This window comes from Myxococcus sp. AM009 (assembly GCF_013372605.1).
Classification (GTDB): Bacteria; Myxococcota; Myxococcia; order Myxococcales; family Myxococcaceae; genus Myxococcus; species Myxococcus vastator.
Window position 1 is genome coordinate 1 of the sequence record NZ_JABXEP010000059.1, and the last position, 47493, is coordinate 47493.

General features: G+C 70.7%; 35 protein-coding genes. 20 read left to right on the top strand and 15 right to left on the bottom strand.

The window, feature by feature from the left end:
- Positions 1-1679: 1679 nt before the first annotated feature.
- Entirely contained in the window at positions 1680-3287 is a 1608-nt protein-coding gene (gene dnaK / locus HV824_RS16540) for a molecular chaperone DnaK (RefSeq protein WP_176423708.1), read from the bottom strand.
- 205 nt (positions 3288-3492) lie between these two features.
- Between dnaK and HV824_RS16545 the strand changes: the two genes are divergently transcribed.
- From HV824_RS16545 to HV824_RS16560, 4 genes are all read left to right on the top strand, one after another.
- Positions 3493-4326, top strand: a complete 834-nt coding sequence (locus tag HV824_RS16545; RefSeq protein ID WP_176423709.1) for a class II glutamine amidotransferase — start codon at positions 3493-3495, stop codon at positions 4324-4326.
- Positions 4327-4526: 200 nt separating this feature from the next.
- Entirely contained in the window at positions 4527-4856 is a 330-nt protein-coding gene (locus tag HV824_RS16550) for an ATP-binding protein (protein ID WP_368738067.1), read from the top strand.
- 277 nt (positions 4857-5133) lie between these two features.
- The gene (locus HV824_RS16555; protein ID WP_255208093.1) at positions 5134-7056 is read left to right on the top strand and encodes a GYF domain-containing protein; all 1923 of its coding nucleotides are present in this window, start codon (positions 5134-5136) and stop codon (positions 7054-7056) included.
- Positions 7057-7075: 19 nt separating this feature from the next.
- Entirely contained in the window at positions 7076-7405 is a 330-nt protein-coding gene (locus HV824_RS16560) for a DUF1330 domain-containing protein (RefSeq protein ID WP_176423711.1), read from the top strand.
- Positions 7406-7492: 87 nt separating this feature from the next.
- Here the strand turns inward: HV824_RS16560 and HV824_RS16565 are convergent, their stop codons facing one another.
- The 4 genes from HV824_RS16565 to polX form a co-directional block, all read right to left on the bottom strand.
- Entirely contained in the window at positions 7493-9715 is a 2223-nt protein-coding gene (locus HV824_RS16565) for a M4 family metallopeptidase (protein WP_176417289.1), read from the bottom strand.
- Between the two features lie 226 nt (positions 9716-9941).
- On the bottom strand, positions 9942-10661 hold the full coding sequence (gene mrtX, locus HV824_RS16570; RefSeq protein WP_176417288.1) for a myxosortase MrtX: 720 nt from the start codon (positions 10659-10661) through the stop codon (positions 9942-9944).
- A complete protein-coding gene (locus HV824_RS16575; RefSeq protein WP_176417287.1) occupies positions 10658-11278 on the bottom strand; it encodes a trypsin-like peptidase domain-containing protein in 621 nt (206 codons plus the stop codon). Before HV824_RS16575 ends, mrtX begins: the two co-directional genes overlap by 4 nt.
- 19 nt (positions 11279-11297) lie before the next feature.
- Positions 11298-13043, bottom strand: a complete 1746-nt coding sequence (gene polX, locus HV824_RS16580) for a DNA polymerase/3'-5' exonuclease PolX (protein WP_176417338.1) — start codon at positions 13041-13043, stop codon at positions 11298-11300.
- A 78-nt stretch (positions 13044-13121) separates the two neighbouring features.
- On the opposite strand from polX, the gene HV824_RS16585 reads away from it, so the two are divergent.
- The 7 genes from HV824_RS16585 (at position 13122) to HV824_RS16615 (ending at position 20613) form a co-directional block, all read left to right on the top strand.
- Positions 13122-13439 carry a Rieske 2Fe-2S domain-containing protein gene (locus HV824_RS16585; protein WP_176417286.1) on the top strand — a complete coding sequence of 106 codons (318 nt, stop codon included), beginning with the start codon at positions 13122-13124 and terminating at the stop codon, positions 13437-13439.
- Between the two features lie 182 nt (positions 13440-13621).
- Positions 13622-14089: a MogA/MoaB family molybdenum cofactor biosynthesis protein gene (locus HV824_RS37405; protein ID WP_176417337.1), complete on the top strand. Its 468-nt coding sequence runs from the start codon at positions 13622-13624 to the stop codon at positions 14087-14089.
- 165 nt (positions 14090-14254) lie between these two features.
- On the top strand, positions 14255-16297 hold the full coding sequence (locus HV824_RS16595; RefSeq protein ID WP_176423712.1) for a M20/M25/M40 family metallo-hydrolase: 2043 nt from the start codon (positions 14255-14257) through the stop codon (positions 16295-16297).
- A 106-nt stretch (positions 16298-16403) separates the two neighbouring features.
- Positions 16404-16760: a GatB/YqeY domain-containing protein gene (locus tag HV824_RS16600; protein ID WP_176417284.1), complete on the top strand. Its 357-nt coding sequence runs from the start codon at positions 16404-16406 to the stop codon at positions 16758-16760.
- Between the two features lie 142 nt (positions 16761-16902).
- Positions 16903-17808, top strand: a complete 906-nt coding sequence (locus tag HV824_RS16605) for a TIGR02757 family protein (RefSeq protein ID WP_176417336.1) — start codon at positions 16903-16905, stop codon at positions 17806-17808.
- Positions 17809-17896: 88 nt separating this feature from the next.
- The gene (locus HV824_RS16610) at positions 17897-19462 is read left to right on the top strand and encodes an ATP-binding protein (protein ID WP_176417283.1); all 1566 of its coding nucleotides are present in this window, start codon (positions 17897-17899) and stop codon (positions 19460-19462) included.
- The gene (locus HV824_RS16615; RefSeq protein ID WP_176417282.1) at positions 19459-20613 is read left to right on the top strand and encodes a hypothetical protein; all 1155 of its coding nucleotides are present in this window, start codon (positions 19459-19461) and stop codon (positions 20611-20613) included. The genes HV824_RS16610 and HV824_RS16615 overlap by 4 nt, the downstream gene beginning before the upstream one ends.
- A 12-nt stretch (positions 20614-20625) precedes the next feature.
- Here HV824_RS16615 and HV824_RS16620 read toward each other — a convergent pair whose 3' ends face one another.
- Positions 20626-22113 carry an NAD(P)/FAD-dependent oxidoreductase gene (locus HV824_RS16620; RefSeq protein ID WP_176423713.1) on the bottom strand — a complete coding sequence of 496 codons (1488 nt, stop codon included), beginning with the start codon at positions 22111-22113 and terminating at the stop codon, positions 20626-20628.
- Positions 22114-22398: 285 nt separating this feature from the next.
- On the opposite strand from HV824_RS16620, the gene HV824_RS16625 reads away from it, so the two are divergent.
- On the top strand, positions 22399-23517 hold the full coding sequence (locus tag HV824_RS16625) for a tetratricopeptide repeat protein (RefSeq protein ID WP_368738066.1): 1119 nt from the start codon (positions 22399-22401) through the stop codon (positions 23515-23517).
- Between the two features lie 6 nt (positions 23518-23523).
- Here the strand turns inward: HV824_RS16625 and HV824_RS16630 are convergent, their stop codons facing one another.
- The 3 genes from HV824_RS16630 to HV824_RS16640 form a co-directional block, all read right to left on the bottom strand.
- On the bottom strand, positions 23524-24282 hold the full coding sequence (locus HV824_RS16630; RefSeq protein WP_176417279.1) for an energy transducer TonB: 759 nt from the start codon (positions 24280-24282) through the stop codon (positions 23524-23526).
- Between the two features lie 166 nt (positions 24283-24448).
- Positions 24449-25165, bottom strand: a complete 717-nt coding sequence (locus HV824_RS16635; protein ID WP_176417278.1) for a response regulator transcription factor — start codon at positions 25163-25165, stop codon at positions 24449-24451.
- Positions 25162-26991 (bottom strand): HAMP domain-containing sensor histidine kinase, encoded by a 1830-nt coding sequence (locus HV824_RS16640; RefSeq protein ID WP_176423715.1) that lies wholly within the window; start codon positions 26989-26991, stop codon positions 25162-25164. The genes HV824_RS16635 and HV824_RS16640 overlap by 4 nt, the downstream gene beginning before the upstream one ends.
- A 186-nt stretch (positions 26992-27177) precedes the next feature.
- Here HV824_RS16640 and HV824_RS16645 point away from each other — a divergent pair, with 186 nt between their 5' ends.
- Positions 27178-27924: a pyridoxal-phosphate dependent enzyme gene (locus tag HV824_RS16645; RefSeq protein ID WP_217917467.1), complete on the top strand. Its 747-nt coding sequence runs from the start codon at positions 27178-27180 to the stop codon at positions 27922-27924.
- Positions 27925-27951: 27 nt separating this feature from the next.
- On the opposite strand, the gene HV824_RS16650 is transcribed toward HV824_RS16645, so the two are convergent.
- From HV824_RS16650 to HV824_RS16665, 4 genes are all read right to left on the bottom strand, one after another.
- The gene (locus tag HV824_RS16650) at positions 27952-28716 is read right to left on the bottom strand and encodes a hypothetical protein (RefSeq protein ID WP_176417275.1); all 765 of its coding nucleotides are present in this window, start codon (positions 28714-28716) and stop codon (positions 27952-27954) included.
- A 170-nt stretch (positions 28717-28886) separates the two neighbouring features.
- Positions 28887-31289: an ABC transporter permease gene (locus tag HV824_RS16655; protein ID WP_176423717.1), complete on the bottom strand. Its 2403-nt coding sequence runs from the start codon at positions 31287-31289 to the stop codon at positions 28887-28889.
- A gap of 162 nt (positions 31290-31451) precedes the next feature.
- Positions 31452-32132 (bottom strand): hypothetical protein, encoded by a 681-nt coding sequence (locus HV824_RS16660; protein WP_176417273.1) that lies wholly within the window; start codon positions 32130-32132, stop codon positions 31452-31454.
- Positions 32133-32252: 120 nt separating this feature from the next.
- Positions 32253-35147: an ATP-binding protein gene (locus HV824_RS16665; RefSeq protein WP_255208095.1), complete on the bottom strand. Its 2895-nt coding sequence runs from the start codon at positions 35145-35147 to the stop codon at positions 32253-32255.
- A gap of 498 nt (positions 35148-35645) precedes the next feature.
- Between HV824_RS16665 and hppD the strand changes: the two genes are divergently transcribed.
- The 4 genes from hppD to HV824_RS16685 all read left to right on the top strand — a co-directional run bounded on the left by hppD (position 35646) and on the right by HV824_RS16685 (position 39395).
- On the top strand, positions 35646-36710 hold the full coding sequence (gene hppD / locus HV824_RS16670; protein ID WP_176417272.1) for a 4-hydroxyphenylpyruvate dioxygenase: 1065 nt from the start codon (positions 35646-35648) through the stop codon (positions 36708-36710).
- Between the two features lie 30 nt (positions 36711-36740).
- Positions 36741-38078 carry a homogentisate 1,2-dioxygenase gene (gene hmgA / locus HV824_RS16675; protein WP_176417271.1) on the top strand — a complete coding sequence of 446 codons (1338 nt, stop codon included), beginning with the start codon at positions 36741-36743 and terminating at the stop codon, positions 38076-38078.
- Between the two features lie 7 nt (positions 38079-38085).
- Positions 38086-38466 carry a Rieske (2Fe-2S) protein gene (locus HV824_RS16680; protein ID WP_176417270.1) on the top strand — a complete coding sequence of 127 codons (381 nt, stop codon included), beginning with the start codon at positions 38086-38088 and terminating at the stop codon, positions 38464-38466.
- A gap of 140 nt (positions 38467-38606) precedes the next feature.
- Positions 38607-39395 carry an endonuclease/exonuclease/phosphatase family protein gene (locus HV824_RS16685; protein ID WP_176423718.1) on the top strand — a complete coding sequence of 263 codons (789 nt, stop codon included), beginning with the start codon at positions 38607-38609 and terminating at the stop codon, positions 39393-39395.
- 12 nt (positions 39396-39407) lie between these two features.
- Here HV824_RS16685 and HV824_RS16690 read toward each other — a convergent pair whose 3' ends face one another.
- Positions 39408-40235: a serine protease gene (locus HV824_RS16690; protein WP_176417268.1), complete on the bottom strand. Its 828-nt coding sequence runs from the start codon at positions 40233-40235 to the stop codon at positions 39408-39410.
- A 3-nt stretch (positions 40236-40238) separates the two neighbouring features.
- Entirely contained in the window at positions 40239-41033 is a 795-nt protein-coding gene (gene prtB, locus HV824_RS16695) for a M57 family metalloprotease PrtB (protein ID WP_176417267.1), read from the bottom strand.
- Positions 41034-41465: 432 nt separating this feature from the next.
- Between prtB and HV824_RS16700 the strand changes: the two genes are divergently transcribed.
- The 3 genes from HV824_RS16700 to HV824_RS16710 form a co-directional block, all read left to right on the top strand.
- Positions 41466-42644: a DUF6068 family protein gene (locus tag HV824_RS16700; RefSeq protein WP_255208097.1), complete on the top strand. Its 1179-nt coding sequence runs from the start codon at positions 41466-41468 to the stop codon at positions 42642-42644.
- 94 nt (positions 42645-42738) lie between these two features.
- Positions 42739-43860 carry a hypothetical protein gene (locus HV824_RS16705; protein ID WP_176417265.1) on the top strand — a complete coding sequence of 374 codons (1122 nt, stop codon included), beginning with the start codon at positions 42739-42741 and terminating at the stop codon, positions 43858-43860.
- A 297-nt stretch (positions 43861-44157) separates the two neighbouring features.
- The coding region (locus tag HV824_RS16710; protein ID WP_176423720.1) for a type I polyketide synthase at positions 44158-47493 on the top strand (3336 nt) is incomplete at its 3' end.

Consider the following 47493-nt stretch of genomic DNA (forward strand, 5'->3'; position numbering starts at 1 on the left):
GGCAAGGTGCGCGCGGGCCGCGTGGCCGTGGTGCCGGCGGGCACCAGCGCTGGCAGGGACATGGTGGGCCGGGCCCCGGGCCGCTGCTGTGGAACCGTGGAGGGCGCCACGGGAGGGACGACCTGGCCTAGCGCGAGTACGGGAGGCGGCCTTGGCGCCGGTGCTGGTCCTTGGGGGCGCGCCGGTGCGGAAGGTACGGCGCCTGCCTGGGGCGCGGCAGCGGGGATTGTCGGGGCGACTGTCGGGACCGTCCTCGTCTGTGCCGGAGCGCGGGGCGCTACCGGGGCAACGGAGGGGAGGACACCTGGCGAAGCGGGCGAAGCTGGAGCGCCCACCGGTGCGATGGAGGGCACGGCGCCCGTGACTGGGGACGCGGCGGCACCCACGGGAGCGACGGAGGGAACGGCTCCGGTCGAGGACGGCGACGCTGGTGTTCCCATGGGCGCGATGGCGGGGGGCACGGCGGGAATTGCGCCCAGGGTGGGACGCCGCGCCGGAGGAACCGCACCCGCCGGACGCGGAGCCGGCGTGTTTCCGCCAACTGCCGGGCGAGGCCCGGGCGTCGGTGCTCCCGCGGCACTGGGGTTCAAGCCCTGGCGCGGGGCGGGCGTGTTGGCTCCAGTGGGCGCGGCGCCAGCGGGCGCGACGCGTGGCACGGGCGTCGTCGCGCCAGCGGTGGCGGAGGCCGGTGCCGGTCTCGAAGCGGGCGCTGTGGTGCCTGCAGGGGCCACGCGGGGGACAGGTGTGTTCGCACCAGCGCCCGTCACCTGTCGCGGCACGGGCGTGGCGGCCCCCGCTGCACCGGTGGCCGGACGCGGCACGGGCGTGGTGGCCCCCGCTGCACCGGTGGCCGGACGCGGCACGGGTGTCCGAGCGTCCGCACCCGCTGTACGCGGCGCAAGGGCCGCCGCCGTGCCTGGCGAGGACGCCGAGGTTCCTGTGCCAGCTCCTGCCGGGCGCGGCACCGGTGTCGTGGCGACCGGCGTCCCTTCCGCAGTCGCGCGTTGCCCAGGCACAGCTCCTGCCGACGACGGCCTCGCCGCGGCACCCACCGCAGGAATCGCGGGCAATGTCGTGGGCGTGCCTCGCGGCGCGGGCCCCGAGCCCGGCGCCGTGGGCGCTGCCCCAGCCGGAGATGGACGCGCGGCAGGGCTCGTCACGGCACCCACCGCCGGAATCGCGGGCAATGTCGTGGGCGTGCCTCGCGGCGCGGGCCCCGAGCCCGGCGCCGTGGGCGCTGCCCCAGCCGGGGATGGACGCGCGGCAGGGCTCGTCACGGCACCCACCGCCGGAATCGCGGGCAGCGTCGTGGGCGTACCCCGCGGCGCCGGCCCCGAACCCGGCGCCGGTCGTGTCGGCGCCGTCGCTCGTCCAGGCGCGCCCTCTCCAGCGCCCGTCCGCACCGTGGGAATCCCCGTCATCGTGGCTCGGGGCGGCACCGCGGGCGTCACGCCCGAGGGACGCGCGACAGGCGTTCCCTGAGGCCGAGGCGGCGGAGTCGGCGCGCTGGCGGCGGGCGACGACGGAATCGTCCCGGGCGTGACGGGACCGGGCACGGCGGCCGTCATGCGTGGGACGGCGGGCCGGGCGGGCGTGGCCGGTGTCCCGGGCGTGGCTCCCGGCGGTTTGCCGGCGCTGGGGTCTGATGGCTCGGACATCGGCGTGGTCGGGTCGCGGCCTTACTGCGCCGCGGCGGGCAGGTCGTCGCTGTTGTGGCCAGCAAGCCGGGTGTTCCGGTTGGCCTGGATGGACTGCTGGATATCGGCCTCGCTCATGCCGGAGGACAGGGTGATGGAGGTCGACGTCTTCTGCCCCGTCTCCGTGTCGCACGCGGACACGTGCACCAGTCCATCCGTGTTGATTTCGAAGGTGACCTCAATCTTCACTTCGCCGCGGTAGCCGATGCGGAAGCCCGCGAACTCGAACTCGCCGAGCATCTCGCACTCGTCGGCGCGGTTGGACTCGCCCTGGTACACGCGAATCTTCACCTTCTCCTGGCCGTCGCGGCTGGTGGTGAACGTCTTTGAGCGGTCGATGGGAACCGGCGTGTTCTTGTCGATGATCTTCTCGGTGTACCCACCCACCGTCCCGATGCGCAGCGACAGCGGCGTGACGTCCACCAGGAACGTCTGCGTCTTGCTGTCCAGCAGCGCGTGCGACTGGAGCGCCGCGCCCATGGCCACGACCTGGTCCGGGTTGATGCCCTCCAGCGGGTCCTTCTGGAAGTAGTGCTTCACCGAGTTGCGGATGATGGGCAGCCGCGTCGGCCCGCCCACGAGGATGACCGCGTCGATGTCGGCGGCCGTCAGGCGCGCGCTCTGCAGCGCCTCGTCGCACACCTTGAACGTGCGCTGCACCAGGTCCATCACCATGCGGTTGAACTGGTCCTGGTTGAGCTGCCCACGCAGGTCCATCACGTTGCCGTCGGCGTCCTGGCAGATGCCCTGGCAGAGAATCTCCGCGGAGCCCGTCTGGCCCACGTCGATCTTCGCCTTCTCCGCGGCCTCCTTGAGCATCTGCAGGCAGTACTTGTTCTGCCGCACGTCCAGGCGCGTACGGGCCAGGAAGTCATCCGCCAGCCACGTCATGATGCGGTCGTCGAAGTCGTCGCCGCCCAGGTACGTGTCGCCCGCGGTGGCCAGCACCTCGAAGACGTCCTTGCCAATCTCCAGGATGGAGACGTCGAAGGTGCCGCCGCCCAGGTCGTAGACCACCACGCGCTGGTTGACGTCGCGCCCGAAGCCGTACGCGAGCGCCGCGGCGGTGGGCTCGTTGAGGATGCGCAGCACCTCCATGCCTGCGATGCGGCCCGCGTCCTTGGTGGCCTGGCGCTGGTTGTCGTTGAAGTACGCGGGCACGGTGACCACGGCCTTCGTCACCTCCTGGCCCAGGTACGTCTCCGCCACCGCCTTCATCTCCTTGAGCACCAGCGCGCTGATCTCCGGGAGCGAATACGAGTGCTCGTTCACCGCGATGCGCACCGAGTTGTTGTCGCCCTCGACGATGCGGTACGGCATCACCGCCTGCGCCTTCTTCACCTCGTCGGAGAAGTAGTAGCGGCCGATGAGGCGCTTGGCGGAATAGACGGTCTGCTCCGGGTTGGTGATGATGTTCTTCTTGGCCGCGTTACCGACCAGGACCGAGTCATCCTCGAGGAACGAGACGCAGGAGGCGTGAGTCGTCTCTCCCCACTCGTTGGGGATGACGATGGGCTGGCCGTCCTGGACCACCGCCACGCACGAGTACGACGTGCCCAGGTCGATGCCGATTGCGATGTCGTCCGCCATTCCGTCTCCGGTGAAGACCTTCAGCAGAGGTCCGTCGGTGAAGCGCACGGAGGTTAGGCACCCCCAGAAGCGGGTGTCAACGTTCCCGTGTCAATAAAGCCCAGCCATTTCAAGGGCTTAGCGAGGGTGCAAGGGAGCATGCCCGCTGGCTTGAGGGGGCGCTCCGAGGCCATTATCTCTCATGGCGAAGGGGGTTTGCTCATCCATGTCCGTCATCCTCGCCGCGCTGACGTCCGACCCGAACCTGCTGCGCTGTGAGCTGCACCGCCTCCAAGGCCAGGTCCTGCTCCAGGCAGGGCCGAAGGCGAACGCCTTGGGGGTGGGCGCCTACGCCCAGGAGGAGGTCCTGTTGCGGCGCTTCTCCAGCGGCGAGGAGCTGACCCTGGACTCGCTCGCGCCCCCGCATGAATCGGAGGCGCTGCTGTTCCACGCCGGCCAACTGCCCGTGGGCTTGTCGCTGGAGGAGAACACCCAGCCCTTCCGCTCCCGGCGCTGGTTGTTCGCGCACCAGGGCGGAGTGCGGGGGTTCGAGCTGCTTCGCGCTCCGTTGCTGGAGTCGCTGCCGGACCACCTGCGGCGCCAGGTTCGCGGTGGAACCGAAGGGGAGCTGCTGTTCGCCGTCTTCCTCAAGCGCCTGCGCGAATTGGGCCGCACGGAGGATCTGCGGCTGGAGGCCGAGGTCGCCGGCCGCGTGCTGGCGGACACGGCGCGCGAGGTGGCTCGGGCCGCGGTCCAGGCCGGCGTGGCACGCACGCCCACGCTCAACCTGGTGGCCACCAACGGCACGCTCCTGGCGGCGACCCGGTATGGCGAACAGCCCTTGTACTGCACGCGGCTGGAGGGGTCGGCCGAATGCGAGCTGTGCGAGGTGACGCCCGCGACACCGGACACGCGGCCCTCGGTGGGGGCGCACCGGCGCCGTCGCACCGTGGTGGTGGCCAGCGCGCTCAAGCGCACCTCGGGGTGGGTGGAGCTGGCTCATGGCCACACGCTGTCGGTGGGGCCGGAGCTGCAACTGCACGAGCTGTCCGGGACGTAAGCGACGTGCGCGAGGAAGGCGCCTGGGGGCAGGGATGACTGAGGCCCGCTTTAAATCCCCCGTGAGGAGGTGCTTCCATTTGGGGGGGTGTGTCAAAATATTGAGTCTCGGCTGGATTTACGGTGCTCGCGCCTCCCATGTTCTCAGAAGTTGAGCCGATGTTCATCATCGAGGTCCGCTGAAGGAGACATGGGTGAGTGGTGGTTGGGTGTGCTCGGCGTTGTTGCGCGTCTTGCAGCGACTCATGTCGGAGACGGCGGCGCGGTGGGGTGAGTGAGCTGGCGCGCAACCAGATTTCGCATGCCGGGGGCGGCACCATCCAGCTCGTGCCGCAACTGGCGCCCAAGCGGCTGCTGCGCGTCAGCGCCGAGGACTCCGGACAGGGCATCCCGGACCTGGAGCGCGTGCTGTCGGGGACGTACAAGCGCAAGACGGGCCTGGGCTTGTTGGGCGTGAAGCGGTTGGCGGACCGCTTCGACGTGCGCACCGGCCCGAAGGGTACGCAGGTGGACTTCGAGGTGTGGCTGTGAGGCTCGGGCGCTGCGCACGCGAGGCACGCTGAACGCTCGGAGGGCAGCCAGGGCAGCAGGGTGTGTCGTGCCAACTGGCTGTGTGTGAATGCCGCACAGTCGGGGCATTGTACGAAGGTGGGGCCTGGGAACTACGCTAGGGCTCCGTCCCACGTGGGGGCTGTGTCCACCTCCGCGCAGACGCTCGCCGTTTGACGAATCGCCATGGTGGCATTCCATTGGGTGAGGTCTGATGGTGCGGCTTAATCGGGACCGGATGGAATCAAGGAGCGGGTCGATGGCCGGCAACTCAGGGGAAGACAACGCCAACCCGGGGCACGCCCGGGAGGTCGCCCCAGAGCGCCCTGACGAGGGCGATTCGCCCGTGCTGGATGGCGTGTCGGATGCGGAGCTGGACGCCATCGTGGGTCAGCTGCGCACGGACAAGAGCCTTCGTGTCCGGCCCAGCGCGCAGCCGCGCTACCGCGAGGCCACGCCGTCGGAGCGGCTGCACCGGGGCGCGGGCCGTTCAAGGGCGTCCACCTTGGGCGAGGAGACGGCGCCGCCGAAGGAGGCCGCGCCCGTCGTGAAGCATGCCTGGTACTTCGTCACGGGCGGCGCGGCCTACGGTCCTCACGACCTCGCGGACCTGAAGGCCCATGTCGAGCGCGGGTTCCTGGGCTTTGATTCCCTGTGCTGGCGCGAGGGTTTCGGTGAGTGGCTGCCCCTGGGGCACATTCCGGAGCTCGCTTCCGCGCTGCTTCCGCCGCCCGTGCCCGCGGGACCTCCACCCGTTCCGCCGGAAGCGGCCGGGGCCTTCAGACCTCAGGCCGCGCGCGCGGTGGAGGTCTCCGAGGCCACCACGGAGCGGGTGATCTTGGATGCACCGGGCACGGTGGTGCCCCCCTTCGCGGCCATTGCTCCCGCCGCCGTCGTGGCGGCTCCCGCGGTGGGCGCTGCCGCCATGCCGCGGGCGTCCGGCGCACCACCTCCCGCGGAGGCCCCAGGGGCTCGGGCCGCGGGCGCCGTCGTCGAGACGGCTCCGGAAGCCGTCGCCGCGGCGCTCGCGCCGGAACCTGTCACCGCGCCGGCCGCGAGTGACTTCGCCGCGGACGGAGCTCCGGCGTCGCACCCGATGCCCGTGGCGGAGCCGGTGGGAACCCACGCGGTGCTGGCGGCGCCGTCGCCCGAGGAGCGCACGCGTCGCAAGCGCCGGCTGGGGCTCATCCTGGCGGGGGGGGCCATCAGCGGCATGTCGGTGGCCCTGGCGCTGGGCGTCTTTGGCGGAGGGGACGGCCGTGGCGCCGCGAGCCCCGGCGATGCCGTGGACACGGCGCGCGGCCCCGGTACGCCCCCGCCCGCGGAACAGCCGGCGGCCGCCGCGCCTTCGCCGGAAGCCGTTGCGGCTGCGAGCCAGGGCGGCGGGGCGTCGGGCACGGCGACGTCAGCGGGTGGCACAGGCGGCGCGAGTCCGAGCCTCGGCGGCGCGGGCGTCGCGACGTCGGCCGCGGAGCGCGCGCGAGACCCGAGCCAGGTACAGGCGCCCGCCCGCGCATCGCCGCCCGCGCTCTCGGCCGTCTCGGTCGACCGCGGAGGTCGCGTGCCAGAGCTGACCGGCACGGAGAGCACGGCGCGCGCCGCGACGGGCGGCGGACGGCCGTCGCCGGAGGAGCGCGTCTTCGAGCGGCCCACGGGCAGCCTCTCCTCGCGCGACGTCGCCGTGGCCTTCGTCATCGGGAAGCACTCCGTGGCGCCTGCTCCGGAGCCGGAGCCCGCCAGGCGGCCCGCCACGACGGTCGCGGAGGCCGCGACGGCTGGCGGCTCGGAGGATGACCTGGGGCCCGACGCGGACTTCGACCGCGTGCTCTCCGGCCCGGGACCCAACGCCACCAAGCACCACAAGCCGACCGTCTATGTCCCGCCCGACCCGACGGCGCCCCGCGAGTCGCTCGACCTGGCCACCGTCTTCGCGGTGGTCCATGCCCGGCGCTCGGAGCTCGCGGCGTGTGCCCGCGAGCAGTCCGCGCCGCCGCGGGAGGGGGACCGGGCCGTGCTGCGCTTGAGCGTCCTGCCAAGCGGGAAGGTGGAGTCCATCAACACCGAGACGCCGTGGCTGCGCGGCACGTCGCTCGTGCGTTGCATGCAGCAGAAGATAGGCGCCTGGACGTTCCCCAGGCACCGAACGCAGGGAGCGCCCGTCGTCTTCCGATACGAGTTCTGAGCCGCCGCGAGGAGCGCCCATGCCTGCTTACGTCCTGGTCGAGGTCTCGGTGCACGACGCGCAGACCTACGAGCGGTACAAGCAGCTCGCGCCTCCGTCGCTCAAGCCCTACGGGGGCCGCTACCTGGTCCGGGGCGGCCCCACCCAGGCCCTGGAAGGCACCTGGCAGCCCCCGCGCTTCGTCCTGCTGGAGTTCCCCAGCGTGGAGCACGCCAGGGCCTGGTGGGCGTCCCCGGAGTACGCCGCCGCCAAGGCGCTCCGCCACGAGAGCGCGCACTCCATCATGTTGCTGGTGGAGGGCGTGCCGGCCACGACGCCTGTCACCGAAACAGGGGAGTCACCGCCCTGAGCGGTCGCTGAAAAGCCGAAGCCCGGCGCCAGCCCGCGGTAGGTCGCGGGCCGGGCCGGGCTCAGGTGTCTTCAGTGAAGCGGGGGGCTAGTTCACGCCGACGGCGGTCCAGCTCTCCTTGACCTTCGCCACTTCGGCGGAGTCCGCGCCGTAGAGGTCCGTGGCCGCGTTGATGGTCGCGGTGCGGGCCTGGGCGAACGTGGTGCTCGGCGTCATGTAGTGGGCCAGGGCGCGGTAGTAGATCTTCAGGCCCTTATCCATGCCGATGGCGTCCTTCACCTCGATGCCGGACGTGCGGTTGGTGCCGCCGTTGGTCAGCAGGTAGAAGGCGTTGTTCGCGATGCCGCTGGAGCCGTGCACCTCGGTCTGCTTCGGGTAGTTCTTGAAGTTGTCGATCGAGTAGTTGTCCTTCGTCGGATCGTCCATGTAGCGCAGGCCGTCGGTGTCATCGCCGTTCGTCGGCGTCCAGGCCGTCTCGCCCACCGTCCAGTTGAACTTCACGTCGGGGTTCTTCTGGGACGCGTACCACTCGAGGCCAGCGCCCATGATGTCGCTCATCGCCTCGTTCAGACCACCGGACTCGCCGCGGTAGATGAGGCCGGCGGTACGCTCGGTGAGGCCGTGGGCGATCTCGTGACCCGCGATGTCCAGCGCGGTGAGCGGACCGGAGTTGCGGCCGTCGCCGTCGCCGTAGCTCATCTTCTCGCCGTCCCAGTACGCGTTCACGTAGTTGTTGCTGACGTGGACGTAGGAGACCAGCTTCTCACCCGCGCCGTCGATGGAGTCACGGCCGAGGACGTCCTTCATGAAGTCGTACATCATCTGGCCGCCGTAGTGCGCGTCCACCGCGGCCTTGTTGCGCTCCGGGTCCGTGGGCTCGCCCCAGACGTTGTTGTCGTCCTTGATGGGCGTCTGGCCGCTGGCGCGCTCGCGGTTCATCGCGTCGTAGGTCGCCACGCCGTCGCCGCGCGTGCCGTCCTCGAGCGTGTACGTGCCGTCCGCCTGCTGCTTCGTGTCCAGCGCGACCTTGCCGCTGTACATGGACGTGTCGTCCGCGACCTTCTCACCGGTACCCGGCTCGTTGGGCTCACCGGCCTTCGGGGTGATGGTCAAGCCCCAGCCGTTCAGCGTGCCCGTGTCGCGGCGCGCGTTGTCCTTCACCGACAGCGTCCACTCGCCCTTCGCGGACTCGCCCGCGAAGCCGCTCAGGTCGAAGCTGCCCTTGACGTGGTCCGCGCTGCCACCCGTGCGGTTGTGCACCGTCTCCGACTTGCCGGAGGGGCTGGTGAGCGTGATCGACAGGTCGCCCTTGAACGTGTGGTCGATGTCCAGGTCCAGCTTCAGCTGGTCCACGGTGCCGTCCTGGGTCACGTTGACCTTCGACGTGACGGTGGCCAGGTCGGCGATCTCCGCCTTCGGCGTGGCCGAGGCCTTGATCTCAGTAGGCGTCGCGGCGGCGCCGTGAGCGTGGTCCGCGCCGTGGGCGTGGTCCGCGTGGTCCGCGCCGTGGGCGTGGTCCGCGTGGTCCGCGCCGTGCGCGTGGCTGTGGCCGTGCGCGGCGCCATGCTGACGGGCGTAACCGTCAATGGCGTTGAACTGCTCGAAGAGCTTCCCGGTGTTGGCGTCCACCAGGTAGTTCATCTTGCGGGGCTGGTCGGTGCCATCCACGTTGGTGACTTCCACGCGGTAGGCGGAGTGGTACTCACCGGAGATGTCCTTGTAGATGACCCGCTCGGAGTTCGGCTGGCGGTCCGGCTTGCCGTTGAACTCCTTCAGCGCGATGTCCAGCGCCTGGCTGTGCGTCACCTTGGGCTTCTGCATGCCCAGGCCGGCCGGGATCTCAGACTGATCGCCGGTGGTGCTCTTGAGCTTGCCCTCGGAGTCGAGGTGCGTGACGACCTGCTCGCCGAAGACCTTCACGCCTTCGTGCTGGCGGTCCAGACGCACGTGCGTCATGCCCAGCGAGTCACGCTCCACGCTCTTCGGCGTGTACGCCGGGAACTGCACGCCGCCGATGATGCCGGGGTTGCGGATGGACGTCTGGGTGGAGGGCGTCAGGTGCGCCAGCGACGTCTGGATGGCCGTCTGCGCCTCGCGGCTGTCCAGGGAGAGCCGGCCCACGGGCGGCGGCAGCGGCTTCAGCGTCTTCTCCGCGCGCGCCAGGTCAGACGTCTTGGCCGCGGGGCCGAACCCGTCCTTGATGACGTTCGGGGCGATGGTCGCCGGCTTCGCGGCCGTCTTCGACTGAGCCTCGGAAGCAGCAGTGGGGCGAATCGTGGGCTTCGGACCTTCGGTGCGGCGAATCGTCATTGGGGGTCTCGAACTCAGTGCAAGGGGGTTGAAGAGTTATCGCCGCAGTGTGGCACGGAGTTTCTTGTGATATTTTCGACGCAACAAGTCATTCCCGTAAGACAAGTAAAACCCTGTCGAGCTTCCGTTGAAATCAGGTTACGGGCGCGTCAACACACCCATGTTTCACGGAGGGTGGGCGCGGCGCTGCTGCGGGGAGTGGGGGGGCGGTGAAACTCGGCGAAAATCAGCCGAAAAAAGAAACCTCGAGAAACCGCACGTAGAGGTTGCAGGCCGCATGAAACAGGGCGGCGCCGATGACAGTGCCGGTGCGCTCGCGCATCCACCCGAAGAGCAGCGCCGGGAAGAACACGGACAGCCGCCACGCCTGGAAGATGGCCAGGTGGCCCAGGGCGAACAGCAGCGCCGTCAGCCAGAAGGCGGGGCCCAGCCGGCCCCCCAGGAACTTGCGGCCCTGAGGCCAGGCGTCGCGCAGCCGCGTCTGGAGGTAGCCCCGGTAGAAGAACTCCTCTGGCAGCGCGACGACGAAGAGCTGGTCGATGAACCACTCGCCGAAGCGCGGGGGCAGGCGGGGCTGGAAGCGGGCCTCGCCCATCAGCGGCGTGAGGTGCCTGGCCAGGGCCGTGGGCAGGTGGGGCAGCAGCTCCGCGAACGCGGCGAAGCCCAGGAAGAAGAGCGGGCCCACCACCGCGGACAGCAGCAGGAACAGGCGCAGGTCCTCGCGCCACGCGCGCAGCGACAGGCCATAGTCCCCGTAGTCCTCGTCACGCCAGCGCATGGGGATGAGCGGCAGGTAGAGGAAGCCCACCGTCGCGACCAGCTTGGGGACGCTGGTGCCGCCCAGCAGGAGGAAGGTGGCGACGATGGACAGGAAGCCCACCGCCCACAGTCCCACCGCTTCCTGCACGGCGTTCGGTCGCCAGGGAGTCGTCACGGCCCGGGTCATGGCATGTCCACCGACGCCAGCTCCACCTTCACCGCGTTCAGCGGAAGCACCCGGCAGCCGCGGCGGTGCTTCTTCACCACCACCGCCACCAGCCGGCCCTCCGCGTCGAAGACGGGGCTGCCCGCGGGCAGGGCCAGGGGGACGTCATAGAAGGGGGCCTGGGCTGCCCGGGCTCGCGCCGACACGGGGCGCGCGGGCTGGCTCTTCCTGGCGGGGAGGACGCCCACCAGCCAGCGGCCATCGAGGCTGTCGCCGTCCCGAAGGACCTTCACGGGCGCCGCCGGGTAGGTGCCATCCGGGGCGGCGAGCACCGCCACCTGGAGGTCCTGGCTGGCCATCACCACGCGGGCGGGCAGCGTCTTTCCGTCGTGCTCCACCGTGGTGGCGTTCAGGCCGGTGAAGCCGCTCCCCACGGGCGTGACGGAGGTGAGGACCTGACCCGCCGCACCCACGAAGACGCCGGGCCCCGCATTCCGAGGACCCTTGACGTGCACCACCGAGCGCCCGTGCCGCTCCAACACCCGCTGGAGGTCGGCGCGCGAGGGCTTGTCGGCCTCCGCCGCGGCGGAGGCGAAGGGGAGGAGGCAGAGGAGGAGCAGCGGCGGCAGGCGGGACATCGGCGGGTGCCGCAGCCTATCACCGGCGCTCGCGCAGCGCGGTGACGAAGCGGTCCGCCGGGAGCGTGTTGAGCACGTCCCCCTTCCGGGCCCAGCCCCGGCGCGCGGTGGCCACGGCGAAGGCCAGGTTCTTCAGGTCCTCCTTCTGGTGCGCGTCGCAGCTCACCACCAGGCGGACGCCCCGCTTTACGGCCTGCCGGACATATTCGGCCTTGATGTCCAGGCGCGCGGGCTTGCCGTTGACCTCCACCGCCACGCCGCGCTCGGCGGCCCGCTCCAGGAGCTCGTCCATGCGGACGGGGTAGGGCTCCCGGCTGTTGATGAGCCGGCCGGTGGGGTGCCCCAGAATCTGGAGGCAGGGGTTGTCCAGCGCGGCCAGCAGCCGGCGCGTCATCTGGTCCTCGTCCATGCTGTGCCGGACGTGGACGGAGCCGATGACGACCTCGAGCTGCTCCAGCACGCTGTCGGCATAGTCGAGCGCGCCGGACTCCATGATGTCGACCTCGATGCCCTTGAGCAGCCGCACGCCGGAGACGGCCGCGTTGACGCGGTCGATCTCCTCCCACTGGCGCTTGAGGTCATCCACCTTCAGGCCACCCGCGTGGATGGCCGCCTCGCTGTGCTCGGTGACGGTCAGGTACCGCAGGCCCAGCGCCCGCGCCGCGAGCGCCATCTCCTCCAGGCTGTTGCGCCCGTCGGACCAGGTGCTGTGCGCGTGGACCGCGCCCTGGACGTCCTCCAGCGTGAGCAGGTCCTTGGGGAGCTGGCCTGCGCGCGCGGCCTCCACCTCACCGGTGTCCTCGCGCAGCTCGGGGGGCACGTACTGCATGTCCAGCAGGGCGTAGAGCCCGGACTCCTCCGTCACGGGCACCTTGGTGCCGTCCTCGCGGTGGACGCCCCATTCGGAAATCTTGAGGCCGCGCTCCTGCCCCAGGTTGCGCAGGCGGATGTGGTGCGCCTTCGAGCCGGTGAAGTGGTGCAGCGCGGTGGCGAAGTCCTCGTCGGGCAGCACGCGCAGGTCCACCTGGAGGTCACCGGCCTCCAGCCGCACGGAGCACTTGCTTTCGCCCTTGCCCAGCACCGCGGCCACGCCCGGCGCGTTCGCCAGGGCATCCAGGACGGGGCCGGCCTCCGGCGCGGAGGCGATGATGTCCACGTCCGCCACGGTCTCCGCCTGCCGGCGCACGCTGCCGCCCAGGCTGGCGCGCACCACACCTGGCGCGGCCTTCACCCGCTCCAGCAGCGCCGTGGCCACCGGCAGCACCTCGCCCAGCAGCTTGCGCCCGCCGCGCGCGCGCCGGTACACGGCGATGCCTTCCAGCATCTTGGCTTCGCTCTTCGCGCCGAAGCCGCGGAGCTCCCGCACGCGGCCTTCACGGCAGGCCCGCTCCAGCGCTTCGATGCTGCTCACCTGGAGCTCACGCCAGAGCGTGGCCACCTTCTTCGGCCCCACGTCCGGCAGCTGCGTCAGCTCCAGCAGGCCGGCGGGGAACTGGGCCCGCAGCTCCTCCAGGTAGCCGAGCCGTCCGGTGGTCACCAGCTCGGTAATCTTTTCGGCGAGCGCGGCGCCGATGCCTGGGAGGCTCTCCAGCCGGCCCTCCGCGACCAGCGGACCCAGCTCCTGGGGAAGCCCGGCGACGCGGTCCGCCGCCATGTCGTAGGCGCGGACGCGGAACCCGCTTTCGCCCTGGAGCTGGAGCAGGAGGGAGATGTCACGGAGGACCTGGGCGACGGTGGCCTTGTCGACAGCAGTGGGGATGGTCACGTCGGGAGTCACGGGGAGAAGGTAATGCCCGGGCATCGGGAGTGCAGCCAGTCCCGCGTTGTGGGAAAAGGGGCCGCGATGACGAAGATCAAGCTGGGACCGGCGGACTTCGCCGAGAGGGAAATGCGGGGCTACGAGGTCGGCAAGCGCAACGTGTGTATCGCGAAGATCCACGGGCGCTACAAGGGCCTGGACGATTGGTGCAACCACGCCGGGTGTCTGCTGTCCGGTGGTCGCATCGAGGACAACCTGGTCGTCTGCCCGTGCCATGAGGTCGGTTTCGACATGGACACCGGCCACAACGCGACCTCGCCGGGGGTTTGTGACGACCAGCCGACGGTGCAGGTCGCGGTCGAAGACGGCGCGCTCGTCATCGATTGGCCCGACACGCCCTGAAGCCCCTCCCGCACTCTGGAGTACCCGCCATGGCACACGACGACCACGACCACGACCACGGGCCGCACGGGCACCACGGTCATGACCCCGAGCACGCGCATCATCATCACCACGACCACCATCATCACGCCCCGCACGGCCACGACCACGGCCCGGCGGAGGAGCACAAGGCGCGAGCGCCGGTGCATGTCAGCACCTTCATCGTGACGTGCTCGGACAGCCGCGACGCGGCGCGCGATGAAAGTGGCCGGGTCCTGCGCGAGGGCCTGGAGGCGGCGGGCCACGGCATCGCGGGCACCGTCGTGGTGAAGGATGACCCGGAAGCCATTCGCGGCGCGCTGGAAACCGCGCGCGAGGCGGGGGCCCGGGCCGTGCTGTTCACCGGCGGCACCGGCATTGGCCGACGCGACTGCACGGTGGAGACGCTGCGTCCGCTGTTCGAGAAGGAGCTGCCAGGGTTCGGCGAGCTCTTCCGGATGCTGTCCTACCGTCAGGTGGGGAGCGCGGCGATGATGTCCCGCGCCACGGCGGGCACCTGCCAGGGGATGATTCTCTTCGCGCTGCCGGGCTCGCCCAAGGCCGTGCGGCTCGCGCTGGAGGCGCTCATCCTCCCCGAGCTGGGCCACGCGGTGCGTGAGCTGTCTCGTTAGCGTCCACGCCGCGCTTGTCTCAATCCATGAGAATGGCTGAGGCTGGCGTGTTTCGTCGCGAGCAATGTCCCCTGTTTTCGCCGGAAGTGTAAGTTGACGGCGAAGGCGGGGATTTCTCTCCCTGCCATCTCAACCGCACGTCCCCGCATGGCAGTGGAGAAACGTATGAACATGAAGCGCCTCGCTTCAGTCCTCCTGGTGCTCTGTAGTGTCTCGGCGTTCGCGAAGGCGCCCCCGTCGCAGGCTCCCGACCCCGAGGTGTGGATCACCCTCGGCTCCGATGCCCTCGAACACGTCAACGCCGCCTTCGCCAGCGCCGGGCATGCGGCGCCTTCGATGAGCGGGCAGAAGGCGGACGTCACCGCGCTGCGCGTGCGGGAGTCCCAGCTCAACCTCATCTCGCGGATGATGCACGAGAAGCTCAACCGCTGCGGTGGCTTCATCTACCACGACACGGAAGCCGCCGCGCTCGCCGCCCTGGACCCGTCAGCCGCGGCGAAGGCCGCCAAGGCCACGGCCGTCACGTACAGCCTCGACAACGCGTCGACGGTCAACGCGTTGCAAGCGGGGGTTCAGGAGCTGGCCATCCGAGGGGTCATCGACCACCTGTCCAGCTACGCGACGCGCTACTACACGTCGACGACGGGCGTGACGTCCGCCAACTGGCTGAAGGGGTACTGGGAGTCGCTGGTTCCGGCGACGCGCTCCGACGTCACCGTCGAGTTCTTCAACCACGCCTCGTGGGCGCAGCCCTCCGTCATCTTGACCATCACCGGCACGACCCTGTCGGAAGAGGTCGTCGTGCTCGGTGGCCACCTGGACTCCACCAGCAGCGGCAGCACGGCGCCCGGCGCGGACGACGATGCCTCGGGCATCGCCACGCTCACCGAGGTGATTCGCGTGGCCATGCTCCAGAACTACCGCCCGGAGCGCACCGTGAAGTTCATGGCCTATGCGGCCGAGGAAGTGGGCCTGCGTGGCTCCTCGGCGATCGCCACGAAGTACGCCGCGGATGACATCGACGTGGTGGGTGTGCTGCAGCTCGACATGACGAACTACCAGGAGCGGTCGGACGTCGACGTGGCCCTGGTGAGCGACCGGACGAACGCGGCGCAGAACACCTTCGTCACCAGCCTCATCGACACGTATCAGCCCGAGCTGGAGTGGACCACGACGATGTGTGGCTACGCGTGCTCGGACCACGCGTCATGGACGAGCGCGGGCTTCGCGGCCTCGATGCCCTTCGAGGGGCCGCTGAACAACTCCAACCCGTACATCCACACCGTCAATGACACGCTCCACAACAGCGGGGGCGACGCCCGCCACGCGCTCAAGTTCGCGAAGCTGGCCGCCGCGTACGTGGCGGAGCTGGCCAAGGGTGGGGTGGTCATTGACGAGACGCCGCCGGAGGTCGCCATCACCGCTCCCGCCGCCGGCAGCACGGTGTCTGGCGTGACGACTGTCACGGCTTCCGCCACGGATGCTTCCGGCGTGAACCGCGTGGAGTTCTTCGTGGATGGCGAACTGAAGGCGACGGACACCACCGCGCCGTACGCGTTCGACTGGGACACGGCCGCGGTGCCCAACGGCAGCCACGCCGTGACGGCGCGGGCGGTTGACCTCGTGGGCGTCGCGGCGACCAGCAGCGCGGTGACCGTGACGGTGAGCAACGCGACCAGCACGGCTGGCTTCGACCCCATCCTGAGGGCGCCGCGGTGTGCCTCGGTCTCCAACGCGTGTGACTCCGGCACGCTGCTCAACGGCCGCGGCGGCTTCGTCGGGCCCGAGGTGAACGCGCCGAACACCCTCAAGAACTCCTGCAGGGACGGCTTGTCGGGCACGCACCTGGTGGACCAGTCGAACGAGCGCATCGTGGTGTCCACCGTGGACGAAACGGCGTTCGCGCCGGGCAAGCTGGTGCGCGTCGACGCGACGGTCTTCGCCTACAACAAGATCAACGACAAGCTGGACCTGTTCTACACGACCGACGCCAACAACCCCGCCTGGCAGCACATCGCCACGCTGCCCGTCCCGTCCAAGGGCCTCCACACGTTGTCCGCCACCTACACGCTGCCGGAGGGCACCGTCGTCCATGCCGTGCGCGCGGTCTTCCGCAACCGCGGAAGCACGACGCCTTGCATGGAGGGCAACTACAACGACCACGACGACCTCATCTTCGCCGTGCAGCCGTCCGCGTTGCTGCGTTAACGCTCCGGGTGCGTCGGGTCTCCAGGCCGCGTCGCTGCCTGGGCCTGGAGACCTCTGACGGAGCGCGCACCTTGAGCCACCCCACGCGCGTCGATAGGGTGCGCGCATGCGAACCGTGGATGAGTGGAAGGCGGCGCTGCGCTCCGCATTGAAGGATGCCATGCGCGCGCGGAGTACACAGGCGGCGGCGGTGCTTCGCGAGACGCTCGCGGCCATCGACAACGCGGAGGCACCGGACCTGCGCGTGGCACCCGCCGCCGTGGGTGACGGGTTCGCTGGAAGCGCGGGTGGACTGGGGAGTGGTGAAGTGCCCCGGCTGGCGCTGACGCCGGAGGCCGTGCAGGCCGTCGTCGACCGCGAGCTTCAAGAGCGGCGGGACGCGGTGGCGCTCTACGAGAAGCTCGGGAAGCATGACGAGGCGAGTGCCGTGAAGGCACAGCTGGACGTGCTGCTGGCGCTTTGAGGGAAGACGGGACGGCGGCCCGCCGTTCCTGCACCATGTGGGAGTCCCCGTCGTGACACCGCGCTCGAGGAGCCGCACCGTCTTGGCCACCACCGGGCTTTCCCCGCGAGCCGCCGAGCACCTCCGGCCCCGGCTGGAGGCCGTGCTGACGTCCACCGACGCGCGGGCCCGCATCGCGTTTGATCCGGTGGAGTTCCCACATCGCTACCAGGACGCGCGAGACATCGAGGTCAGCGCGCTGCTGGCGGCCGGGTTGGCATACGGCCGCGCGGACCTGTTCCGTCCCAAGGTGGACGCGCTGCTGCGCCGCATGGGGCCATCTCCCGCCGCCTTCGCCGCGGCGCTCGACGTGGCGGGGGCGCGGGCGCTGCTTGAAGGCTTCGTGTACCGCTTCAACGTGGGCACGGACGTGGCGGTGCTCCTGCTGGGCATGGGCCGCGTGCTGCGGGAGCTGGGCAGCCTGGAGGCGCTGTTCCTCCAGGGACTCCAGACGCGTGACACCCTGCACGGCGCGCTGGACCACTTCACGACGGGCCTGCGCGCCATCCCCATGGACGCCCTGCGAAAGGCCCTGGGGCCGGAGCGCGGGCTGAATCACCTGCTGCCCTCGCCGCTGGGCGGGGGGGCGGCCAAGCGACTCAACCTCTACCTCCGGTGGATGGTGCGGGGGCCGGACACCGTGGACTTCGGCATCTGGAAGCGCGTGCCACCTTCCGCGCTCCTGATTCCCCTGGACACCCACCTGGGTCGCATCTCGCGGCACCTGGGATTGACCCGCCGCAATGATTTGACGTGGCGCACGGCGGAGGAGGTGACCGCCGCGTTGCGCGTGTTGGACCCGGCAGACCCCGTCCGTTACGACTTCGCCCTGTGTCACTACGGCATGAGTGGGGCCTGCCCCGCCCAACCCGTGGCGGAGAATTGCGGCCGCTGCCCGCTGCTGCAGGCGTGCGCCGTGGGGCCTCAGGTGGTGGCGACGGCGACCCGCCGGGTCCCGGGAACCACCGCTCGGAAGGGCAGAGAACTGTCGGCGACGCGACGACGTTGACCGTGGAGCGCGCGGGCGCTGCAATGGGCGCGTGGCTCCGGCTCCCGCGCGCGGAACCCGGGGCTCATGGGGCCGGAGGATTGACGCCGTGTTTGTGACGCTGGTGGCATTACCTCCCGAGGTGTCGGAGGAGGTCGAGCGAGGGATTCTCGAGTCCGACACGGGACGGAACTGCCAGATTTTGCGTGTGCCCCTGGCGGGGACGTTGCCCGCGGCCATCTCCGAGGGACTCATCGTCCTGTGGGACGACGGGGGCCTCTTGTCGGAGCTGTGCACGAGCTGTCAGCGGTTGAATGCCCTGCGCGGGGTGCCCCGCACGCACCTGGTCGTGCTCACGAACCGCGCGCCCGTGGAAGCCGACGCGCTGGCCGAAGCCGGCGCGGATGAGTGCCTGCCCGCGCCCGGGACACACTGGGGCGTGCGGCTCGCGAGCCTGCGCCGGCGCCTGTGGGCGCTGTCGGAGGGGGACGCCACGCCCACGCCGAGCCTCCACGAGGTCACGGACCGCGCGCGGCTGGAGTCGCAGTGGGTGCTGGCGGACCGGATGGCGTCGATTGGCACGCTCGCCGCGGGCGTCGCGCACGAAATCAACAACCCCCTGTCCTACGTCAGCTCCAACCTCTCGTACCTGCGTGAGCTGCTCTCCCAGCCGGAGCTGTCTCACGACCAGCTCATGGAGCTGCGTGAGGTGGTGGCGGAGGCCCAGGAAGGCGCTGGCCGCGTCAGCGCGATTGTCCGCGACCTGCGCACCTTCTCCCGCGCGGATGAGGAGCTGCACGGCCCGGTGGACATGGTGCATGTGGTGGACGGCGCGCTGCGGCTGCTCCGCAACCAGTTGGGGTTGGTCGCCCGGCTGACGTGCACGCTGGAGCCGGTGCTGCCCGTTCATGGCAACGAAGCGCGCCTCACCCAGATTGTCGTGAACCTGCTGTTGAACGCGCTCCAGGCGCTGCCGGACCGTGCGCCCGAGGAGAACCGGCTGCGGGTGTCCCTGCGCGCCAGCAGCAGCCGGCACGTGGAGCTGGAGGTCTCCGACAACGGGCACGGCATGGCGCCGGACGTGCAGCGCCGCATCTTCGACCCGTTCTTCTCCACCCGTCCCGTCGGAGAGGGCACGGGGCTGGGGCTGTCCATCAGCCTCACGCTGGTGCAGGCCATGGGGGGACGCATCGAGGTCTCCAGCGCGCCCGGCTGGGGCAGCACCTTCCGCATCGTCCTTCCCACGCAGGCCGCGGGCCAGACGGAGGGCGCGGCGTCAGCGCAGCTGCTGGAGCCAGCGGTCGCTCGCATCCGCCGGCGGCTGCTGCTCATCGATGACGAGCCCTCCGTGGGCAACTCGGTGAGCCGGCTGGTGCGTGACGTGTATGAGATTCACGTCGTCCAGGACGCGCGCGAGGCCCTGCGCTTGCTCTCCATGGGGGAGCGGTTCGATGCCATCCTGTGCGACGTGATGATGCCGGGCATGAGCGGGCTGGACTTCGTGGTGGAGCTGGAGCGGCTGGCGCCAGACCTCGCGCTGCGCACCGGGCTGATGACGGGGGGCGCCTTCACCGCGCAGGCGCGTGAGTTCGTGGGCCGCCGCACGCGCGGGCTGCTGGAGAAGCCCTTCGAGCGCGAGCGCCTGTGCACCTTCGTGGAGCACCTCTTCCAATGAGCCGGTTGGTGCGGCGGAGCCTGGCGGCGTCGCTGGTGGCGCTGCTGGCCGCGGGCCTGTGGGTGGTGCCGGGGTGGCTGCGGGGCCTGTCCCTGGTGGTGCGCGCGGCGGGCATGCAGGGCCGCGTGGAGACGGCGCTCGCGGACTGGCGCACCGTCCCCTTCGACGTGAGTGACATTCAGGTGCCCACGCGTCACGGCTCGGTGCGTGCCCGGCTGTACCGGCCGTTGACGCAGCGCGGGCGCACGGTGGTGCTGACCTCGGGCGTCCACGCGGATGGCATCGACGAGCCTCGGCTGGTGACGCTGGCGGAGGACCTGGCCATGGGCGGCCAGCCGGTGCTCACCCCGGAGCCGCCGGACCTGCTGCGCTACGAAATCACGCCGCGCCTGCCGGACATCATCGAAGACGCCGCCGTGTGGGCCGCGTCGCAAGCGGACCTGTCGCCCGGCGGGAAGGTGAACCTGTTCGGCATCAGCTTCTCCGGCGGCCTGTCCGTGGTGGCGGCGGGACGACCCGCCTTGAAGGACCGGGTTGCGGCCACGCTCTCCTTCGGCGGGCATGGGGACTTGCCGCGCGTGCTCACCTTCCTGTGCTCGGGCGAGCTGCCGGACGGAAGTCATCTGGCCCCGCATGACTATGGCGTGGTCATCATTCTGCTCAACGTGGCGGAGAAGCTGGTGCCGGCCGAGCAGGTGGAGCCCCTCCGCGCTGGCATCCGGACCTTCCTGCGCGCATCGCATCAGGCCATGGTGGATGGCCGCCTCGCGGCGGAGACGTTCGCCAGGGCGCGCGAGCTCCAGGCGGAGCTGCCCGAGCCGGCGGCCACGTTGATGGGCTACGTGAACGCGCGCGACGTGGCGGCGCTGGGCCCACGCTTGCTGCCCTTCGTGAAGACCTTCGCCGCGGACCCGGCGCTGTCACCGGAGCGCTCGCCGCCGCCCACCGCGCCTGTCTTCCTGCTGCACGGCGCGGGGGACACGGTGATTCCCGCCATGGAGTCCCGCCGGCTGGCCGCGGCCCTGAGCCCCCACACCGAGGTCCACGCGCTGGCCACGCCGCTCATCACCCATGCGGAGATGGATGGGCCGCAGGCGCTGATGGACGTGTGGCGGCTGGTGCGCTTCTGGGCGGACCTTCTCGACGCCTGAGTGGAGCATTCCTCAGCTTCGCGAGGCGATGCTCGCGGCGGTGCGCACGCCGCCCACCGCCGTGGCCAGGGTGCTCTGGCCGGGGAACACCGAGTCCCCCACCAGCCACAGTCCCTCCCGGACGTGGAAGGGGCCCAGGTGCCGGTAGTTCTCCAGGCCCGCGCGCCGGGGCACGCCGCCCACCGCACCCGCGTCGCGCTGCGTGAAGCGCTGGTACGTGCGTGGGGAGGCCGTCATCGCGTGCGTCTGACCCTCCAGCCACTCCGGCGCGAGCCGCCGCAGCCCCTGGTCCATCCGCGCCTGGATGCGCTCCACGTAGCCACGTTGTGCCTCCGCGGGGAGCCCGGAGAGCGTCGTCAGCGGCACATGGGTGGACACCGTCACGGTGCGGTGGCCCGGTGGCGCTCGGCCCATGTCGGCCTCGCCGCTGATGGACATGAACAGGTGGTTGCCTTCGATGAACGGCGCGGCCAGGTCCTCCACCAGCTCCAGATGATGCGCGTGTCCAGCCGCCCCGTCGGGTGCGCGCACCACCAGGTATCGCATCGCCGCGCCCCAGCCGGACTCGACGCGCTGGGACAGCCTGTCCAAGCGGGGCATCGTCTCCAGGGGAACGCCCAGCAGCCGGCTCAAGCTCCGCGGCAGCACGTTGGCCACCAAGTGCCGTGTCCGCAGCTCGCCTCGGCGCGCGCTCACGCTCCATCCTCCAGCGACCGGCGTCACGGCCTTCACCCGGTTGGCCAGCAGGATGGTGCCTCCCTGGGCCTCCACCGCGCCCGTCAGGGCCCGCGCGAGCTGACCGATGCCGCCCCGGACGTGGCCCGTGCCGCGCCAGTAGTAGTCCATGGCGGCCAGGGCGAAGAGGGCCTCCGCCTCGGCCGCGCTGCACTGGACGGTAATCTGGCAGAGCGCGTCCAGGTACGTGCGCAGCGGCGCGAACGCCGTCAGCCCCAGGTGCTCCAGCACCGCGCCCAGGGGGCGTCCCAGCCACCGCAGCAGCGGGGGATACTGGAGCGCCCGGCCCGCGTGGCGCAGCAGGGCGCGCACGTCCAACGGGGGCAGCAGCGTCGGGTCATCGAAGAGGGGCCACAGGGCGCCGGCCACCTGCGCCTGGAGCGCGAAGAGGCGCCGCACCGCGGGCGCGGGGGCATGGGGCAGGGCGCACAGGGTTTCGATGAAGCGCTCGCGGTCCCGGTACACGGCAAGCCGCGAGGTGGAGGTCCGCAGCTCCACCACGGGGTCCAACCATTCCACCGTGACAGGCAGGGCGAGCTCCCGAATCCACCGGCCGAAGAGCTGGTGCGGCTCGAAGCCCGAGAAGAGCGTGGCCCCTGCCTCGAAGGCATGGCCGCCCCGCTGGAAGGTGCTGGCGCAGCCGCCAGGGTAGTTCAGCGACTCGCACAGCGCCACGCGAGCGCCTCGCCGCGTCAGCTCCAGCGCGGTGGCCAGTCCGCCAAACCCCGCGCCCACCACCACCGCGTCGTACCAGGTGCTCGGCATCGTCCCTGCCCCGAAACCCGGGGCGGCTTGGAGGACGGCCGGGAAGACCGTGCCCTCGCCGCCCGGAACCGCGACCCGGGTGGGGCGCGGCGCTTGGGTCCTAACGAAGGCGCGCCGGCCACGCGAGCCCTTTCAGGCCACTTCCGGAGTGCTTGCCTGGCGGTGGACATCTCCCAGGCGAGGGGGCTCGGGATGTGTCGATGTGTTTCGAGGCTCCGGATGGAGGAACTCCCGGGCGTAGACTGGAGGTCGTTGTCCTCGCATCCTTCGAAGGGGCCCTCGCGCGTGCGTCCATTCTTCATCGTCCTCGGCTGTTCCTTCGTCCTGGGCTGCGCGTCCACGCCGAAGCCCGTCCCAGCAGCGCCCCCCGAGGCCGCCGAGACGTCCCAGGCGGAGGACGAGACGCCGCGGTACCTCTCGCCCTCCGAAATCATGAAGGTGCTGGAGGACTCCACGGTCGCCTACCGGGTCGACGGCAAGGACTCACCTCCGGGCGGCTGGGGCGACCAGCTATGGCCTCAGCGCGTGGCCCTGATTGACGTCCCCCAGGTGGTGGTGGAGGACGGCCGCCGCACCATTCGCGAGTGGCCCACCCCCGCCGGGCTGAAGGCCCTGCTCGATGAGGCCGAGCCCCACTTCCAGGCGAAGCGCTACGCCGAGGCCGCGAAGCTGTACGCCCAGGCCACGGACCTGTGTCCCGAGTGCTACGTGGCGTGGGTCTTCCGGGGTGACGCGGACTACTTCGCCGGAGACGCGGCCACCGCGCTTGCGCACTACGTCCGCGCCACCACCCTCAACCCCTATGACCACCGTGCCTGGTTCTTCCAGGGCAACGCCCTGGCGAAGCTGGGGCGCTTCGAGGAGGCGCTGGATGCCTGGGCGCAGTGTCTGTCGCTGAGCCCGCGCTACCCCGTCATCCGCCAGTTCTTCCGCACCAACGCGCACCTGGGCCTGATCATCCGCGGTGACACCATTGTCCCGCGCGGGTACGCCGAGCGCGACGCGGAGGGCGTCTCCATCCAGTTCGACCCCAACCACGACCCGTCCTGGCTGGCGTTCGCCAACTGCAAGGCCCTGTGGCTGGGCGAGCCGTCCCACCGGGAGCGGATGACGGGCTCCACCGAAGAGCAGTTCACCTCCGTGGAGGAGATGGAGTGCCTGGCCTCGGCGCTGGCGGTCCATGAGAGCCAGAAGGCGGAGGGCAAGACGGACGCCTCGGACCCCACGCTGGACCGCCTCTTCGCCATCGCCCAGGAGGGGCTGCTGCTGGAGGCGGTGTTGTTCGAGGTGGGCGCGCGCGTCCACCCTCAAATCACGCTCACCCTGGAGGATGCGCTCCGCCAGCGCCTCAAGAAGTACGTCCTGACGCACGTCCTGGTGCCGGCGGGAGGCCATGGGGGCTGAGCCGCCCTACCGGGGCAGCTTGAGCCGCAGGGTGAACACGTAGGACACGCTCACCGTCCGGCCCTGGTACTGCACCGGGGTGTAGCGACGGCCGTGCAGCGCGTCGAGCACGGACTCATTCATGTGCGGCAGGCCCTTGATGATGCGGCAGTCCGTCACGTCGCCGCGCACCGTGATGACGCACTTGGCGGTCATGGTGCCCTCCACGCGGGCGGCGATGGCCTGGTGCGTGTACTCGATGCCCGGGCCGCCCATCAGCCTGGGCAGTGTCATGCTCGCTCCGAAGGGGAGGATGTCGGTGCCCGTGCTCTCCTGCCCGGGGCTCAAGCCGGGCACGAATGGCACGCCAATCACGTCGCTGTCCTCGTAGCCCTCCGGGTGTCCGCCCGGCACGCCATCCCCCGGGTTCGCCAGCTCGTCCGTCGCGGTGCTGGTGTCGGTGCTCGCCACCGCCTCCACCGGCTTGGGCGGCGCGTCCACCACCGGCGGCGGGACCCGCGCGGGCACGCGGTCCCGGTTGCGTGGACGCGGGCGCGGCGCGACGGCGGCCTTCGGCTGCGCGGGGGCGGGGGAGCCCTTCGCCACGCGCGGGGGCTGCGCCACCCGGAGCACCAGCTCCTTCGGCTCCGGAGGCTCGCTCGGCCCCGGCGGCCTCGCGGAGATGAAGAGCACCGCCCCGAACAGGGCCGCATGCAGGGCGATGGACACCCACACGCCCGTGCCAAGACGTCCAGCCCGCTGCCGCTCGATGACCGACTTGAACATTCCGGATGCCTCCCTCTGCGTCAGGCGCTCCCGGTGACGGCCGTGCGAGACGGGCGGCACCGACGGGGACGGGTGGTTGCGGAGCGCCCTGTCCACGCAAGAGTCAACCTACGGAGTCGGCTTCTTCGAATGGCGGTGGGTCGGCCATCGCTTCGTCATGGTTGTGTCATGACGAAGCGACCTCCATGCGGTAGCCCACGCCCCGGATGGTGTGGATGGAGAAGCCGGAGGTGCTCGTCCACCCCAGCTTCTTCTTCAGGCTGGAGACGAAGTTGTCCACCGTGCGTGGGTCCACCACCACGTCGCGGCCCCAGACGGCGTCCAGGATTTCGCCTCGGGGCAGGGCCCTGTCCCGGTGCCGCAGCAGGAAGGCCAGCAGGTCGAACTCCGTGCGCGTCAGCTCCACCCCCGAACCGTCCGCGCGCGACACCTGCCGCCGGCCCAGGTCCAGGGTGAAGCCGCTGAAGCCCAGCTGCTCCGGCGGCGCCGTGCCGGAGCGGCGCACCAGGGCGCGCACCCGGGCCAGCAGCTCCCGCAGCCGGTAGGGCTTGGTGAGGTAGTCCTGCGCGCCCACCTCGAAGCCCTTGAGGATGTCGTCCTCCAGCGAGCGCGCGGTGAGCATCAGCACCATGCTCTTGTTGCCCTGCGTCCGCAGCCGGCGGCAGAAGCTGTAGCCGTCCTCGCCGGGCAGCATGACGTCCAGGATGAGCAGGTCGAACACCCGCTCTTGCAGCAGCCGCTCCGCGTCGCGGGTGCTGGGGGCCTCGGCGACGAGGTAGCCCTCGTCCCGCAGGTTGTCCCGGAGGCCGACGCGCAGGTGGGCGTCGTCCTCGACGATGAGGATGGAGGGACGCGAGGGAGGGGAGGAGGTGGCGGTGTTCATCGAGCGGGCTCGCTGAATATCAGCGCGAAGGTGGTTCCGTCGGGCCCCGAGGAGGCCACCTGGATGTCACCCCGGTGCAGCTTCATGATTTTGCGGCACAGGGCAAGGCCCAGCCCGCTGCCATGGACCTCCGTCCCGGGCACCGTCAGCCGGTAGAAGTCCAGGAAGGCGTTCTCCCACTCGGACTCGGGGATGCCGACGCCGTTGTCCTGGAAGAGCACCGTGCAGCCGTAGCCGGGTATCACCTGCGCGCGGATGGAGATTTCGACGGGGCTCCTGCGGTTGTAGGCACACGCGTTGCGTCCCAGGTTGGAGAGCAGCATCCGCAGCAGGCCCGGGTCCGCTTCCAGCTCCACGCCTTCCAAGTCGGAGGTGATGTGGACGGGGACGTTGGTGGCGCTGGCCAGGTCGTCGCGCAGCGGGTGGATGAGCTCCTCCAACCGCACGCGCGAGGTCCGCAGCGTCCAGCGGCCCTTGTCGATGCGGTTGAACGACAGGATGTTCTCCACCAGGAAGTGCAGCCCATCCGCGGCCTGGACGATGCGCGCCGGGTAGTCACGCACCTCCGGCGCTTGCGCCAGCTTCCGCTCCAGCGTCTCGCCCAGCAGGCGGATGGAGGCCAGGGGCGTGCGCAGCTCGTGGGAGACGGTGGCCACGAAGTCGCTCTTGAGCTCCAGGAAGCGGTACTTGCGCTGCTGGGCCACCACCGCGAGCGCGACGATGGCCACCGCGAGCCCGCCGCACACGGCCACCAGCAGCGTCTTCAGCCCATGGCGCGCGTCGATGTCCGCCTCCTGCCGCGCCCACTGCGGCATGTCCACCGCCAGCTTCAGCGTGCTCAGGGGGAGGACGGCGCCGCCCGCGCGCAGCCGCAGGCGCCCCGTCGCGTCGAAGAGCCCGCGCGCCTGCAGGTCCTGGGTGATGGGCTGGAGCATCGCCTCCAGGTCCACCGCGACGCCGTACACCGCCTCGCCGCGCAGCGCCACGTACCAGGACTCGCCCAGGAGGGTGGGCTCGTCGAGCTCCTCGGGAATCACCAGCATGCCCGCGCCCGCTTCGCCCGCCCGGGCCAGGAAGTCGCCCGTGGGCTCGCCCAGCGCGGCGCTCACCCGGACGATGCGCGCATGGAGGAAGTCGAAGTCCGCCTGCGTGAAGCGTGAACGCTCGCGCAGCACGTCCCGTTGCAACCCCGACGCCCGGGCGAAGCCGCCCAGGTCCTCCGGGAGTCCCTCGCGCAGCAGGGCCCGCACCAGCGGCGTGGTGGCGGCGCCGCGATGAAGGCGCTCCACCACCAGCAGCAGGAAGGGCAGCTCCTGCTCGGGGGGCAGCCGGTTCGCCGCGTGGTAGCGCAGCAGCTCCTCCACGCGGGTCGCCGCGCCCCGCGCGTCCTGGGCCGCCAGCGCCGCCTCCACCGCGCGCAGCCGCGTGAGGCGCGGCTCCCATGCCCTGGAGGGCGCGCCGTCCTTCAGCCGCGCGCGCAGCAGGGCGTGCACGTCCTTCGCGGGCGTCCCGGTGCCCGGCATGGGGAGGGTGAGGCGCGGCAGGAACTGGTAGCCGCGGAAGTTGAGGTAGTAGCCCTCGCCGGGCTCGAGCGGGTCTCCCACGGCGGCGTGGAGGGTGGGGATGCGCTCGTCGAGCCGCTTCGCCAGGTTCTGCCGCAGGGCCTCTTCGGCCGCGTGAGCCAGCGCGTCCCGGCGCGAGCGCAGCTGCGCGTGGGCGTCATCCCGCTCCTGGCTGAAGATGCGCTGGAGGCTGATCAGCCCCCAGCCCAGGGCCAGGAGGCCACAACCCAGGGCGACGAGCGTAGGAAGGAGCCGGCGCAGCATGTGGAGCCGCCGCCGACTATCGCACAGCCGCCTTCCCGCAGAGGCTTTTCACTTCAGCCTCCTGGCAGGGGCGAGTGTCCTGGGCAGGTGAACGGGCGGACTTCGGGTCCACGTCCGGACAGCCCCCGCGCCGCGCGGCTGGCGTGGGAAGGCCCCACCGGGGAGGTTGGGGACGGAGGTTCACGCATGCGCGTCGTGTTTCCCTTGTCACGGCCCTGGCCGGGGGGGCCGGTGGTGCTCTGGGGTGGAGCGCTTCCGGCGGGCAGTCTGAAGTACCTGACGTTCTCCCATCACCTCGAGTCCGCGCCCGCGGAGACGAAGGGCCTGGTGGAGCTGTCGGGGGCGTCGTCGGCGCTGGCGCTGGACGCGCTGGGCCGCGAGCGCGGGCTGCCGGTGGTGGCCCTCACGGACACGATGGGCACCGCGTACCTGCGAGCCAACGGCTTCGGTGGGGAGGTGCGCACCGTGCACGGCTTCACCCAGGCCTGGGAGCTGGCGCTGGACTACGAGCGCCAGGGCTGGTTCTGGCCCCGGCAGCTCGCCAATGGCGCGCTGGTGGAGAGCGTGGAGTCGTGGACCACGCGGCTGCTCGACGTCATCCGGGACGTGTATCCCGCCGTGCGCTGCGTGGTGTGTGGCTTCGGCACGGGCGCCACCGTCGCGGGGCTGTACCGGCCCTTCTCCGCCGCGGGCTACGAGGTGGTGGGCCTGCAACCCGCGCCCGGCAGGACGATGCCCGGCTGGCGGCGCTGGGCCGAGCAGAGCCTGGGCTCCAAGGACCTCTTCTACCCCTACCGCGAGGATGTGCCGCTGGAGACGGCGGAGGAGAAGGCGGTGGACTCGCTCGCCGCGCTGCTGGCCTGGGCGCGCTCGGAGCGGCGTCCGGAGGAGGTGCTCGTCATCTCCCACAACGCGAGGCCCCCGTTCGAATGACGGGGGCCGTCGTCACGGCGCGGCGCTTCAGCGGCCCTGGCCGCCACGCTGACCGCCCGGGGGGCCCCCCACGCGGCGATCTCCGCGGCGCAGCGTCTGGTACTGGGCGCGCTGGGCCTCGTCGAGGAGGGCGTTCATCTCCTGGTCGGTCTGCTGGCTCTCCGTGCGCAGCGCCTGGCGCATGTCGCGCATGGACTTCGTGCCGGCGCGGACCTCATCCATGAGCGCCTGGCGCTTGGTGGCCTCGGCCTCCATCCGGCGCGTCAGCGTCTGCTCCTGGGTGTAGTTCAGCCGCGCGTCGGTGACGAACTTGCGCACGCGCTCCTGCTGCTGCGCCTGCTGCTGGATTTGCGCCTGCTGCCACTGCTGCTGGCGCTGGGCGCGCTGCTCGTTGCGCATCTCATCCTGGACGTTGCGCACCGCGTCCTTGAGGTAGTCGCGGCCACCCGCGGAGTTCAGCGCTTCGCCGGCGACCATGCCGTGCACCTCGGCGCGCAGCTGCTCCACCTCCGCCGCGAGCGCCGCGGGCGGCGGCGAGGCCACCACCTTCCCATCCGCTGTCAGCGTGGGGCGCCGCTCCACCTCCATCAGCCGGCGGGACAGGCTGATGGACGTGTCTTCCAGGGCCTTCATCCGGCGCTCCAGGCTGATGACGTCCGCGGCGACGCTGGTGGGCAGCTCCGGCGGAGGGGACGGGGCCGGAGCCTGCACCGTCTCACGTGGACTCCAGAGGGCCACCACGAGCGCCGTGGCGGCAAGGAAGAGGGCGGCAATGCTGGCGAGCTTGTTCACGTCTACTCCGACGGAGGCTGGGGCGGCTTATTCCATATCAGGTGCCGTCCAGCCCTGTCCGCCCACCCGTCGGGGGCAAATCCCCTGGGGCCGGGCCCGGTTCGCCCGCCCGGGTGCCCGCTCCCCAGCCGCCCGGGGGGCCCCGGGCAGCGGCGGCTTGGGCGCGAAGCCTACTCCGCGCGCAGGGACACCGACGGCGGGACGCGGCTGGCGCGCAGCGCGGGCAGCCAGCAAGCGAGGAGGGAGATGACCGACAGCGCCAGGGCCACGCCCAGGAAGATGTCCGGGTCGAAGGGACTGACGCCGTACAGCGTCGCCGCCATGAGGCGGGTGCAGCCGAAGGCCGCGATGAGCCCCACGCCCACGCCCGCCGCCGTCAACCGCAGGCCCTGGCCGAGCACCAACCCCAGCACCTGCCGCGGGTGGGCCCCCAGCGCCATCCGGATGCCCAGCTCCCGCGTCCGTTGGCCCACCGAATACGCCAGCACGCCGTAGACGCCGACGCTGGCCAGGAGGACGGCGAGCACGGCGAAGGCCGCCAGCAGCCGCGTGGCGGCCTTGGGGCGGAGCAGGATTTCCTCCACCCGCTCGGTGAAGGGGCGCAAGTCGTAGAGGGGCTGCTCTGCGTCCATCGCCTTCACCTCCTCGCGCAGCGCGGCCAGCGCCGAGGCGGGCGAGCCCTGGGTGCGCACCAGCATCGTCATGGCTCGCAGGGGATATTGGGCGTAGGGCATGTAGGTTTCGGGCTGGGCCGGCTGGGTGAGCGTCTCATGGCGGACGTCCTCCACCACGCCGACGATTTCCCGGAAGGGTTGCGCGTCATCCCAGCCCAGCCGCACCCGCCGGCCCAGGGCCTCCCCTCCACCGAGGAACTTCCGAACGAAGGTCTCATTGACGATGATGACCGGTGCGCTCTTCTCCGTGTCCTGGGTGCCGAAGTCGCGGCCCTGTCGCACGCCAATGCGCATCGCGGAGAGGTAGCCGGGTGAGGCCACCCGGAAGTCCGTGTAGTAGCGCTCACCGGGCGAGGTTGCGCTCCCCTCCAATTCGAAGTCGCCCGCCGAGCTCGAGCCTCCCAGCGGCGCGTCGTTGACGAAGCCCACCGCCTCCACGCCCGGACGCGCCCTCAGCCGCTCCGCGACGCCGTCAAAGAAGGCCCGCTTGCGCATGTCTTCCTGGTACGCGTCGGGGGACAGCGTCAAGCGCGCGGCGACGACGCCCGTCGCGTCGAAGCCCGGGTCCACCGCCTGGACGTTCTGCAGCGAGCGCACGATGAGGCCCGTGCCCACCATCAGCACCAGCGCGAGCGCGAGCTGCACCATGACGAGCGCGCTTCGCAGCGGATGTCCGGCGCGCGCGCCCACGGCGTTGCCGGACTGCCGCAGCAAGGGCAGCACGTTCATCCCCGAGGCATGCAGCGCGGGCGCCATGCCGAAGAGCAGGCCGGTGCCCACCGACAGCAGCACGCTGAAGCCCAGGACGGTGCCGTTGAGCTCCAGCGGCGCCCCGCGCAGCACGCTGGCCGGCAGCAGCGTGCGCACCAGCTCCTGGCCCCACAGCATCAGCAGGACCCCCAGCACGCCGCCCAAGAGGGACAGGAGCACGCTTTCCACAAGGGACTGCTGGAGCCTTCGTCCCCGGCTGGCGCCCAGCGCCGCCCGGATGGCGCCATCCCGCTGCCGGGACAACGTCCGCACCAGCATGAGGTTGGCCACGTTGGCGCACGCGATGAGCAGCACGAAGCCCACCGCCGCCCACAGCATCCACAGCACGTCCCGCGTGTTGGCCGTGAGGTGGTCCTGCCAGCCCGTCACCCGCACGGAGTGGGGCGCTTGCCCTGGCTCGGGATGGCCAATGGCTTGCGCCGCGCGCTCCAGGTCCGCCCGTGCCGCCTCCAGCGAGGTGCCCGGTGCCAGCCGCCCCAGCACCGAATGGTAGTGGTTGCCGTGGCGCTGCGGGTCCTGCCACTCGGGAACCCAAAGGTCCGTGTCCTCGGAGAACTCCGGGAACGAGAAGGACTCCGGCAGCACGCCCACCACCGTGTGGCTCCGGCCGTTGAGCAGCAGCGCCTGGCCCACCACGTCCGGTGCGCCCCCGAGCGCCCGCTGCCAGTAGCCATGGCTCACCAGCACCGCGGAGGTGTCGCCCCCAGGCGGGGCGTCCTCTTCGCGGAAGTCACGCCCCTGCGCGGGGTGGACCCCCAGCACGGAGAAGAAGTTGGGGGTGATGCGCCCCGCCCGCACCCGCTCGGGTTCGTCCGTGCCCGTCCGGTTGAGGTTGATGCGCCCGAAGCCCGCCAGCTGGCTGAAGCCCTTTGAGTGCTCCCGCCAGCCGAGCAGCTCTGGCGGTGACACGGAGGCGTGGGTCACCGACTCCTGCACGCACCAGATGCGCACCAGCGAATCGGGCGACGGAAAGGGCAGGGGCCGCAGCAGCATGGCGTGGATGGCGCTGAACAGGACGGCGTTCGCCCCGATGACCAGCGCTAGCGTGAGGCCCGCGGCCAGCGTGAAGCCGGGGGTTCGTGTCAGGGTGCGTAGCGCGTAGCGGAGGTCCTGGCGGAGCGAGTCCATGGCTGCGGCCATGAGCGAAGGACATGCCAACCGCCCCGCGAGCGCAACCACCGGGCATTTCGAGGGGGGCCTTCTCGGAGGAGGTCGGAGGAGTGCGCGGATGCGGGAAGGCCTGTCCCGGAAATGGACAGGCCCGCGACGGGACGCCTGCTCCCCGAGGCGTCAGTGGACGTCCCACCGGGCGGCGATTTCCTCGCACGCCAGCCGGACGTCGTTCATCCGGCGCTGCTGGGCCCTGGGCGCCTGGAAGAGCCGGCCCGCGAAGACGTCGAACACGCCCACCAGCCGCGGGTCCACCGGGCCGCGCTGCTCCAGCCGCTCCTCGGCGTACCGCTGGAGCACCGTGGCGATGTACTGCCCGGAGCGCTCGTCCAGCGGCGTGTGCTTGGAGAAGTAGAGCTTCAGCAGCCCGGAGCGCATCCGCCCCTGGTCATCCACGCCGCGCAGCAGCACGTCCGGGCGCACGCTGATGTCCACGCCCGCCAGCGCCAGCGGCGGCAGGTCCGCGTCCACGGGACTGGCAATCGCCTGGGTGGTCAGGCCCCCCGCGGACACCAGGCACCGCTGGAGCGCCTCCGCGCACAGGGCCAGCCGGTGCGCGTCGTAGTCGGATTCCGGCTGGGCGTTGAGGAGCCGCCGCTGGTGGTAGCGGAGGATGACCTCGTCCCGGCCTCCGCACAGGAACTCGATGATGGCCTGGGCGGCGGCGGGGTAGCGCAGGTATCGCGGGTCCACCGGGTGCTTCTGGCCCTGGATGATGCGCTTTCGCAGCGACGGCGTCGCGGTGAGGTACTGGCCCAGCTTGTTGACGGAGACGCGCGGACTCTCATGGGTGACGGTCATGGTTCGGCCTTCCTTTCCGGCTTCGGGAATGAAGGCAGACTACCGGAAGGGTCTGACATCTCCGGGGCGGCCAGTGGGGCCGGCCACCCCATGAAAAGAAGACCCGTGAGGTAGGCCCGGTCAGGCCCGTCGTGGTGGGCCTCGGGTGGCCATGGAGGCGATGACGGCCATCAGCTCCACCGGCTCAATGGGCTTGGGCACATGGGTGGTGAAGCCCGCGAGCAGCGCGCGCGTCCGGTCCTCCATGCGGGTGTAGGCGGTGAGGGCCACCGCGGGGATGCCCCCGCCCTGTGCCGCGGGCAGGGCCCGGACGCGGGCGATGAAGCGGTACCCGTCCTCCTCGGGCATGCCGACGTCGGAGACGAGCACGTCGAAGGACGCCTCGCGGAGCTCGGCCAGCGCGTCCTCCGACGAGCTGGCCGTGGTGACGATGCCGCCACACGTCTCGATGATGCTGCGAAGCAGCTCGCGCGTGTCCTCCTCGTCGTCCACCACGAGCACCCGCAGGCCCGCGAGCTGGGGCGGGCAGGGGAGGTCCTGCTCCCGCAGCGGGCCGCGGAGCGTGGGCGGCACCCGGACCTCGCGCCGCAGCGCCACGGCCTGCGGCAGGCTGACGGTGAAGGTGGCCCCCCGGCCCTCGCCCTCGCTGGTGGCCATCACGGTGCCGCCGTGCAGCTCCACCAGGTGCCGGACGATGGCCAGTCCCAGCCCGAGCCCCCCGGCCTTGCGCGTGGTGCTGCCGTCGGCCTGTCGGAAGCGCTCGAACACGTGCGGCAAAAACCGCGGGGAGATGCCCTGGCCCGTGTCGGCCACCGAGATTTCCACCGAGGAGTTCCGCCGCTCCACCAGCACCTGGACGCGGCCTCCCTTGGGGGTGAACTTCACCGCGTTGGACAAGAGGTTCCACGCCACCTGCTGCAGGCGGCTCGCGTCGCCCATGATGGTGCCGCTCGAGTCGAGCGCGGCCTGGATGCGGATGCCCTTCGCGTCGGCGGCGGGCCGCAGTGACTCGAGCGCGGCCTCCACGACCTGGCTCACGTCGACGGACGACACCTCCAGCTTCAGCTTGCCCGTCATGATGCGGCTCACGTCGAGCAGGTCCTCGACGAGCTGCCCCTGGGCGCGGGCATTGCGCTCCACGGTGGCCAGCGCCCGCTCCCGCTTCTCCGGCGGCAGCGTGCCGGTCCTCAGCATCTGCACCCAGCCGAGCACCGCCGTGAGCGGCGTGCGCAGCTCGTGGGAGACGGTGGCGAGGAACTCGTCCTTGAGCCGGTTGGCCTCCTCCGCCTCCTCGCGCGCCACGCGCTCCCGGGCGAGCAGCCGCTCCCGCTCCGCCTCCAGTCGCTTCTGCGCGCGGATGTCGCGGCTGACGGTGGCGATGCCCAGCTGCCGCTGGGTGTCGTGCTCCACCAGGGCGAAGGTGTGGTACTGCGCCGCGATGGGCTCGCCCGTCGGGAAGTGCCGGAAGCGGAACTCCCCCTCCCACCGGCCGCCCTGGAGGACGGCGGGCGCGATGTGCTGGTCGACGTAGGCCTGGTCTTCAGCCAGGAAGAAGTCCCGCAGGCGGTACCGGGTGATGTCTTCATCGGGCTTCAACCCCAGCAGGCGCCGCCCCGCGTCGTTCACCCACACCGCCCGGCCGGACGGGGCTCCCACGCCGATGAAGTCGGGGGATTGTTCGACGATGGTGGCCAGCCGCTCGCGCTCCTGTTCGGCGCTCCGCTGCTCCGTCACGTCCTGCAGGGCGCCGACGACGCGGTCAGGCTGCCCCTGGGCGTCGAAGTGCGTCTTCACCATGGCCAGCAGGAAGCGCTGCACGCCATCCCAGCCCTGTACGCGGCACTCCAGGCGGATCGCCCCCGCGCCCGGATGCAGCGCCTGTTCAATCGTGCGCCGCGCGCGGTCCCCGTCGTCGGGGTGAATCCGGGCCGTGGCCTCCGCCAGCGTCGGGGACTTGCCGGGGGGGAGGCCCAGGTGCTGAAGGGCCCGCTCGTCCCACGTCAGCACGCCGCGCGCGTACTGCAACTCCACGACGCCCAACTGCCCGGCGGCCAACGCCATCCGCAGGCGCTCCTCGCTGGCCCTGAGCGCGGTCTCCGCCTGGGCCCGCCGGACCACCTCCGCTTCGGCCTGGGCCCGGGCCTGCTGGGCGTGCGCGAAAGCCTCGCGCTCGGCGCGCTTCTCCCGCTCCACTGCCAGGTGGGTGACCACCTCGCGCGCCACGTCCTCGAAGAACCGGCGATAGGTGTCGTCGAAGCGCAGCCGGGGGCTGATGCCCAGGATGAGCACGCCCCTCAGGCTGTCCGTGTGGGTGCGGCGCAAGGGCAGCACCAGCGCCTTCTCTGTCGGCTCGGGCCAGGGGCCGAACTGGCGGGCTCCCAGGATGGACGGCACCGACTCCAGGAGGACCGGGACGTTCGCCGCCACGGCCTGCTTCGTGGCCTCCGTGATTCGTCCCAGGTCCATGACGGCGTGCCGCGCCAGCCCATCGAGCCCCGTGGACGCTGTCAGCCCCAGCCGCTGCTCGCCCTCGTCCCAGTCGTAGATGAGCGCGAAGGGGATGTCCTTGGGGTTGTCCGCCAGGGCCCGGATGGCATCCGTGGTGGCGCTCGCGGAAGGCCCGTTCACCCGGGGCGCCAGCGCGCGAACCGTGGCCAGCCGGCGCTCGCTGAGCACGACGTCGGTGACCTCGAAGACGACCTGGAGGATGCCCGCGATGGTGCCCGCCTCGTCTCGCAGGGGGCTGAAGTCGAAGGTGAAGTAGGCCTCTTCATTGAACCCGTAGCGGGTGAGCATGAAGCAGGTCTTCGCCACCTGCGTCACTTCGCCCGTCTCCAGGAGCTTGCGCATCCAGGGCGAGATGACGGGATAGGTGTCGGGCCAGCACTCGCGGTAGGTGGCGCCCAGGTAACGGGGATGGCGCGGGCCCATGATGACCGCGTAGCCGTCGTTGTAGAGCTGGATGAGCTCGTCTCCCCAGAAGATGATGGCGGGGGCCGGCATCTCCAGAATCATGGCGACGAACGACTGCAGCGGGCGGGGCCACGACGCGTAGGGACCGAGTGGAGTGCGGCTCCAGTCGTGCGAGCGCAGCAGCTCCCCCAGTTCGCCACCAGGGCCAGGGAGTTCAGTCTGGGAAGTGAGTTGTTTCACGCGGTCGGTGAGGTGCGGGGCGGGTGCGTAATCTAACGACGCAGCCTGCCGCGTCCTGGCCGTGTGCGTCCGGCCGAAACGCGACGAAGCGGGGGAGCAAGCGCTTGAACCACGCCCAGCGTCGTGCCGTGAACAGCCCTCCGCCGTCCGAGCGCCGTCCATCCCCAGGGCAAGTTGATGGTGGATTCACGACGCAAGGTGTTGTGCAACCCCCTGACAGTCTCTGGCTGGACTTTGTACTTTTTATGCAAGGGGGCCATTCCTACTTTCGCCGGTGGAGGCGCTCTTGAGTACGGGGCGCTTCGAAGACTCGCGCGGGCCGTGGAGGCCCGCGCCTCAGCAACGCACGGAGGCGGCGTCATGGCGGATACGGCAGAGAACCCTCTTGGGCTGAACGGCTTCGAGTTCGTGGAGTTCACCAGCCCCCAGCCCGAGGTGATGGAGCGCCTCTTCGAGCGGCTGGGGTTCACCGCGTACTCCAAGCACCCGTCCAAGGAGCTGGTCCGCTACAAGCAGGGCGGCATCAACCTGCTCGTCAACCGCGAGCCCGCCGGGCAGGCCGCTGAGTTCCGCGCGGCGCACGGGCCGTCCGCCAGCGGCATGGCCTTCCGCGTGGCGAACGCGCGCACCGCATACGAGATGGCCCTGGAGCGCGGCGCCAAGGCGGCGGACCCGGAGCGGGGCTCGCTGGGCGAGGGCTCCTATGTCGTGGAGGGCATCGGTGGCAGCCTGCTGTATCTGGTGGACCGCCACGGGGCGAAGGGGTCGCTCTATGACACCTGGCAGGAGCTCCCCGGCGCCGAGGAGGCCGAGGCGAAGAACAGCGTGGGCCTGGAGACGCTGGACCACCTGACGCACAACGTGCGCCGCGGGCAGATGCGCACCTGGTCGTCCTTCTACAACCGCATCTTCGGCTTCACCGAGCAGAAGTACTTCGACATCAAGGGCCAGGCCACGGGCCTGTTCAGCCAGGCGATGATCGCCCCGGACCAGGCCATCCGGATTCCGCTCAACGAGAGCCAGGACGACAAGTCGCAGATTGAAGAGTTCATCCGTCAGTACAAGGGCGAGGGCATCCAGCACCTGGCGCTCACCACGCCGGACATCTACGGCACCGTGGAGCGGCTGCGCGCGCGCGGCGTGGCGCTGCAGGACACGCTGGACACCTACTACGACCTGGTCGACAAGCGCGTCCCCAACCACGGCGAGGACCTGGCGCGGATGCGGAAGAACCGCATCCTCATCGACGGCAACGAGGAAGAGGGCCTGCTGCTCCAGATCTTCACCGAGAATCTCTTCGGGCCCATCTTCTTCGAAATCATCCAGCGCAAGGGCAACGAGGGTTTCGGGAACGGCAACTTCCAGGCGCTCTTCGAGTCCATCGAGCTGGACCAGATTCGCCGCGGCGTCATCAAGGTCGACTAGGCCGCGCGCCGCGCTTGCGAGGAGAATCCGGTGACTACCCAGCCTTCCTCCGCGGTGTCGCCGGGGAGCGTCCTCAAGACGGCTCCCGGCGCCTATCTGTCTGGCTTCGGCAACGAGTTCGCCACTGAGGCGGTGCCCGGCGCGCTGCCGGAGGGGCAGAACTCGCCCCAGCGGGCGCCGTTCGGCCTCTATGCCGAGCAGCTGTCGGGCTCGGCCTTCACGGCCCCGCGCCGGGAGAACCGGCGCTCCTGGCTGTACCGCCTCCGGCCCAGCGCGAACCACCCGGCGTTCCAACCGCTGGCGCAGGGGCTGTTGCGAAGCGGGCCCTTCGACGAGGTGCCCGCTTCCCCCAACCGCCTGCGGTGGAGTCCCCAGCCCCCGCCGGCCCAGCCCACCGACTTCGTGGAGGGGCTGGTCACCTACGCGGGCAACGGGGACGCGGCGTCGGGCGCGGGCATCAGCATCCACCTGTACGCGGCCAACCGCTCCATGGTGGACCGGGTGTTCTTCGACGCGGACGGTGAGCTGCTCATCGTCCCGCAGGCGGGGCGGCTGCGGCTGGTGACGGAGCTGGGCGTGCTGGACGTGGCGCCGGGCGAAATCGCGGTGGTGCCGCGCGGGGTGCGCTTCCGCGCGGAGCTGCCGGAAGGCCAGGCCGCGGGCTACGTCTGTGAGAACCACGGCGCGTTCTTCCGCCTGCCGGACCTTGGGCCCATTGGCGCCAATGGTCTGGCCAACCCGCGCGACTTCCTGACGCCTATGGCGGCCTTCGAGGACGTGGACCGGCCCACGGAGGTGGTGCAGAAGTTCCAGGGGCGGCTGTGGTCGGCCCGGTACGCGTACTCGCCGCTGGACGTGGTGGCGTGGCACGGTAACCTGGCGCCGTACAAGTACGACCTGGCTCGCTTCAACACCCTCAACACGGTGAGCTTCGACCATCCGGACCCGTCCATCTTCACGGTCCTCACGTCACCCAGCGAGGTGCCGGGCACGGCCAACTGCGACTTCGTCATCTTCCCGCCGCGGTGGATGGTGGCCGAGCACACCTTCCGGCCGCCCTGGTTCCACCGCAACGTGATGAGCGAGTTCATGGGGCTGGTGCACGGCGTCTACGACGCGAAGGCGGGCGGCTTCGCCCCGGGCGGCGGCTCGCTGCACAACTGCATGAGCGGCCACGGCCCGGACCGGACCAGCTACGAGCAGGCCGTCCAGGCGGACCTGAAGCCTCACAAAATCAAGGACACGCTGGCCTTCATGTTCGAGTCGCGCTGGGTCCTCCGGCCCACGCGCTTCGCCATGGAGTCGCCGGCGCTTCAGCAGGACTACGACGCGTGCTGGGCGGGTTTCCAGAAGGCGAAGCTGCCTTGAGGGCCGCGTGAGCGCGCAGGAGGCGCCGGCGGAGCGCAAGCGCGTCTGGTCGACGCCGGCCAACGTGAAGCTGCTCCCGGTGAGCGCCCTGGAGGACCCCGGGGCGCGCAACCTCGTCCTCCAGATGGGGGACGCGTTCTTCCACGGCTTCCTGGTGCGCAAGGGTGACGCGGTCCACGGCTACGTGGACCGGTGTCCCCACGCGGGCCTGCCGCTCGCGCGCGAGCTGGACCGCTACCTGACGCCCGACAAGACGCTCATCGTCTGCGGCTGGCACGGGGCCCTGTTCCAGGTGGAGGACGGGCTGTGTGTGGGCGGGCCGTGTTCGGGTGGCCGGCTCACCCCGTGGCCGGTGACGGTGCGCGACGGCATGGTCGTCACCGCCTGAGCCGCCGCAGGCAAGCGTTCGGCGGCACGTCCGTCGCGGGGCGCTCAGCGCGTTAAGCGTGCAAGTCTTGATTGGCTGGTCCTGGTGCCGGAGCCTGTGGCGGCGTCGTGGTGACGCCGTTCTTGAAAGGTACGGGCGCGATGATGAAGCGACTGGCAGCCCTGACAGGTGTGGTCCTCGCGGTGATGGTGGCGTCCGGAGCGGCCTGGGCCCGCGTCGAGCAGGCCGCGCCGCAGCCGGTGGCGGTGGCGGTGGCGGTGGCGCAGCTGCGGGTCGTGACGGCCAACCTGGACTTCCACCGTGCCGAGGCGGCTCGCAGGGATTGGAACACCATTGGTCCCGAGGCCGACATCGTGTTCGTCCAGGAGGCGAAGTACGTGCGGATGCGCGACATCCTCGGAGACGGCTGGGCGGTTCGTCAGGACACCTCGTCGGAGGATCGGCAGGGGAGCGCGGTCATCATCCGCAAGTCCGCGGTGAAGAGCATCGGCGAGCTGCAACTGGTGAAGGGGGTGGACGCCAGCGCCTGCCCGGGGGGCGGCATCATGACGCGGTGGATTGCCCGCGTGGACGTGCAATTGCAAAACAACCGCTGGATTCGGGTTGCGTCGCTGCACATGCCGCCCGAGCGCTGTCAGATGGGCCTGGGGAGCCCCTACGCCAGGATGGCGGACAGCGTGGTGGCGTTCGCGAACCGCAGTGACCGGCTGCTCGTCCTGGGCGCGGATTGGAACAAGGTGGTCGACAGCGACCCGAACGAGATTGGCGCGCGCACGGGTTTGAAGCCGCGCGGCCCCGACTCCGGCCTGCGCATCGACGGCTTCTACGTATCTCAGGCCATTGGCACCCAGGGCCTCGAATTCCTGCCGCAGACGGGTGACAACAAGCACCGTCCGGTGAAGATGAACATCACCGTTCCGGCGCCGTAGCGGGCCTGGCGCTCAGGGCGCGAGCCGCGCGTGGGGGGCATCCGCCCCTGGTGTGCGCGTGGCCGTGGCCGGCGCGTCGACGTCCTCGGGTTGCAGATAGGCGGAGGCTTCGACAATCGACTCCACGGTCCAGCCTCGGTTGGAGCCCCGTCCGCTGACTTCACAGTCGCCGTCGGTGTGGACGCCCAGCAGGTGCCCTCGCCGGTTGAGGACGCCTGCGCCGGAGCTGCTGACCAGGGTGTCCAGGTCGCCGTAGAAAACGAGCCCGTTGCACGAATCGAGGTAATCGCCCTCGGCGACGACCTTGGGGTATCCGCGGGGGTGCTGGAGGATGGCCAGCCGCTCGGTGGCCTGGGTCGTCAGCGGGATGGGGGGGACATCCGGCAGGACATCGAGCTGGATGAGCGCATAGTCCGGCGCTATCGACTGCTCGATGACGGTGCCTTCCGTAATCAAAGGGTCGCCGTCCGCGTCGTCCTCGAAGTTGAAGACAATCAGCGGGATGTCCCCGAGCCTGACACAGTGGCCCGCGGTGAGCACCACGGCGCCCGCGCCCGCATGAATCAGCGTCCCGGTGCAGCGCCCGTCGATGAGCACGACGGCGTCTTCCCGGTCCTGGATGACGTCAGCGAACTCACCCACGTAGCTGTTGATGGGGGTGAAGTCGAGCGTCGGACCGCACTGCGCGAAAGCACGAACCTCCGGTCTGGCGGGTGGCTCACAGACGGCGGGCTCGGTCTGCTCGGACCGTCCTCCGCAGGCGGTGAAGCCCAGGAGGACGGTCCCAGCGAGGAGCGAACCCCACGGCGTCATGCGGGAATCCGTGGGGTGTCGCGCCATGACTTAGTACAGGTACTGAAGCGCCGTGATGTCGGAGCTCTTGAAGTTACCCGTCTCGGACGAGCTGAAGCAGGAGTTCATGAGCGAGCCGCCGCGGGTGGCCGTGGTCGGCGTGCCGGGGATGTGGATGGCGCCCACGCCCGCGCTGCCCTCGTTGCCGCCGGAGCCGCAGCTGATGCTGCGGTTGTAGTAGTCAGAGTGGCGCAGGCCCACGGCGTGGCCCAGCTCGTGCGTCACGACGTGCTCGACCACGGCCACGCCGTAGCTGGCCGTGCCGGTGCCGATGTTGATGATGCCGTAGGGACGGCCGCCGGAGGGGAAGCCCGCCGAGCCGCCAGCGCCGGACATGGTGCGCGCGGAGATGGTCGCGCTGCAGCCCGTGCCGCCACGCTGCATCCGGAACGACAGGCCCAGCGCGTTGTAGTTGGCGATCGCCCGGTCAAGGCCGGACATCAGCGTGGCGTTGCCGGAGTACGCGGTGTTCGGGACGATGCAGATGCGGCTGATGGACGCGGCGACGAGGTTCGTCGTGCGGTACTGCTCCGGCGTCGACAGGTCCGACTGGAGCATCTCGCGGGACGCCTCGAGCGTCACGTGCGAGTCGCGGCCCACGTACACCTGTCCGTCGGAGAGCAGGATGTCGTCCGCCGGGAAGCCGGCCTCGACCAGGTTGGCGATGATCTCATCCTGCTCGTTCTGCTCACCGGCCTGCATGTCGGTGCCGCAGCCCGTCAGCATCATGCTACCGGTCACCGCGAGGACAGCAGCTCCCTTGAACATCTTCTGGAACATGGGCATCGGAAATTCCTCGTCCGTTTGACTGCGGGGGGTCGCGTCGTCCGCCTGGTATCCACCAGCCGCGGCGAGACGCGTCCCGGCCCTTGAGCAATTGATGGGCCAACGAATCCCGCAGGGTGAGAAACCCGAAAACGTTGACTAGCTTGGAGTCCATGCGCTCCAGGCCCAGGTCACGGGTACGTAAACGGAGTTGACGTCGGCCGCCGCAAGCCCGCGAGACGACGGTGGATTCCTTGGAAACGGCCAAGCGTTCCAAAACCACACAGTGATGTCTGGTTATCGGTCACCTGCCCCGTGGGGCAAAGACACCCCAGGCATGATCTGACATAGGTGAAAACAAACTACAACCCTGTAATGAGGTGGGAAGGGATACACGCGTCCGACGAGAGGTGCGCGTGAATGCACTGCCGGTGTATCCAGTCGCGTATGCCAATGCGCCACGTCACCTGTCCTGTTGCCGCGCTGCTGGGCGCGGTCCTGTCGTTCCTTCCTGGCTGTGGGAGCACGATGTCGAGCAATCCCTCGCCCGTGGACGCCCAGCGCCAGGACGCCACTTCGCAACAAGCCGCGGAGGCCTGGAAGCGCGCCCGCGTGGGTGATCGCGTCACCTATGCCTTCTCCGCGAACCAGGGCCCCACGCCTGGTGAGGCTGACGCCGCGCGCACGCTCGATGGCCAGTTGACGCTGGAGGTCGTGTCCGTGCAGCAGCCCTGGGTCTACGTGCGGGTGGCCTTCACGGACGCGGCGGGCAAGCCGTTGTCTCAGACGCGGCTGGCGAGGGACCTGGTGGTTCCGGTGCGCTCGGACGTGACGCGCCCGGTTGACGTGCCGCGTCCAGGGCAGGTGACGGCGGAGCGTCCGTCCTTCTCCGGCCGCGACTGGGAGGCCACCCGCTATGTCAGCGATCAGCGTCCCGTGGATGGTCCGCTGCGCACGCGCGTGTATGCCAATGATTCGACGTTGCTCTACCTGACGCGCGGCCTGCTGGAGGCGAGCACCGAGTCCGCCGGGTTCCGGACGCCGGGCGGCGTCAAGCTGTCGCTGCGTGAGTTCCAGGAGGGCTCCGCCGAGGCCAGCGCCCCCGCCCCCTCATTGGAGCGGCCGCTGGGGCCCGGCGCGTATTACGACCGGAGGGTGGACCTGGCGCCCACGCAGGAGGTGCTGCGCGTGTGTTTCACCGCCGAGCGCGGTTATGTCCTTCGCTCGGAGGGGCCCGTGGGCACCGGGAGCGACCCCTGCTCCGACTTCTCCAAGGCGGAGCCAGAGGCCCTGGAGGAGTTGGTGATGAGCCTCCCCTGGGATGCGCTGGTGTCAGGGGCGTGGCCTCCCGGCGCGGCCAAGGCGGGTGCCGGTGGCACCTTCACCATGGCGGACCGGAGCGTGCCCACGCTGACCGAGCAGCGCACGGACGACGACGAGGGCACGCGGCACGTCTACACGGAGACCTACGCGGCGGACCCCTGGGCGCCGGGGCTCGCGGGCGTGCCGTATGAAGCGCGCTTCCAGTCGCTCGACAGCGCCACCGAGCGCGTGGGGGCGGGGGGCCAGCGTGAGTCCGCGGGCGGCAGCAGGCTCGTCCAATGGGGCCCGTGGCTCGGCGGGCAGCCGTGACGCTGCGGTAGGCTTCAGGCAGCGGCCCCATTCCGAGCCAGCCAGGGCAGGCGGCCGGAATGGGGCGCTACACTGGGGGCGGACTGGAGGCGTCATGCACCTGGAGAGACTTCGTCGGCTGCCCGCGCTCGTGCTGCTTGGACTTTCCCTCGCCGGTGGGCTGGGGTGCTCGGAGGAGGACGCGGGCGTGGACACGCCCAACCCCCTGACGAATCCCAAGGAGGGGCCACCCGCTGGGAATCCGAACCCGGAGGCCACCTGCGCCATCCCGGCCGAGGCCGGCCTCGCGGACGTCTCCCGGCCCACCACCGTCGTCGGCACGGGGAGCCCGGCGAGCTGCACCAGTGACGCGTTCCTCCAGGCGGTGGCGCGGGGTGGGGTCATCACCTTCGACTGTGGTCCCGAGCCCGTCACCATCACCCTGGAGCGGACGGCGAAAATCTTCAACGACACGGGGCCGGAGATTGTCATTGACGGGAAGGGGCTGGTGACGCTCAGCGGGGCCGGGCGGCACCGCATCCTGTACATGAACACCTGCGACGCGGACCAGGTGTGGACGACCGCGCACTGCCAGGACCAGGACCACCCCCGGCTGACGCTGCAGAACCTGACGTTCGTGGACGCCAGCTCCAAGGCGGAGACCGAGTTCGACGGCGGTGGCGCCGTCTGGGTTCGCGGCGGGCGCGTGAAGGTCATCAACTCCCGGTTCTTCAACAACGTCTGCGCGGACGTGGGGCCAGACGTGGGCGGCGCCGCGCTCCGGGTGTTCAGCCAGCACCGGAACCAGCCGGTGTACGTGGTGAACACGACCTTCGGTGGCAAGGCGGGTTACGGCGGCGCCTGCTCCAACGGCGGTGGCATCAGCAGCATCGGCGTGTCGTGGACCCTCATCAACAGCCTGTTCTCCCATAACCGGGCCGTCGGCAATGGCGCCAATCCCGCGCGGCCGGGGACGCCGGGTGGGGGCAGCGGCGGGGCCATCTACAATGATGGCAACACGATGACGCTGTCACTCTGCGGCACCCGGCTTGAGCACAACGAGGTCAACGCGCACGGCAGCGCCATCTTCTTCGTGAGCAACGACCACTCAGGGGACATCCGCATCGACCGCTCGGTGATTCGGAGCAACACGGGTGGGTCCTGGTACCCGACGCATCCGCAGATTTCGAATCATGACGACACGCCCATCGTCGTGACGAACTCCACGATTGAGTGAAGATTAGCGCCTCAACCGTCATTTCAAACCGGCACCCACGAACGCCCGAGCGCGTCTGCGGTCCAGCCGCCCTTCCCGCCGGCGAGGCCCGTGCGCGTACGCGTCGCCCTCGCGAAAATTCGCCTAACGCGGAGCACCCGATTCCTTCGGTATTTCTGCTTAATTTGATGATACTGAAATATAAGAAAATTCCGTTCAAAATCAAACGACTCATGCTACCGTGCGCTTGGGGAACACGCGCATCATCAGGGGCTGATGTCGATGGATACAGGGGGGCAGGAGTTGCACGGCATTGCCGTGATTGGCATGGCAGGGCGTTTTCCGGGGGCGGAGAGCGCTCGCGAGTTCTGGGAGAACCTCCTCGGTGGCGTCGAATCCATCTCACGATTTCGTGATGATGAGTTGATGGCCGCGGGGGTGCCGGCGGACGTGCTGCGCAACCCGGGCTACGTGCGCGCCAAGGGCGTCATCGCGGACGCGGACTGCTTCGACGCGGGCTTCTTCGACTTCAGTCCCAGGGAGGCGCAGCTCCTGGACCCGCAGCAGCGGGTGTTCCTGGAGAGCGCGTGGGCGGCGTTCGAGGACGCGGGCTATGAGCCGACGCGGCTGACGGGGATGCCGGTGGGCGTCTTCGGGGGCATGGGGCTCAACAGCTACCTCTATACGCACCTGGCGCGGCCGGGAGTCCCGGTGCCGCTCGAGGAGTTCTTCGCGGCCTTCATCTCCAACGACAAGGACTTCCTGTCCACGCGGGTCTCCTACAAGTTGAACCTCCGGGGGCCGAGCCTGACGGTGCAGACGGCGTGCTCCACGTCGCTGGTGGCCGTGCACCTGGCCTGTCAGAGCCTCTTGAGCTTCGAGTCGGACCTGGCGCTCGCGGGTGGAGCGGCCATCACGCTGCCGCTGCGCACCGGCTACCTGCACAACCCGAACTTCATCCTGTCGCGCGACGGCTCCACCCGGACGTTCGACGCGAAGGCGGGCGGCACCGTCTTCAGTCATGGCGTGGGAGCGGTGGTGCTCAAGCGGCTGGAAGACGCCGTGAGGGATCGGGACTCCATCTACGCGGTCATCAAGGGCAGCGCCGTCAACAACGATGGGGCCTCGAAGGTGGGCTTCACCGCGCCGAGCGTGGACTCGCAGGCGGAGGTGATTCGCACGGCGTACACGGTGGCGGACGTGGACCCCGCGAGCGTCGCGTACGTGGAGGCGCACGGCACCGCGACGCCCATGGGGGACCCCATCGAGGTCGCCGCGCTGACGCGGGCCTTCGACTCCGGGACGCGTCGCCCGACGCCGTGCCTGCTGGGCTCGGTGAAGTCGAACCTGGGGCACACGGACGCCGCGGCCGGCGTCGCGGGGCTGATGAAGGTGGCGCTCGCGCTGCGCCATGGCGCCATCCCCCCGTCGCTGCACTTCGAGACACCCAACCCGCACCTGGACCTGGAGTCGGGCCACTTCCGCGTCGTCACCGCGCCCACGCCCTGGCCGGACCTGGGGGCGCCTCGGCGGGCCGGGGTGAGCGCGTTCGGCATTGGCGGCACCAACGCGCACGTGGTGCTGGAGGAGGCGCCCGCGCCGGAGCCCGTGCCGCCCGGTCGCCGCGAGCAGCTCCTGGTGCTGTCCGCGCGCAGCCCCCAGGCGCTCGAGCGCGCCCGGCGCCGGCTGGCCGAGCACCTGCGCCGTGAGCCCTCCGTGGGCCTGGGGGACGCGGCTTTCACGCTGGCGATGGGCCGCAAAACCCTGCCGTTCCGCGCCTCGCTGGTCGCCTCGGACGCGGCCGAGGCGGCGCGGGCGCTGGAGGCCGACCCCTCGGCGGAGCCCGTGGCGGCCCGGCAGACGCCGGTGGCGTTCCTGTTTCCGGGGCAGGGCTCGCAGTACCCGGCCATGGGCCGGGGGCTGTACGAGGTGGAGCCGGAGTACCGCGACACGGTGGACCGGTGCGCGGCGCTCCTGCGGCCGCACCTGGGACTGGACCTGCGGGAGGTCCTCCACGCGGACTTGAGCGACGCGGCGCTGGCACGGCTGGAGCGCACGGAGCTGACCCAGCCGGCGCTCTTCGTCGTCGAGTACGCGCTGGCGCGGCTGCTCATGTCGCGGGGCGTGGAGCCCTCGGCGATGCTCGGCCACAGCGTGGGGGAGTGGGTGGCCGCGTGCCTCGCGGGCGTCTTCCCCCTGGAGGACGGGCTGCGGCTCATCGCCCTGCGCGGCAAGCTGATGCAGGCGCTGCCGCCGGGGAAGATGCTCTCGGTGCCCCTGCCGCGCGACGAGGTGCGCCGCCTGCTGAGCGAGCGGCTGTCGCTGGCCGCGGTGAATGGGCCGGCCTCCTGTGTCGTGGCGGGGCACCCCGAGGCGGTGGAGGCGCTGGCGGCATCGCTCGCGGAGCGGGGCGTTCCGGCCCGGATGCTGCGCACCTCGCACGCGTTCCACTCGTACATGGTGGATGACGCCCTGGCGGCGTTCCGCCGGGTGGTCGAGCAGGTCCCCCTGTCCGCGCCGCGCATCCCGTTCGTCTCCAACCTCACGGGCCGCTTCATCACCCCCGCGGAGGCCACGTCCCCCGACTACTGGGTGCGCCACATGCGCGAGGCGGTGGAGTTCGCCCGGGGCGTGGGCATGCTCCTGCGCGAGGAGCGCGTGCTGCTCGAGGTGGGGCCGGGCAACGGCCTGGGAGCGCTGGCGCGGATGCACCCCGAGAAGGGCGCGACGGCCACCCTCCTGTCGACGATGCGCCACCCGAAGGCCTCCGTCCACGATGGCCGGGTGCTGCTGGAGACGCTGGGGCGGCTGTGGGAGGCGGGCGGCGCGCTGGACCTCTCGGCGCTCTGGCGCGGCGAGCCCCGCGGGCGCGTCCACCTGCCGACCTATCCCTTCGAGCGTCAGCGCCACTGGGTGGACGCGCCCGCGGAGGGCCCCGCCGTCCCGCGCGACGCGCAGGAGGGCCTGTTCCACGCCACCTCGTGGGCAGCGCTGCCGCGGCCCACGCCGCGCCGTCCCGTCGAGGGGGAGCGGTGGCTCTTGTTCCTGGGCGACTCGCGGCTGGCGCGAGCGACCTTCGCCGGGCTGGGCCTCGCGGCCTCCTTCGCCACGCGCGTGGTGCCGGCCGAGGCCTTCGAGCGGCGCGAGGACGGGCTGTACGGCCTGCGCCCTGGCAGCCGCGAGGACCACCAGCGGCTGGTGCGGGAGCTGGCGGCGGCGGGACGGCTCCCGGACCGCGTGGTGCATGCCTGGAGCGTGACGGGGCCCTCGGACGCGCCGCTCTCGTTCGAGACGCTCGGACACGCGCAGGCGCTGGGGTTCTACAGCCTGCTGTGGCTGGCGCAGGCGCTCGGTGAGCACGGCGGTGGCCGGCCCGTGTCGCTGGTGGCGGTGGCCGATGGCGTCCACGCCGTCGGCGAGGGGGAGCACGTCCGCCCGGAGAAGGCGACGCTGCTGGGGGCATGTCGCGGCATCGCGCTGGAGGCCCCGGGCCTGACGTGCCGGCTGGTGGACGTGGCCGCCGAGGGGCCGGAGGCCCTGACGCACGCGCTGGTGGACGAGCTGCGCGCCGAGGAGGACGCGGGCGTGGTGGCGCTTCGCGGGGCACGCCGGTGGGGGCCCCAGGTCTCCTCCGTGGTGTTGCCGGGCGAGGGC

Bases quoted from the DNA above. Each gene is read 5' to 3' on its own strand.
- HV824_RS16645 (WP_217917467.1), top strand. From the start codon at position 27,178: ATGCGCGTCGTGTTTCCCTTGTCACGGCCCTGGCCGGGGGGGCCGGTG.
- HV824_RS16565 (WP_176417289.1), bottom strand. From the start codon at position 9,715: ATGACGATTCGCCGCACCGAAGGTCCGAAGCCCACGATTCGCCCCACT.
- HV824_RS16660 (WP_176417273.1), bottom strand. From the start codon at position 32,132: ATGACCGTCACCCATGAGAGTCCGCGCGTCTCCGTCAACAAGCTGGGC.
- HV824_RS16555 (WP_255208093.1), top strand. From the start codon at position 5,134: ATGGCCGGCAACTCAGGGGAAGACAACGCCAACCCGGGGCACGCCCGG.
- HV824_RS16690 (WP_176417268.1), bottom strand. From the start codon at position 40,235: ATGGCGCGACACCCCACGGATTCCCGCATGACGCCGTGGGGTTCGCTC.
- HV824_RS16630 (WP_176417279.1), bottom strand. From the start codon at position 24,282: ATGTTCAAGTCGGTCATCGAGCGGCAGCGGGCTGGACGTCTTGGCACG.
- HV824_RS16685 (WP_176423718.1), top strand. From the start codon at position 38,607: ATGATGAAGCGACTGGCAGCCCTGACAGGTGTGGTCCTCGCGGTGATG.
- HV824_RS16620 (WP_176423713.1), bottom strand. From the start codon at position 22,113: ATGCCGAGCACCTGGTACGACGCGGTGGTGGTGGGCGCGGGGTTTGGC.
- HV824_RS16600 (WP_176417284.1), top strand. From the start codon at position 16,404: ATGCGAACCGTGGATGAGTGGAAGGCGGCGCTGCGCTCCGCATTGAAG.
- HV824_RS16575 (WP_176417287.1), bottom strand. From the start codon at position 11,278: ATGTCCCGCCTGCCGCCGCTGCTCCTCCTCTGCCTCCTCCCCTTCGCC.
- HV824_RS16705 (WP_176417265.1), top strand. From the start codon at position 42,739: ATGCACCTGGAGAGACTTCGTCGGCTGCCCGCGCTCGTGCTGCTTGGA.
- HV824_RS16585 (WP_176417286.1), top strand. From the start codon at position 13,122: ATGACGAAGATCAAGCTGGGACCGGCGGACTTCGCCGAGAGGGAAATG.
- HV824_RS16665 (WP_255208095.1), bottom strand. From the start codon at position 35,147: ATGATTCTGGAGATGCCGGCCCCCGCCATCATCTTCTGGGGAGACGAG.
- HV824_RS16560 (WP_176423711.1), top strand. From the start codon at position 7,076: ATGCCTGCTTACGTCCTGGTCGAGGTCTCGGTGCACGACGCGCAGACC.
- HV824_RS16640 (WP_176423715.1), bottom strand. From the start codon at position 26,991: ATGCTGCGCCGGCTCCTTCCTACGCTCGTCGCCCTGGGTTGTGGCCTC.
- HV824_RS16615 (WP_176417282.1), top strand. From the start codon at position 19,459: ATGAGCCGGTTGGTGCGGCGGAGCCTGGCGGCGTCGCTGGTGGCGCTG.
- mrtX (WP_176417288.1), bottom strand. From the start codon at position 10,661: ATGACCCGGGCCGTGACGACTCCCTGGCGACCGAACGCCGTGCAGGAA.
- HV824_RS16635 (WP_176417278.1), bottom strand. From the start codon at position 25,165: ATGAACACCGCCACCTCCTCCCCTCCCTCGCGTCCCTCCATCCTCATC.
- dnaK (WP_176423708.1), bottom strand. From the start codon at position 3,287: ATGGCGGACGACATCGCAATCGGCATCGACCTGGGCACGTCGTACTCG.
- prtB (WP_176417267.1), bottom strand. From the start codon at position 41,033: ATGCCCATGTTCCAGAAGATGTTCAAGGGAGCTGCTGTCCTCGCGGTG.
- hppD (WP_176417272.1), top strand. From the start codon at position 35,646: ATGGCGGATACGGCAGAGAACCCTCTTGGGCTGAACGGCTTCGAGTTC.
- HV824_RS16700 (WP_255208097.1), top strand. From the start codon at position 41,466: ATGCGCCACGTCACCTGTCCTGTTGCCGCGCTGCTGGGCGCGGTCCTG.
- HV824_RS16545 (WP_176423709.1), top strand. From the start codon at position 3,493: ATGTCCGTCATCCTCGCCGCGCTGACGTCCGACCCGAACCTGCTGCGC.
- HV824_RS16655 (WP_176423717.1), bottom strand. From the start codon at position 31,289: ATGGACTCGCTCCGCCAGGACCTCCGCTACGCGCTACGCACCCTGACA.
- HV824_RS16595 (WP_176423712.1), top strand. From the start codon at position 14,255: ATGAACATGAAGCGCCTCGCTTCAGTCCTCCTGGTGCTCTGTAGTGTC.